Source organism: Klenkia sesuvii (genome assembly GCF_037083825.1).
Taxonomy (GTDB): Bacteria; Actinomycetota; Actinomycetes; order Mycobacteriales; family Geodermatophilaceae; genus Klenkia; species Klenkia sesuvii.
This window is the reverse complement of record NZ_JBAPLU010000016.1, coordinates 1-57,224: the sequence shown is the minus strand read 5'-3', so window position 1 is coordinate 57,224 and position 57,224 is coordinate 1. Positions and strand designations below refer to the sequence as shown.

The 57,224-nt window shown below is 75.0% G+C and carries 55 protein-coding genes (1 of these 55 running past the window's edge); 27 read left to right on the top strand and 28 right to left on the bottom strand.

The annotated features are described in order from the left end of the window. On the bottom strand, positions 1-453 hold the beginning of the coding sequence (gene ppc / locus TEK04_RS15075) for a phosphoenolpyruvate carboxylase (RefSeq protein WP_336405174.1). Its footprint begins 2,340 nt before the window's first position; the window shows 453 of its 2,793 coding nt (coding positions 1-453); it begins with the start codon at positions 451-453; its stop codon lies off the left edge, out of view. 47 nt (positions 454-500) lie between these two features. Between ppc and TEK04_RS15070 the strand changes: the two genes are divergently transcribed. Further along, positions 501-1,409: an SMP-30/gluconolactonase/LRE family protein gene (locus tag TEK04_RS15070; protein ID WP_336405173.1), complete on the top strand. Its 909-nt coding sequence runs from the start codon at positions 501-503 to the stop codon at positions 1,407-1,409. Positions 1,410-1,457: 48 nt separating this feature from the next. Beyond that, on the top strand, positions 1,458-2,828 hold the full coding sequence (locus TEK04_RS15065; protein WP_336405172.1) for a cytochrome P450: 1,371 nt from the start codon (positions 1,458-1,460) through the stop codon (positions 2,826-2,828). Here the strand turns inward: TEK04_RS15065 and TEK04_RS15060 are convergent. The 5 genes from TEK04_RS15060 to TEK04_RS15040 all read right to left on the bottom strand — a co-directional run bounded on the left by TEK04_RS15060 (position 2,821) and on the right by TEK04_RS15040 (position 7,826). Further along, positions 2,821-3,693: an SDR family oxidoreductase gene (locus TEK04_RS15060; protein WP_336405171.1), complete on the bottom strand. Its 873-nt coding sequence runs from the start codon at positions 3,691-3,693 to the stop codon at positions 2,821-2,823. The genes TEK04_RS15065 and TEK04_RS15060 overlap by 8 nt on opposite strands. Continuing rightward, positions 3,690-4,670, bottom strand: coding sequence for a TIGR03557 family F420-dependent LLM class oxidoreductase (locus tag TEK04_RS15055; protein WP_336405170.1), 981 nt, complete (start codon positions 4,668-4,670; stop codon positions 3,690-3,692). Before TEK04_RS15055 ends, TEK04_RS15060 begins: the two co-directional genes overlap by 4 nt. A gap of 39 nt (positions 4,671-4,709) precedes the next feature. Continuing rightward, positions 4,710-5,876, bottom strand: a complete 1,167-nt coding sequence (locus TEK04_RS15050; protein ID WP_336405169.1) for an ABC transporter permease — start codon at positions 5,874-5,876, stop codon at positions 4,710-4,712. After that, on the bottom strand, positions 5,873-6,766 hold the full coding sequence (locus tag TEK04_RS15045; protein ID WP_336405168.1) for an ABC transporter ATP-binding protein: 894 nt from the start codon (positions 6,764-6,766) through the stop codon (positions 5,873-5,875). The genes TEK04_RS15050 and TEK04_RS15045 overlap by 4 nt, the downstream gene beginning before the upstream one ends. 82 nt (positions 6,767-6,848) lie before the next feature. Then, positions 6,849-7,826 (bottom strand): hypothetical protein, encoded by a 978-nt coding sequence (locus tag TEK04_RS15040; RefSeq protein ID WP_336405167.1) that lies wholly within the window; start codon positions 7,824-7,826, stop codon positions 6,849-6,851. 230 nt (positions 7,827-8,056) lie between these two features. Between TEK04_RS15040 and TEK04_RS15035 the strand changes: the two genes are divergently transcribed. From TEK04_RS15035 to TEK04_RS15020, 4 genes are read left to right on the top strand one after another with little or no spacing between them, the layout of a single operon-like run. Beyond that, complete coding sequence (locus tag TEK04_RS15035) at positions 8,057-8,359, top strand: WXG100 family type VII secretion target (RefSeq protein WP_336405166.1); 303 nt, start codon at positions 8,057-8,059, stop codon at positions 8,357-8,359. 16 nt (positions 8,360-8,375) lie between these two features. Continuing rightward, positions 8,376-8,672, top strand: coding sequence for a type VII secretion target (locus tag TEK04_RS15030; protein WP_336405165.1), 297 nt, complete (start codon positions 8,376-8,378; stop codon positions 8,670-8,672). 1 nt (position 8,673) lies between these two features. Next, entirely contained in the window at positions 8,674-10,287 is a 1,614-nt protein-coding gene (locus TEK04_RS15025) for a putative T7SS-secreted protein (protein WP_336405164.1), read from the top strand. Beyond that, on the top strand, positions 10,284-10,844 hold the full coding sequence (locus TEK04_RS15020; protein WP_336405163.1) for a hypothetical protein: 561 nt from the start codon (positions 10,284-10,286) through the stop codon (positions 10,842-10,844). The genes TEK04_RS15025 and TEK04_RS15020 overlap by 4 nt, the downstream gene beginning before the upstream one ends. A gap of 6 nt (positions 10,845-10,850) precedes the next feature. Here the strand turns inward: TEK04_RS15020 and TEK04_RS15015 are convergent, their stop codons facing one another. From TEK04_RS15015 to TEK04_RS14995, 5 genes are all read right to left on the bottom strand, one after another. Then, positions 10,851-15,080 carry an FtsK/SpoIIIE domain-containing protein gene (locus TEK04_RS15015; protein WP_336405162.1) on the bottom strand — a complete coding sequence of 1,410 codons (4,230 nt, stop codon included), beginning with the start codon at positions 15,078-15,080 and terminating at the stop codon, positions 10,851-10,853. An 11-nt stretch (positions 15,081-15,091) separates the two neighbouring features. After that, the gene (locus TEK04_RS15010) at positions 15,092-16,927 is read right to left on the bottom strand and encodes a protein kinase domain-containing protein (protein WP_336405161.1); all 1,836 of its coding nucleotides are present in this window, start codon (positions 16,925-16,927) and stop codon (positions 15,092-15,094) included. 166 nt (positions 16,928-17,093) lie between these two features. Beyond that, positions 17,094-17,384: a hypothetical protein gene (locus tag TEK04_RS15005; RefSeq protein WP_336405160.1), complete on the bottom strand. Its 291-nt coding sequence runs from the start codon at positions 17,382-17,384 to the stop codon at positions 17,094-17,096. A 7-nt stretch (positions 17,385-17,391) separates the two neighbouring features. Continuing rightward, positions 17,392-17,667: a hypothetical protein gene (locus TEK04_RS15000; protein WP_336405159.1), complete on the bottom strand. Its 276-nt coding sequence runs from the start codon at positions 17,665-17,667 to the stop codon at positions 17,392-17,394. A gap of 126 nt (positions 17,668-17,793) precedes the next feature. Next, a complete protein-coding gene (locus TEK04_RS14995) occupies positions 17,794-18,246 on the bottom strand; it encodes a hypothetical protein (protein WP_336405158.1) in 453 nt (150 codons plus the stop codon). Positions 18,247-18,406: 160 nt separating this feature from the next. Here TEK04_RS14995 and TEK04_RS14990 point away from each other — a divergent pair, with 160 nt between their 5' ends. The 4 genes from TEK04_RS14990 (at position 18,407) to TEK04_RS14975 (ending at position 22,920) form a co-directional block, all read left to right on the top strand. Then, on the top strand, positions 18,407-19,156 hold the full coding sequence (locus tag TEK04_RS14990) for a hypothetical protein (protein ID WP_336405157.1): 750 nt from the start codon (positions 18,407-18,409) through the stop codon (positions 19,154-19,156). Between the two features lie 100 nt (positions 19,157-19,256). After that, positions 19,257-20,036 (top strand): hypothetical protein, encoded by a 780-nt coding sequence (locus tag TEK04_RS14985; protein ID WP_336405156.1) that lies wholly within the window; start codon positions 19,257-19,259, stop codon positions 20,034-20,036. Beyond that, positions 20,033-22,267, top strand: coding sequence for an ATP-binding protein (locus TEK04_RS14980; RefSeq protein ID WP_336405155.1), 2,235 nt, complete (start codon positions 20,033-20,035; stop codon positions 22,265-22,267). Before TEK04_RS14985 ends, TEK04_RS14980 begins: the two co-directional genes overlap by 4 nt. Continuing rightward, positions 22,264-22,920, top strand: coding sequence for a response regulator (locus TEK04_RS14975; protein ID WP_336405154.1), 657 nt, complete (start codon positions 22,264-22,266; stop codon positions 22,918-22,920). The genes TEK04_RS14980 and TEK04_RS14975 overlap by 4 nt, the downstream gene beginning before the upstream one ends. Before the next feature lie 10 nt (positions 22,921-22,930). Here TEK04_RS14975 and TEK04_RS14970 read toward each other — a convergent pair whose 3' ends face one another. Continuing rightward, positions 22,931-23,497, bottom strand: a complete 567-nt coding sequence (locus TEK04_RS14970; RefSeq protein WP_336405153.1) for a TIGR00645 family protein — start codon at positions 23,495-23,497, stop codon at positions 22,931-22,933. A 374-nt stretch (positions 23,498-23,871) separates the two neighbouring features. On the opposite strand from TEK04_RS14970, the gene TEK04_RS14965 reads away from it, so the two are divergent. Continuing rightward, positions 23,872-24,219, top strand: coding sequence for a hypothetical protein (locus TEK04_RS14965; protein WP_336405152.1), 348 nt, complete (start codon positions 23,872-23,874; stop codon positions 24,217-24,219). After that, positions 24,216-24,509, top strand: a complete 294-nt coding sequence (locus tag TEK04_RS14960) for a hypothetical protein (RefSeq protein ID WP_336405151.1) — start codon at positions 24,216-24,218, stop codon at positions 24,507-24,509. The genes TEK04_RS14965 and TEK04_RS14960 overlap by 4 nt, the downstream gene beginning before the upstream one ends. Before the next feature lie 16 nt (positions 24,510-24,525). Here TEK04_RS14960 and TEK04_RS14955 read toward each other — a convergent pair whose 3' ends face one another. Then, on the bottom strand, positions 24,526-25,698 hold the full coding sequence (locus TEK04_RS14955) for a glucose-1-phosphate adenylyltransferase family protein (RefSeq protein ID WP_336405150.1): 1,173 nt from the start codon (positions 25,696-25,698) through the stop codon (positions 24,526-24,528). 65 nt (positions 25,699-25,763) lie between these two features. On the opposite strand from TEK04_RS14955, the gene TEK04_RS14950 reads away from it, so the two are divergent. Further along, positions 25,764-26,171 carry a hypothetical protein gene (locus tag TEK04_RS14950; RefSeq protein ID WP_336405149.1) on the top strand — a complete coding sequence of 136 codons (408 nt, stop codon included), beginning with the start codon at positions 25,764-25,766 and terminating at the stop codon, positions 26,169-26,171. Here the strand turns inward: TEK04_RS14950 and TEK04_RS14945 are convergent. Both TEK04_RS14945 and pdxH read right to left on the bottom strand, forming a co-directional pair. Beyond that, positions 26,156-27,418, bottom strand: coding sequence for an MFS transporter (locus TEK04_RS14945; RefSeq protein WP_336405148.1), 1,263 nt, complete (start codon positions 27,416-27,418; stop codon positions 26,156-26,158). The two genes, TEK04_RS14950 and TEK04_RS14945, sit on opposite strands and share 16 nt — an antisense overlap. Beyond that, on the bottom strand, positions 27,415-28,074 hold the full coding sequence (gene pdxH, locus TEK04_RS14940; protein ID WP_336405147.1) for a pyridoxamine 5'-phosphate oxidase: 660 nt from the start codon (positions 28,072-28,074) through the stop codon (positions 27,415-27,417). The genes TEK04_RS14945 and pdxH overlap by 4 nt, the downstream gene beginning before the upstream one ends. Before the next feature lie 183 nt (positions 28,075-28,257). On the opposite strand from pdxH, the gene TEK04_RS14935 reads away from it, so the two are divergent. Together TEK04_RS14935 and serC are read left to right on the top strand one after the other, a co-directional pair. Next, a complete protein-coding gene (locus TEK04_RS14935; RefSeq protein WP_336405146.1) occupies positions 28,258-29,385 on the top strand; it encodes a citrate synthase 2 in 1,128 nt (375 codons plus the stop codon). 14 nt (positions 29,386-29,399) lie between these two features. Further along, positions 29,400-30,515, top strand: a complete 1,116-nt coding sequence (gene serC / locus TEK04_RS14930; protein WP_336405145.1) for a phosphoserine transaminase — start codon at positions 29,400-29,402, stop codon at positions 30,513-30,515. A gap of 9 nt (positions 30,516-30,524) precedes the next feature. On the opposite strand, the gene TEK04_RS14925 is transcribed toward serC, so the two are convergent. From TEK04_RS14925 to TEK04_RS14915, 3 genes are all read right to left on the bottom strand, one after another. After that, complete coding sequence (locus tag TEK04_RS14925) at positions 30,525-32,003, bottom strand: circularly permuted type 2 ATP-grasp protein (protein WP_336405144.1); 1,479 nt, start codon at positions 32,001-32,003, stop codon at positions 30,525-30,527. An 8-nt stretch (positions 32,004-32,011) separates the two neighbouring features. Continuing rightward, positions 32,012-33,862 carry a S9 family peptidase gene (locus TEK04_RS14920; protein ID WP_336405143.1) on the bottom strand — a complete coding sequence of 617 codons (1,851 nt, stop codon included), beginning with the start codon at positions 33,860-33,862 and terminating at the stop codon, positions 32,012-32,014. 89 nt (positions 33,863-33,951) lie between these two features. After that, positions 33,952-35,736: an N-acetylglutaminylglutamine amidotransferase gene (locus TEK04_RS14915; RefSeq protein ID WP_336405142.1), complete on the bottom strand. Its 1,785-nt coding sequence runs from the start codon at positions 35,734-35,736 to the stop codon at positions 33,952-33,954. A gap of 162 nt (positions 35,737-35,898) precedes the next feature. On the opposite strand from TEK04_RS14915, the gene sepH reads away from it, so the two are divergent. Continuing rightward, positions 35,899-36,786: a septation protein SepH gene (gene sepH / locus TEK04_RS14910; protein ID WP_336405141.1), complete on the top strand. Its 888-nt coding sequence runs from the start codon at positions 35,899-35,901 to the stop codon at positions 36,784-36,786. Between the two features lie 106 nt (positions 36,787-36,892). Beyond that, entirely contained in the window at positions 36,893-37,369 is a 477-nt protein-coding gene (locus TEK04_RS14905; protein WP_336405140.1) for a YflT domain-containing protein, read from the top strand. A 27-nt stretch (positions 37,370-37,396) separates the two neighbouring features. Here the strand turns inward: TEK04_RS14905 and TEK04_RS14900 are convergent, their stop codons facing one another. Continuing rightward, positions 37,397-38,173 carry a TrmH family RNA methyltransferase gene (locus TEK04_RS14900; protein ID WP_336405139.1) on the bottom strand — a complete coding sequence of 259 codons (777 nt, stop codon included), beginning with the start codon at positions 38,171-38,173 and terminating at the stop codon, positions 37,397-37,399. A gap of 63 nt (positions 38,174-38,236) precedes the next feature. On the opposite strand from TEK04_RS14900, the gene TEK04_RS14895 reads away from it, so the two are divergent. The 5 genes from TEK04_RS14895 to TEK04_RS14875 all read left to right on the top strand — a co-directional run bounded on the left by TEK04_RS14895 (position 38,237) and on the right by TEK04_RS14875 (position 45,158). Continuing rightward, on the top strand, positions 38,237-39,175 hold the full coding sequence (locus TEK04_RS14895) for an NAD(P)/FAD-dependent oxidoreductase (RefSeq protein ID WP_336405138.1): 939 nt from the start codon (positions 38,237-38,239) through the stop codon (positions 39,173-39,175). A 109-nt stretch (positions 39,176-39,284) separates the two neighbouring features. Continuing rightward, positions 39,285-41,153 (top strand): EAL domain-containing protein, encoded by a 1,869-nt coding sequence (locus TEK04_RS14890; protein ID WP_336405137.1) that lies wholly within the window; start codon positions 39,285-39,287, stop codon positions 41,151-41,153. 41 nt (positions 41,154-41,194) lie between these two features. Then, positions 41,195-41,878: an ABC transporter ATP-binding protein gene (locus TEK04_RS14885; RefSeq protein WP_336405136.1), complete on the top strand. Its 684-nt coding sequence runs from the start codon at positions 41,195-41,197 to the stop codon at positions 41,876-41,878. Continuing rightward, positions 41,875-42,537: an ABC transporter ATP-binding protein gene (locus TEK04_RS14880; protein WP_336405135.1), complete on the top strand. Its 663-nt coding sequence runs from the start codon at positions 41,875-41,877 to the stop codon at positions 42,535-42,537. Before TEK04_RS14885 ends, TEK04_RS14880 begins: the two co-directional genes overlap by 4 nt. A gap of 5 nt (positions 42,538-42,542) precedes the next feature. Further along, positions 42,543-45,158, top strand: a complete 2,616-nt coding sequence (locus TEK04_RS14875) for a hypothetical protein (RefSeq protein WP_336405134.1) — start codon at positions 42,543-42,545, stop codon at positions 45,156-45,158. A 10-nt stretch (positions 45,159-45,168) separates the two neighbouring features. Here TEK04_RS14875 and TEK04_RS14870 read toward each other — a convergent pair whose 3' ends face one another. The 5 genes from TEK04_RS14870 to TEK04_RS14850 all read right to left on the bottom strand — a co-directional run bounded on the left by TEK04_RS14870 (position 45,169) and on the right by TEK04_RS14850 (position 50,024). Continuing rightward, a complete protein-coding gene (locus tag TEK04_RS14870; RefSeq protein ID WP_336405133.1) occupies positions 45,169-45,993 on the bottom strand; it encodes an acyl-CoA thioesterase in 825 nt (274 codons plus the stop codon). 31 nt (positions 45,994-46,024) lie between these two features. Then, a complete protein-coding gene (locus tag TEK04_RS14865) occupies positions 46,025-46,504 on the bottom strand; it encodes a hypothetical protein (protein ID WP_336405132.1) in 480 nt (159 codons plus the stop codon). A 44-nt stretch (positions 46,505-46,548) separates the two neighbouring features. Then, positions 46,549-47,934 carry an MFS transporter gene (locus TEK04_RS14860; RefSeq protein ID WP_336405131.1) on the bottom strand — a complete coding sequence of 462 codons (1,386 nt, stop codon included), beginning with the start codon at positions 47,932-47,934 and terminating at the stop codon, positions 46,549-46,551. A 111-nt stretch (positions 47,935-48,045) separates the two neighbouring features. Continuing rightward, positions 48,046-48,480, bottom strand: a complete 435-nt coding sequence (locus tag TEK04_RS14855; protein WP_336405130.1) for a MarR family winged helix-turn-helix transcriptional regulator — start codon at positions 48,478-48,480, stop codon at positions 48,046-48,048. 59 nt (positions 48,481-48,539) lie between these two features. Continuing rightward, complete coding sequence (locus TEK04_RS14850; RefSeq protein WP_336405129.1) at positions 48,540-50,024, bottom strand: NCS2 family permease; 1,485 nt, start codon at positions 50,022-50,024, stop codon at positions 48,540-48,542. Between the two features lie 59 nt (positions 50,025-50,083). On the opposite strand from TEK04_RS14850, the gene TEK04_RS14845 reads away from it, so the two are divergent. Further along, positions 50,084-50,287 carry a DUF2530 domain-containing protein gene (locus TEK04_RS14845; RefSeq protein WP_336405128.1) on the top strand — a complete coding sequence of 68 codons (204 nt, stop codon included), beginning with the start codon at positions 50,084-50,086 and terminating at the stop codon, positions 50,285-50,287. A 1-nt stretch (position 50,288) separates the two neighbouring features. Here the strand turns inward: TEK04_RS14845 and TEK04_RS14840 are convergent, their stop codons facing one another. Beyond that, positions 50,289-51,086, bottom strand: a complete 798-nt coding sequence (locus TEK04_RS14840; RefSeq protein WP_336405127.1) for a DUF3027 domain-containing protein — start codon at positions 51,084-51,086, stop codon at positions 50,289-50,291. Positions 51,087-51,250: 164 nt separating this feature from the next. On the opposite strand from TEK04_RS14840, the gene TEK04_RS14835 reads away from it, so the two are divergent. Together TEK04_RS14835 and TEK04_RS14830 are read left to right on the top strand one after the other, a co-directional pair. Further along, on the top strand, positions 51,251-52,747 hold the full coding sequence (locus TEK04_RS14835) for an MFS transporter (RefSeq protein ID WP_336405126.1): 1,497 nt from the start codon (positions 51,251-51,253) through the stop codon (positions 52,745-52,747). Continuing rightward, the gene (locus tag TEK04_RS14830) at positions 52,744-53,226 is read left to right on the top strand and encodes a DUF2771 family protein (protein ID WP_336405125.1); all 483 of its coding nucleotides are present in this window, start codon (positions 52,744-52,746) and stop codon (positions 53,224-53,226) included. Before TEK04_RS14835 ends, TEK04_RS14830 begins: the two co-directional genes overlap by 4 nt. A 70-nt stretch (positions 53,227-53,296) precedes the next feature. Here TEK04_RS14830 and TEK04_RS21305 read toward each other — a convergent pair whose 3' ends face one another. Further along, positions 53,297-53,677, bottom strand: a complete 381-nt coding sequence (locus tag TEK04_RS21305) for a cold-shock protein (protein WP_349257751.1) — start codon at positions 53,675-53,677, stop codon at positions 53,297-53,299. Positions 53,678-53,826: 149 nt separating this feature from the next. On the opposite strand from TEK04_RS21305, the gene TEK04_RS14820 reads away from it, so the two are divergent. Beyond that, entirely contained in the window at positions 53,827-54,138 is a 312-nt protein-coding gene (locus TEK04_RS14820; protein WP_336405124.1) for a hypothetical protein, read from the top strand. Positions 54,139-54,148: 10 nt separating this feature from the next. Here the strand turns inward: TEK04_RS14820 and TEK04_RS14815 are convergent, their stop codons facing one another. Beyond that, positions 54,149-55,795 carry an AMP-binding protein gene (locus tag TEK04_RS14815; RefSeq protein ID WP_336405123.1) on the bottom strand — a complete coding sequence of 549 codons (1,647 nt, stop codon included), beginning with the start codon at positions 55,793-55,795 and terminating at the stop codon, positions 54,149-54,151. Next, complete coding sequence (locus TEK04_RS14810; protein ID WP_336405122.1) at positions 55,792-56,250, bottom strand: hypothetical protein; 459 nt, start codon at positions 56,248-56,250, stop codon at positions 55,792-55,794. The genes TEK04_RS14815 and TEK04_RS14810 overlap by 4 nt, the downstream gene beginning before the upstream one ends. A 290-nt stretch (positions 56,251-56,540) precedes the next feature. Here TEK04_RS14810 and TEK04_RS14805 point away from each other — a divergent pair, with 290 nt between their 5' ends. Next, on the top strand, positions 56,541-56,915 hold the full coding sequence (locus tag TEK04_RS14805; protein WP_336405121.1) for a Type 1 glutamine amidotransferase-like domain-containing protein: 375 nt from the start codon (positions 56,541-56,543) through the stop codon (positions 56,913-56,915). Positions 56,916-57,224: the final 309 nt, after the last annotated feature.

The following is a 57,224-nucleotide window of genomic DNA, read 5'->3' as shown; positions in this document are numbered from 1 at the left end:
GTCGCCCAGCTCGCGCGCCACGTCGGCCGGGTCGAGGTGGGCCGCGTCGAGCAGCTCGAAGCTGGCGGCCAGGGTGCCCTTCTGCGGCGCGGACCCCTCGCGCCGGTGGTGCCGGCGGCGGCGCTCGTGGTGCACGTCCTCGGCGAGGTTGGCCAGCAGCGAGAAGTGGCTGAACGCCCGGATGACGTGGTTGGCGCTGCGCACGTCGAGCCCGGCCAGGGTCTGCGCCAGGCCGCTGCGCCCCACCTCCGAGCGGCGGATCCGGAAGGACTCGACCCGCGCGGCCTCGACCAGGTCGAACACCTCCTCGCCGGCCTGCTCGCGCACGACCTCGCCGAGCACCCGGCCGAGCAGCCGGATGTCCTCGCGGAGGGGGGCCTCGTCCTCGGGCCCGTCGGCCTCGGTGCGGCCCAGGTCGGCGACGTCCACGGTTGCTTCAGACACGGCGCGCATTCTGCCGACCGGGTGTGACGGTCCGGTGTCCCGGGGAGGATCGGGGCATGCAGACCCTCACCGCCACCCCCGTCCAGGGCGTCGAACCAGCCGTGCACGGCGAGGGCCCGACCTGGGACGCCGCCCGCCGCGAGCTGGTCTGGGTGGACATCGACGCCGGCCTGGTGCGCCGGGCGACGGTGTCCCCGGCGGGGGTGCTGGCCGAGGTCGGGGTGCACCGGGGCGGGGACACGGTGGGGTTCGTCGTCCCCGCCGCGGACGGCGGCTGGCTGCTCGGTGCCGACGGCGGGTTCACCCACCTGTCGGTCGACGGCGAGGCCACGGTGCTGGTCGAGCTGCCCGGCGAGGGTCCGGGCGCCGGCACCCGGATGAACGACGGCGCGGTCGACCCCGTGGGGCGGCTCCTCGGCGGCACGATGGGGTTCGACGAGCGGCCCGGCGCGGGCTCGCTGTACCGCGTCGACCTCGACGGCTCGGTGCACACCGTGCTGACCGGGCTGACCATCAGCAACGGCATCGAGTGGACCGCCGACGGCCGCACCGTCTACCTGGCCGACTCCGGGGCGGCGCAGATCCGGGCCTACGCCTACGACGTCGACGACGGCTCGTTCGGCGACGACCGGGTGTTCCTCGACCTGTCCGACGACGACGGGCCGCCCGACGGCCTGACCCTGGACGACGAGGACCACGTCTGGGTGGCGCTGTGGGGGGCGGGCCAGGTCCGCCGCTACTCCCCCGACGGCGAGCTGGTCGCCCAGGTGCAGGTGACCGCGGCCAACACCTCGAGCTGCGCGTTCGCCGGGCCGTCGCTGGACCACCTGGTCATCAGCACCTCCACGCAGGGGCTCGAGACGGTGCCGCCGGACGCCGGCCGGCTGTTCGTCGTCCGCCCCGGGGTGACCGGCCGGCCCGCCGGCGTCTACCGCGGCCCGGTCGACGCCCTCCGCCAGGCCTGACCGGCCGGGACGGTTCCGCACCGCACCGGAGCGGGTAGGCCGACCGGGATGACGACGACACCCTCCCCCCACGACCACGCCGTCGCACCGCCCACCGGCGACGCACCGCACCCGGTGTCCCGCGCCGGGGTCGGGGAGACCCTGCGGTTGGCGACGACCGCGCTGGCCCCGATGCTGGCGCAGGGCATCATCGTCCGGCGTCCGAGGCTGGTGCGGCTGGCCGACCGGCTGCAGGTCGACGACCGGGCCGTGCGCGCCCTGCAGCGCAGTCGGCAGCGGCACGGCCCGGGCCTGCTGAGGCTGCGGGTGCCCGGCCGCAGCCTGGCGCTGGTCATGTCGGCCGCCGACGCCGGTCGAGTGCTGGCCGGTGGTCCGTTCACCCCGGCCACCCGGGAGAAGAAGGCGGCGCTGCAGCACTTCCAACCGGGCGGGGTGCTGATCACCGACACCGCGCACCGCCCCGCCCGACGCCGCTGGAACGAGCACGTCCTGCAGATGGACGTGCCGCTGCACGCCCAAGCCGCGTCCGTGGCCCGCATCGCCGCCGAGGAGCTCGGCCCGCTGCGGGCCGCCGGGACCTGGGACTGGGAGAGCTTCGCCCCGGCGTGGTGGCGGGTGGTGCGCCGGCTCACCCTGGGCGACTCCGCCCGGGACGACGTGGCGTTGACCGACCTCCTGGCCGAGCTGCGCGGGCGCGGCAACTGGGCCTACCTGCGCCGCACCGACACCGCGGCCCGCGCGCGGTTGCTGGAGGGCATCGGGCGGTACCTCGAACGGGCCGAGCCGGGCAGCCTGGCGGCCACGGTCGCCGCCGCCCCGGACGACCCGGCGGTGCCGGTGGCCGACCAGGTCGCGCACTGGCTGTTCGCGTGGGACGCCGCCGGCATCGCGACCCACAGGGCGCTGGCGCTGCTCGCCGGCCACCCCGACCACGCCGCCGCCGTGGCCGCCGAGATCGGCGCCGCGGACGTCGAGCGACCCGACCTGCCCCTGCTGCGTGCCACGGTGCTGGAATCGGTGCGGCTGTGGCCGACCACCCTCGCGGTGCTGCGGGAGTCCGAGGGGCCCACCGACTGGGCCGGCACCCGGCTCCGCCCCGGCACCACCTTCGTCGTGGCGTCGTCGCTGGTGCACCGGGACGACGAGACGCTGCCCGACGCCGACCGCTTCGCCCCCCACCTCTGGGCCGACGACGTCGCCCCGGCCGGCACCAGCGCCTCGCTGTGGTCGATGGTGCCCTTCAGCGCCGGCCCGGCCCGCTGCCCCGGCCGTGACCTGGTGCTCTACACGACTGGCGTGGTGCTGGCCGCGCTCACCGGCGGGCGCCGGGTCGAGCAGGTGGCCGGCCGCCGTGCGGTCGAGGGGCAGGGCATCCCCCGCACCCTCGACCACACCGCGCTGGCCTACCGGCTCAGTTGATCGGGGATCCCCCGGTCACGCCGATGACCTCACCGGAGGTGAAGCTGGCGTCCTCGCTGGCCAGGTAGACGTAGGCACCGGCCAGCTCGGCGGGCTGGGCGGCCCGGCCGAGCAGTGCCTGCTGCCCGAACCCCTCGACCTGGTCGGCGGGCATGGTCGCCGGGATCAGCGGCGTCCAGACCGGGCCCGGGGCGACGCAGTTGACCCGCACGCCGACCTGGGCGAACTCGTCGGCCATCGACTTCGTGAGGTTGACCAGCGCGGCCTTGGTCGCGGCGTAGGCGGCCAGGTTCGGCGACGGCGTGAAGGCCTGCACCGAGCTGGTCACGACCACCGACGAGCCAGGGGCCAGCTCGGGCTTGGCGGCCTGCAGCAGCCAGAACAGTGCGTAGACGTTGGTGCGGAAGGTGCGGTCGATCTCCTCGGTGGAGAACTCCAGGACGTCGTCCACCACGTTCTGGAACGCCGCGTTGTGCACCAGCAGGTCGAGCCCACCCAGGCCCTCCACGGTCTGCGCGACCAGGCCCTTGGCGACGGTCTCGTCGGCGATGTCCCCGGGCAGCAGCACCGCTGTCCGGCCGGCCTCGCGGACCAGGCGGGCGGTCTCCTCGGCGTCGGCGTCCTCCGACAGGTAGGAGATGGCGACATCGGCGCCCTCCCGGGCGTAGGCGATCGCGACGGCGCGGCCGATGCCGGAGTCGGCGCCGGTGATGAGCGCCCGGCGACCCTCCAGCCGCCCCGAGCCGCGGTAGGACTCCTCGCCGTGGTCGGGGCGCGGGGTCAGCTCCCCGGTGCCGCCGGGGTGCTCGATCTGCAGCCCCGGGGTGTCGGTCGGGTGCTTCGTACGGGGATCGACGACAGTCACGATCCGAACGCCTCGCGCCAGGCCGGCATGAGCTCGCGCTCGGTCCACTCCAGGTAGGGCTGCTGCTGGTCGCCGCCGATCTGCACCAGCGCGAGGTGGGTGTAGCCGGCGTCGGCGTACTCCTTCGCGGCGTCGATCACGGCGCCCACGTCGTCCCCGCACGGGATCGAGCCCTCGACGTCCTCCTCGCGCACGAACGCGCTGGCGGCCTCGAAGCCCGCCGTCCCGGGCAGGTCGGCGTTGACCTTCCAGCCCAGGCCGAACCAGCGGAACAGCTCGTGCGCCCGGGTGACCGCGGCGGCCTTGTCGGTGCCGTAGCTGATCGGCATCTGGCCGACCCGGTTCTTCCCGGCCCCGCCGGCGGCCTCGAACATCTCGCCCAGCTCGGGCTTGGGCTCGGTGCCGATCATGACGTCGGCGTACTCACCGGCCAGCTCGCAGGACTTCTTCCCAGAGACCGCGATGCCGATCGGGACACCGCCCTCGGGGAGGTCCCAGATCTTGCCGCCGTCCACGTCGTAGTACTCGCCGTGGAAGGTGGTGTAGTCCTCGCCGGCCAGCAGCTCCTTGATGATCTGCACCGCCTCGGCGAACATCTCGTGCCGCACCGCCACCGGCGGCCACCCCTCCCCCACGACGTGCTCGTTGAGGTTCTCGCCGGCGCCCAGGCCCAGCGTGAACCGGCCGTCGGCCAGGATCTGCAGGGTGGCGGCCTGCTGGGCGACCACGGCCGGCCGGTACCGGATGATCGGGCAGGTCACGTAGGTCATCAGGTCGATGCGGCTGGTCGCCTGGGCGGCCGCGCCGAGGGTGACCCACGCGTTGGGCGCGTGGCCCATCGAGTCCAACCACGGGAAGAAGTGGTCGCTGCTGACCGCGAAGTCGAAACCGACCTCCTCGGCACCGACCACGTGCGAGACGAGGTCCTTCGGGCCCGCCTGCTCGGTCATCATCGTGTACCCCAGCTGCATGCTCATGGTCCCCGCGCTACCCCTCCACCGGGGCCCCCCAACCCATCAGGCGCGCTCGGCCTTCAGGGCCTCGCGGAGCTTGGTCTTGCCGCCGGTGCGCAGCAGGGCGCCGGCGTAGACCCGCCCCCCGACCCGGACGACGAGCGCGATGGCCGCCAGCATGATCGCCACCGACACCGCGATCTCCCAGCCGGCAGCCTCGCCCGCGGCCATCCGCACCGGCATCACCAGCGGGGACAGCCCCGGCACGAACGAGGTCACGGTCGCCAGCGTCGACCCCGGGTCCTGACCGGCCTGCAGCGAGACGATGAACCCGACCACCAGCAGCAGGGTGGTGGGCGTGAGCACGCTGCCGAGGTCCTCCTGGCGGCTGACCAGGGAGGCGGCCGCGGCGAACACCGACGCGTAGAAGGCGTAGCCGACCAGGAACCAGGCGATGACGGTCAGCACGGTGCCGATGAGCTGCCCGGGCACGCTGACCACGTCCAGCGCCAGTGCCCCGGTGACGCCGACGACCGCGATGAGCACCAGCTGCACCAGCCCGAGCACCCCCAGGCCGAGGATCTTGCCGGCCAGCAGCTGCCACGGCTTCATCGTCGACAGCAGCAGCTCCACGACCCGGGAGGACTTCTCCTCCACCACGCCCTGGGCCACGAACTGGCCGAAGAGGATGAGCAGGCCGTAGAGGACCACGACACCGATGAGCGCGACCACGACCGCCGGGCCGCGGGCGTCGTCGGCGGGGTCGAGCTCGGTGAGCGCGAGCTGGGGTGCCGGCTGCAGCTGGACGCCCTGCTCGGCGAGCTGGGCACCGACCGACAGCGCACTCAGCGCCGAGCGCACGATGCCGTCGTCGTCCTCGGCGGACTCGACGACGAGCTGCGGCTGGTCGCCCGTGGGGTCGAGCACCGCGGCGTCGACCTCGCCGTCCTCGACCGCCTGGCGCGCGGTGGCCTCGTCGGGGAGGTCGGTGACGGTCACCTCGGTCCCGGCCGCCTCCCCGGACTGCTTGAGCGCGGTGGTCACCGAGGGGTTGCCGTCGACCACGCCGATGGTGGTGGTCGACGTCGTCCCGCCGGCCACGAGCTGGAAGATCATCACGCCGACGACGAGCAGCACGATGACCAGCGAGCTGATGATGAAGCCCTTGTCGCGGGCCCGGGTGGTGATCTCGCGCCCGGCGACGAGCCGGACCTGCCCGAAGGTGCTCACGCTGCCGACACCGCTTCCCGGAAGAGCTCGACGAGGCCGGGTTCGCGTCGGGCGAAGTGGGTCACCGGGCCCGCGCGCAGCGCGGCGGCGAGCACCGCCTGGTCATCGGCGTCGGGGGCCAGCTCCAGCACGGTGTCCCCGCGCTGCTCGCTGACCACCCGGACGCCGGGCACCGCACCGGCCCAGCCGGGGACGGCGTCGGGGACGACGACGCGCAGCTGCCGGCCCCCCTCGCGCGCCCGCAGCTCGGGGACGGTGCCGCTGGCGACGATGCGGCCGCGGGCCAGGATGCCGACGGCGTCGCACAGCCGCTCGACCAGGTCGAGCTGGTGGCTGGAGAACACGACGGGGACGCCGGCCCGGCAGCGCTCGAGCAGCGCGTCGGCCAAGGAGTCGACGCCGACGGGGTCCAGGCCCGAGAACGGCTCGTCGAGGATCAGCACCTCGGGACCGCTGACCAGCGCGGCGGCCAGCTGCACCCGCTGCTGGTTGCCCAGGGACAGCTTCTCGACCCGCTGGTCGCGCTTGTCGGCCAGACCGAGCCGGTCGACCCACTCGTCGACGGCGCGGCCGGCGTCGGCCGCGGAGGCCCCGTGCAGCCGGGCGAAGTAGGTGAGCTGCTCGGCCACCTTCATCTTCGGGTAGAGGCCGCGCTCCTCGGGCATGTAGCCGATCCGCCGGCGGACGGCGTCGTCCAGCGGCCGGCCCTGCCAGCGCACCTCACCGGCGTCGGCCCGGGCCAGGCCCATCGCGATGCGCATCGTCGTGGTCTTGCCGGCGCCGTTGGAGCCGCAGAAGCCGAACATCTGCCCAGGCGCGACGGTGAAGGACACCCCCTGCAGCACCTGGTTGTCGCCGAATTTCTTGACCAGTCCGTCGAACTCGAGCACGCATCCTCCGAGCGATCGCGGGTACCGCACGGAACCGTATCGGGGTGGTTCGGCTACCCGTTCACCCGCGGGCGGAACCCGACTAGAGGTCCAGCAAGTTCGGCACCCTGTCACGTGAAGCCAGCCGCTGCCAGGCCACCGTGTGCCAGCTGAGGAACTCGCCAGCCACCTCAGGGTTCTTCTTCCACAGCTCCCACATGGACTCGCCGTCCTCGTCGAACTGCGAGATGAACGCACAAGCGGCGCTTCCCAGATTCTCCGCGCGATTGCACTGCTCGGCACTCAGGCCCGACGAAGCCAAGCGGTCCAGTCCCATGACGGACCGCAGGTCCTCGCCCGAGAGACCGCTCTCGGCCGCCGCCTCGAGGATCGAGACGGTGATCATCGCGCCTGCCTGTCGCATCCTGTCCAGGTCCGGGAACACCTGAGGGATGACAGCCATGCAGTCGTCCAGGTCGCCCCCCTCGTAGAACGGGCGCCCCACCATCGTGCGCGCGCTCAGTCCTGCTGTACGGCTCGCGAAGGTACGTAGGAGCCGGCTGACGGCGTCAGCATCGGCTTGACCGGCAAGCCGTCCAACCCGCGGCTGGGCGATCGACGGCGCACCAACCATGCTCGACTGTTGGGCCTGCACTATCTCGCGGAACGCGATGTCGGCGTTGTGCGCTGCAATCGCGAGCAGATGACGTTCCCGCCGCGGATCTCCGAGGCCGAACCGGAACCGGTGGACCACACTGCCCATCTCGACGGCCACCCCTACGTCGGCAAGACCGCTCACGCTTCGGTCGTAGGTGGCGGCGTGGGTGATCGAGTCGAGCGGCGCCCGCCATTGGACCTTGACCGACAACATCCCCGTCCGGATGGCGGTCACTGCGACATCGGTGATGAGGAGCACGTCGTTCTTCCCGGATCTCGCCGTGCTCCGGAGGATGTTGATGAACCGTCCGCGCTGCCGGAGGTCAGGTTCGAGAGCCTCGAGGACCTGATCCTCCTTCACGAAGGACAGGTTGTTGCGGTTGACCATCTTCCGCAGTTCCGCAGTAAACTCCTCGCGATCCATCCAGCCGCACCCCGTCGATCGGATCCAGAGCTGACCGCGCCATTGAATCCGCGGCGAACCACCCCTGGGAGTGCATGGACGTACCCCTCGTGTGCGACGCGGCCCGCCGTAGGACCCAGGTGCGTCCCCCATGGGGGGTACTGGCGGACTCGTTGACCGCCCCGGCGTGGGCGCACATCCTTCGGACCGAGACCGCGCCCACCGGCGCGACCGGGACCCCAGGAGACGCGATGACCACCGCTGGTGGCTTCACCTACGACCCCACCACCCTCTCGGCCGCCAGCCGCGACCTCGCGTCCGGGGCCGCCAGCGTGGACGCACAGCTCACGGCCATGAGCGGCCGACTGGAGCCGCTCCACCAGGGATTCCAGGGTCAGGCCGGCAGCGGCTTCCAGACGCTGTGGGCCGAGTGGCACGAGTCCGCCAAGCGGCTGAAGACCAGCCTGGACGGCCTCTCCCAGCTGCTCGCCCGCGCCTCGTCCAACGCGGCCGAGATGGAGCAGGCCAACTCCTCGATGATGCGCCAGTCCTGACCCCACGCGTCGGACCATGTCGGCCTTCACCGTCACCCCCGCCGAGCTCCACGCCGTGGCGGGGCGTCTTCGCGACCTCGCCAGCCGCATGGAGGAGGCCCGGTCGATGACCCGCCAGGTATCCGGTGGCGACTTCGGGAGCCAGCGGCTGGCCTCGGCCACCGGCGACTTCGTCGAGAAGTGCGCGTGGCAGGCGGCGAAGCTGGGCGCCTCGCTGGGCGAGGCGGCGGACCGTCTCGACCGCGCCGCTGCCGGCTACGACCAGGTGGAGACAGCGCAGCTGCGTTCGCAGCGCGCAGACGGAGCCACCTGAGGTGGACTGGTCAGCACTCGGCGGTGATCCGGCGCCGGGCTCGCCCGAATCGGTGGACCACGGCGCCACAGCACTGGCGGCGGTCGCATCGCTGGCCCGCGAGGCCGCTCGCGACCTGCGGGCCTCGAGCGGCCGGCTCGGGCCCACCACCTGGAAGGGCGAAGCCGCGGACGCCTTCCGGTCCGGCGTGCTCGAGCTGCCCGATCGGCTGTCCGACGTCGACCTCTCGTTCAGCCAGGCGTCGAGCGCTCTCACCCGGTACCGCGACGCGCTCGACCACGCACAGGCCGAGGCGCGGGGCGCCCTGCGCAACGCCCAGCAGGCCCAGTCCGACCTCGCCGCGGCTCGCACCCGGGAAGCGGCCGCCCGGGCCGCGGCCGACGCCGCGCGCCGCTCCCAGCTGTCCGCCCGCACCGAGACCACCCGGCTGGAGGCGCAGCAGGCCCTCACCGTCGATCCGACGCAGCGCACCTCCCTCCAGGGACCCATCGCCACTGCACGGGCCCGCGGGGACCGCGCAGCAGCCCAGGCGAGCTCGGCCCGGGCGGACCTGGACCGCCACGCCGGAGCGGTCCAGGCCGCCCAGGAGCAGCTCGACCGGGCCCGGGCACGGGCCGATGGACTCCGCGACCGGATCCGGTCAGCGGCTGAGGTCGCCGCCCGGGCCCTCGCCGCCGCCGAGGAACAGGGTCACCTGCCCGGCTTCCTCGAACGCGCGTACAGCGACACCAAGGCCTGGGTCGTCGAGTACGGGCCGCAGGCCGCCGAGTACCTGTCACTGGCCGCCACCGTCCTCACGTTCGCGGCCATGGTGCTCCCCTTCGCCGCCCCGGTCCTGCTCGGCGTCGCCCTGGTCGTCGGAGCCGCCTCGCTCCTCCTGACCATCGGCTCGCACGCCTGGTCCGAGGAGGGCATGACGGCCGGCGCCTGGCTGGACGTCGGGCTCTCCACGCTCGGCCTGGTGGGCACCGCGCTCGGCCTCGGGGTCGTCCTGAAGGGTGCGCAGGTGGGCCTGGGGACCGCTCGCGGGGCGGGGATGCTCACCCAGGGTGGGCTCCAGAAGTCAGCCGCCTTGGTCGGCCACCTCCAGGACGGGACGCAGATCCTCCAGGGCGGGGTCGAAGGGTATGAGGAGGACGGCGTCGCCGGAGCACTCCGGGGCAGCGCGGTCGCAGCCACGACCATCGTCGCGGGGCACGCGTTCGCGAAGGTCAGCAGCGTCGGCGTCCTCGCTGCAGTGGAACAGGCGCACCGCAACCCGGACGTGAGCGCACGCCTCACGGACATGGGTCGTAGGCTCCGGCAGGCGTCGGACGCGAGCCCGTTCGTCGTCGACGCGGACGGCACCCGGGACCTGCAGAGCCTGCTCGCCCACGGTCGCTCCGCCCCCGGCGGGTTCCTGCCCGGCAACCACACCGCCACTCCCGGCCCCGGGGCGCTCCTCGACCACGCGGTCTCCACTGACCGGCTGCACGACTTCACCGAGGACCTCGGGCACGGCGTGTACGACTTCGCCGTTGAGGGGTTCGTGGAGGACGCAGCCGCGCACCTCGCGGAGCAGGCCCTCCCACCGTCCTTCGACCAGGATGCGTTCTGGGACCAGGAGCGACGATGACCCGCTGGGGTGTCGTGTTCCCGGACGAGTGGGCGGTGATCCGCACCGGCCCACGAGGTCAGCGACAGATCGGCCAGCTCGTGGCGGCCATGCAGGGCGCGGACCCGGACGCGGTCAGGGCACTCGAGGGCCAGCTCCGTGGCATGGCCGGGCAGCTCGACGCCGCAGGGGTCGACGTGCTGGCCTCGCTCGTCCTGCCTGTGGGCGACGGGACGGCGGTCTCGGCCGTCTGCGCCGTGGCCGTCGTCGCGCTCGACGACCCGTCCCCCGACGCACTGCGACGTCTGGCCGAGTCCGGACCGCACCCCGGAGGCGCCCGGCGAACCAGCCGAACGGAGCTGCCCCTCGGGCCTGCCTCCCGCTCGGCCTCCGAGAGGTTGGCCGTCGAGCTCACCGGCGCCTCGGGCACGGCGCCGATCCAGGCCGAGGTCCGCTACGTGGTGCGCATCGACGACGGGGTCGTGCTGATCCTGCACTTCGAGACCTTGTCGGTGGCCTACCTGACCGAGCTCTCCGACGTATTCGACGCCGTGGCCGGAACCGCCCGCCTCGCCTGAGCGCCCTCACCCGGCCCACGGCACCTGGACGACCTCCCGGTCGCCGCGATGGCTGAGGAGCGCCCGGCCCGGGCCGGCCGAGAACGCGGTGTCCGACCCGATCGGGGTGCCCGTCAGCTCGCCGAAACCCGTGCGCGGGGAGAACCAGAGCCCGGCGACCCCGCGCGCTACCAGACGCCACCCGCCGTACCCACCGAGCCGGGCAGGGTCGCCGCCCAGCACGAGGCGCACCCCGGGGCTGCCCACCGCGGCCGTCAGCAGGGGCGCGTCGTCGGCCACCCGGCCCGCGTCGTCGACCAGCAGGACCGTCCCGGGTACCAGTTCGACCGCGGCGCGCGGGTCGACCACCCGCGCGTCGCCGAAACGGTGCTCGTCCTCGACGCGCCCGACCACGACCAGCGTCGGCACCCCGGAGGTGACCAGTTGCGCGGCCAGGGACACCAGGGCCCCGGTGCACCCCAAACCGGCCGGTCCGGTCACCACGAGCGGTCCCTCCAGCCGGTCGAGGTCGATCCACCGGCCGGCCAGCTCATCGCCCCCGACCCCGACCAGGACCGATCGCGGCCCTGCGCCGGCCGGGCGCCCGGCCAGCCGCAACGCGTCGGACAGATCGATGCGGGCGGGCAGGTCGTCCAGGCGGAAGGGCCTGTCCCGCACAGGTTGCGCGCAGTCCGCCGCCACCTGACCGACGACGGCGTTCTGCGCCTCGGTGCCCGGGTCCTCCGCGAGCAGGGCGATCTGGACGGCGTCGCCCGACCCGGGCCGGTGCGCACGTCCCGGCGCGATCTCGGTGGGCAGCTCGCGGTGCGGCACGCCGAAGTCGCCCATCTGGTCGCGCTGTTCGAACCGCAGGCAGAGGACCTGCTCGACAGCACCGAGGATCTTCTGCACCCCGATCCCACCGGCGACCGCGAACTGGATGCCGAGCGCCGGCCCCTCGTCCAGCAACCGCAGCAGTGTGGTCCGCGGCCCCTCCTGGTGTCCGCTGTAGGACTGGACGAGGCTGTCCCAGCCGTCCAGGACGACCAGCACCGGAGCCGGGGCCAGGGGCCGGGCCCGGCGCAGCTCGGCCCACGAGGAGACGCCGTGCTCGGCGAGCAGCGCGGACCTCCGTGCAGCCAGGCCGGCCAGGCGCTCGACCAGCCGCTCGGTCCGGTGGCGCTCGGTCCGCGTGGCGACGACGCCGCAGTGCGGTAGCCGGGCCAGCGCACGCAGCGCCGAGGACGGCGTGTGGTCGATGACGTAGACGTGCAGGTCGTCGGGCGACACCCGGCGGGCCACGGCCGTCACCAGGGTCCGCAGCGCCGTCGATCGACCCGAGCGCTGGCCGCCGACGACGGCCACGTTGCCCCCACCGATGGTCACCGTGAACGGCACCTGGGTCTGCTCCGCCGGGCGGTCCTCCAGGGCGAAGGGCACCTGCTCGGGCGCCCCGGTCGTGGCCGCCGTCAGCCGGTCCAGCAGCAACGTGGCGGGCAAGGGAGGCAACCAAGGCCGGCGGGCCCGGCGCTGGCCGGACACGGCTGCGGCCTCGTCCACGACGCCGACCAGGTCGTCGAGGTCGGTGCGCCCGTCGGGGGCGTCCTCGGCACGAGCGGCCGACCGGACGGGGACCCCGCACGCCGACCACGGCAGGACCCGGACGACGGGCGGTGCGACGTCCCCCGGGGCGCCGGACCGCACGGGGCCGCTCACCCACGCCGTCTGGATCGTGACGGCAGACCGCTCGCCCACCCGCAGGGCCGCGCGGCCCTTGGCCCGGTGCGGGAACCCGGCCGCCTCGGGTCCACCGACCAGATCCTGGCTGGTGCCGGGGTCCAGCACCCGGAGGCAGAGCCTGAGGTTGGAGTTGTCGAGGATCTGCGGCGTCACGACCCCGGCCGGCTGCTGGGTGGCGAGGACCAAGTGCACCCCGAGGGACCGGCCCACGCGGGCGACCCGCACCAGACCGTCGACGAAGTCGGGCTGGGCCGCCTTGAGCTCGGCGAACTCGTCGATGACGATGACCAACCGGCTCACCGGCGGCAGCTCCGGGAGACGCCGGCGCGCGCTGCGGTAGTCCCGGAGGCCGTCCACGTTCCCGGCCGCCTTGAACCGGGCCTTGCGCAGGTCGAGCTCGGCGGCCAGGGAGGTCAGCAGGCGGTCGGCCAGGTGCCCGCCGATGGTGAGGTCGTCGGCGTACCCGACCACGTGCGGCAACGTCGCCAACCGGCCGAAGGCCCCGCCGCCCTTGAAGTCGATGAGCAGCAACGACAGGTCCGCGGGGCCGGCCGACAGCACGAGCCCGGCCACGAGCGCACGGAGCGCCTCGCTCTTGCCCGCCCCCACGGTGCCGGCGACCAGTGCGTGGGGCCCGTCGTCCACCAGGTCGACGGAGACGGTGCGCCCGTCGTCGTCCACGCCGAGCACCGCCCGCCCCTCGGGGCCGTTCGCCCAGCGGTGCACGATGCGCCCGACGTCCCGGGTGCCGCCTCCGACCAGGTCGTCCAGGCGCACCACGTCGGGCAGCGCGCCACCTTCCCGCCCCCCGAGCGGGACCAGCGGCGCCAACGCCCGGGCGCTCCGCTCGGCCACCGCGCCCGCGACCAGGTCCACGGTGAGACCCGTGACCGGTGGGGCTCCCTTGACCTGCAGCTCGCCCGTCGAGCCGGTCGCGTCCAGGAGCAATCGCGCCGACGTCTCGGCCGGGAGACGAGAAGGGTGGGAGTCGACGGCCACCACCCGGATGCCGAGTGCGCCGCCGCCCTGCAGGAGCCCGACCACCGCCGGCCTGGTCCGCAGCGCGCCGGCGCCGTCGAGGACGACGAGCACCTCCGGCAGCAGGGTGCGCTGCACCATGCCGAACCCGGCCAGGCCGGAGCGCTGACGCACCAGGGCCGACAGTTCCTCGAGCCGCAGCTCGAGCGCCTCCGCGCCGGGCGCCACCGTGTGCACGTCGGCGCCGCGCACGTGCGGCAACCAGCGCAGCCAGGACCAGCCGTCCGCGGCGCCGTCCGACGACAGGTGGACCACGACGAGGTCCTCGGGGCTGCGCGAGACGACGACCTGGTGCACCAGCGCACGGGCGGCCGCACGGGCGTGCTCGATCGAGCCCGCGATGCCCAGCACCGGGTGCGTGCGGAGGTCGACCACCGCCGGGGTGGCGAGCAGCACCGGCGAAGGCGCCTCGGTGCCGGCGTCCTGCACGGCGATCCGCGCAGGTCGGTCGTGCGTGCCGATCCGCAGCCGCAGCGCGGTCTCGTCCCCGCCGTCCACCGACCACAGCTCGGCGGTGGGACCCGCGGCGGCCAGCGCGCACGACGCGGGGTCCAGGGTGGCCGCCCACTCGCGCTCGGCCTCCTCCCGTGCCGCCGCACGCAGCCCGTCCTCGGCCTCCCTGCGACGGGACAGGAACGACTCGTGGCGTCGCCGGGCGTCCCGTCGTGCCGTGCGCTGACCGACCAGGATCACCCCCATCGTGACCACCGGCGCGACGACCCCCAGGACCGCGTACAGCGGGTTGCCGAGCAGCACGGCGGCCAGCACGCCGGTCACGAGCATCGCGGCGCTGCCCACCAGCTGGACCGCCACGCCCGTGCGCGCCGGGTCCTCCGGAGCGGTGGGCATCACGACCCGGACCACCGGCTCGGGGGTGCGGTACCGCACGACCCGGTTGAAGAGGAGGTCGCCGTCGGGACCCCGCTCGGCCGAGCCGTCGGGCACTCGGGCCGCCGCGAGCTGGAGGACGGCCTGGCCCAGCAGGAACCGTTCCCCCGGGGCCACCCGTACCGGCCGGTCTCCGACCCGGACGCCGCCGACGACCGTGCCGTTGCTCGACCCCTCGTCCCGGATCTCGAGCCCGCGGTCCACCAGACGCACCGAGGCGTGCCGGGTGGACATCGTCGGGTCGTCGACGACCAGGTCGGCCGGCGCCGCCCGACCGACGACCACCTTCCCCGTCGGCAAGGGGTGGACGCTGCCGGCCGCCGCTCCGCCGACGATGAGCAGCGCGGGACCGTCCAGCAGCCAGGGCCTGGGGTCCCCGGGGACGCCCACGGTGAGCACCTGGCCGCTGCGCAACGGGCCGGCACCGACCGCCTGGTCCAGGTCGACCGGGTCGGCACCGTCGTGGACCGACGGCCCTGCCGGGTCGACGAAGCCGGCGAGCACCTCCGCGGCCGTCGCCGCGGGGGCCGCCTCGACGAGGAGGTCCCGGCGCCGTCCGCTGCGGCCGACGAGGCTGAACTCCCAACGCACTGCGGTCGTCCTCAGCGCGTGGGGGTGGCCGTGCCGGTGGTCGGCGCCCCGGAGCTCCCCGGAACCTCGCCGGGCACCCCGGACAGCTGCGCGTCGGCCCACACCGCGTACGCGTAGTCGCCGCCGCGACAACCCGCCTCCACGCGGGTGGCGCTGATCTCCAGCCGCAGTCCGCCGGTCACGTCCACGTCCAGGTCGATGGGGGCCCCGAGGGTGGTGATCTGGGACAGGACGTTGCGCCCGTCGACGAGGACGTCGAACTGGACCTCGGCCTCCGAGTCGCTGGTGTCGCCCAACCCCATCACGGCCGTGAACTGGCGGTAGTGCCGACCGAGGTCGTACTGGACGCTGCGGAGCTGGCAGTACGGCTGGAACCAGACCGACCGCACGTAGTTCGTGCCGTTCACTGTGATGGGCTGGGTCGAGACGTCCCCCCCGCTCGTCTGGACCGGCTGCAGGGAGGACAGGTAGGTGACCACTGCCCGGCGGGCGACGGTCAGCGTCACCGTGCTGCCCCGCTCGACGGCCGCCCCCTCGACCGGGTCCTGGGCGGTCACGGTGTTGTCGTTCACCGAGTTGTCGAGGGCCTCGGTGGTGACCACGCGCAGCCCCGCCTGGGTCAGCGCGGTCTGCGCGGCCGAGAGCGTGAGCCCCGTGACGGCGGGGACCGAACCCGCCGTCGGGCTGGGCGTCGTCGTGCGGGTGGGGGTGGTGGACCGCGGCGAGGACGTGCTCCGGGACGTGCTCGCGGCGCTGCTGGTCGTGGCCCCGGCGGCGGCCGGGTCGGTGCCGGCGTCGGCCGGGCGGGTCACGACGAAGGCCACGACCGCCGCCGCCACCGCGACGGCGACGAGCGCGGCGAGCCCGACCAGCATGCCTCGCCGACGACGCCGCGGCGCAGGGGCCGGACTGCGCGGGGCCGCGGCCTGCACCGCGGCCTCGGTGCGGATGCCTGTGACGGTCGGCTGGCTGACCGCCGCCGGTGCCGGCGGGGTCGCCAGGGCAGGCAGCGGGGGCAGCCCGGCCAGGGTCGGAGCGCTGGCCACGAGGCGGGACCGCACGGCTTCGGCCCCGGCCGGGCGTCTGGCCGGGTCCTTGGCCAGGAGCTCGACGGCCACCTGCCAGATCGCGTCCGGCATGCCGTCGGGCCGCGCCGGCTGCTGCTCCACGTGGCGGCGCAGCACAGCTAGCGGGCTGCCCCCGGCGAAGGGCGTGACCCCGGCGACGAGCTCGTAGAGCACGACGCCCACCGCGTACAGATCGCTGGCAGGGGTGGGCTCGCCACCGTCGGCGACCTCGGGTGCCAGGTACTCCGGGGTCCCGATGACCGTCGTCCGGCGGGCGCCCGTGCCGGCGTCGGCGATGCGGGCCACGCCGAAGTCGGTGACCCGCACACCGCCGGGGCGGCCACCCTCGAGCATCACGTTCTCGGGCTTGACGTCACGGTGGACCACACCGCCGGCGTGCACCGCCGCCAGGCCGGCGAGCAGTCCGTCGACGACCTCAGCCGCCTCCGCCGGCGCGAAGGTGCCTCGCCGGGTCAGCTCCGTGCGCAGATCGGGCCCCTCGACGAGGTCCATGACGATGCCCAGCCGCGCACCCTCGGCCACCAGGTCCCGCACCCGCACGAGGTGGTCGCCGCTCAGCCGCGTGAGGATCTGGGCCTCCTGGACGAAGCGGGCGACGACGGCCGGGTCCGACCCGAGCTCGGGTCGGAGCACCTTGACGGCCACCGGCTCGCCCTCACGGGTCGTCCCGCGCCACACCTGACCCGTGGCACCCGAACCCAGCGGCTCCTGGAGCAGGTACCCGCTGCCCAGCGCCTGACCACCACTGCTGTCGTCCACGTCGCCCCCCGTCCCACCGCCCCGAGGCCTCCCCGGGGTCCGTCGCCCGGTCGCCCGGGCAGCCGCGTCACTCTCACCCGCAGACCGCGCCGTCCGGCCGCCCGCCGCGTACCACTTCGGGGGTACGCGGCGGCACACCGCGATCCGCTGCGCCGCGGCCGGTCGCTCAGCCTGACCAGGTCGACAGGGAGGTGAGCAACGCCGCCAGCGCGACGACGTAGAAGACGACGCAGACCGCGAAGGTCGTCCCGAAGGCCTCCCAGTAGACCCGGCCGCTGGCCCCCGCCTGCTCCGCACGGGATGCGTGCACGGCCGCCGGGACGAGCCCGAGGAGGCCGAACAGCGCGGTCACCACGACGGTGAGCGCACAGCCGGGGAGGGCGACCGGCGCGACCGCCCTGGACGGCGTGGCCGCCGGCAGGAGGCCGGACGGCGCCGCGAGAGGGGTAGCCGTCACGGCCGGCTCAGCTCGCGCTCGAGATCGCGGCGGCCATGGCCGCGATCACCCCGGCGAAGAGGATGACGTACAGCACGATCGACACCACCATGGTGACGCCGAACGCCATCCAGTAGGGCTTGCTGCTGCCGCCCAACCGCTCCGCACGTGAACCGTGCATGGCCGCCGGGATCGCCCCGAAGACGCCGAACAGCGCCGTGATGACGATGGTCATCGTCCGGCTGGGGAGCACAGCGCCGGCCGGCGCGTAGGTCCCGGTCGTCGTGCCCTGGTGGATGGTCATGCCGTTCCCCGATTCCCTCGATGGGTCGCGGTCCCGCACAGCAGCCGGACCGTCGACCGACACCCTGGGTCACCGCGGGCCGCGGGTCACCCCCTCGACACGTCCCCCGCGTGGTGGACAACCAGGTCAGCGGGCCGGCGTCAGCCAGAGGGCAACCTGGCGGACGACCGCCACGGCGGTGGTGGGCGCCAGGTCGCCGCCGTGGGCCCGGCCCAGCTCGACGGGCGCGTCCAGCGCGTCCGTGACGACCCGACGGGCCGCGATGTCGACGGCATCGGTTGCACCGCGCTCGCGAGCGACCGCGACGGCGACCAGGACCTGGACGGCCCGGCGAACGCTGCCCGCGTGGACGCCGGGCTCCAGCAGCAGCAGGGCCTCCCCCGCCGCCGACACGTGGTCGCGCCACCAGCGCTCCCGGCGCCCCCGCGGCGCGTCGGGACCGGGCAGGTCACGGGGACCGGGCACGGTGTAGACCGCCCACCGTTCCGGGGGACCGAGCAGCGGCAGGACCGCCTCGACCACCACCACGTGCTCGGGGCCCGCCCGCTCCTCCGCCGACCGCCCCAGCCACCGCGCCATGGACCGGCGCACCGGCCTCCTACTGCTCCCCCGTTCGACCACGTCTCCATGCCACCGGGCCGGTGCGGCAGCCCGCCATCGCGCGCGTGCGCAAGTCGGCGCCGGTCTCTGCCGGTCGGCGCAGAACCACTGGTCAGCGCCATGGTGCGACCATGGCGCCGTGAATGACCCCTTCGTCCGCCAGCTGACGTGGCTCATCGCCACGGCCGGGGGCAAGGAGGCGTTGGTGAAAGCCTGCGGTCGCCGCGTCGGGGTGCGCACCCTGGACACCTGGAGCCGGGGCGGCTATCCCCGGACCGCGGTCACCGGAGCCGTCCGCGAGCTCGACGCCTGGGCCCTGCAGCAGGACTTCGGGTACCCGGACGCCGCAGCCGCACCACGGCTGGTCGCCAGCTGCGGACGCCAGCCGGTCCCGCCACCGGCCCGTGCGCCCCGGTGGCGGCGCTGGTCGGCACTGGCCGCCGCTCAGCTGACCGTCGTCGGAGCCACCGTCGGGGTCACGCTCGTCATCACCGACCACAGCAGGCGCCCGTCGATGGCCACCCCGGCGGCCACGACCGACCTCATCGCCGGCTTCCTGCCCAGCCAGGGCGACGGCCGTCCCCGCCCGCAGACGGTGGCGGCCGAGGGCGTCAACACCTACGCCGACCCCCGCGGCCTCACCGTCGGGGGCGGGGCCGTCCCTGCCGGCGCGACGGTCGACGTGCGGTGCCGCATCGAGGCGGCACCGATGCCGTCGGAAGGACTGGACGGTTGGTGGTACCTGGTCGACTCCGGCGCCTGGGCCGGCCTCTGGGCCGCCGCGGACGGGTTCGCGCCAGGAGCCGAACCGGGCCAGGACGACGGGTACGCCACCGACCTCGACGTCCCCGTCTGCTCGACGTCCACCCGCTGGGCCCCCGGGTCCTGACCGGGTTCCTGGACCGCGCGGTGCGCAGTCCCGATGACGGTGGTTCTCGGTTACCGTGCCCGCCATGTCACCCGCCGGGGTGACCCACGGAGGACCCGGTATGACCGACACCCAGCAGCACCCAGCCGCCCCCGGCCCGGCCCCGGACCCCTTCGTCGCGCAGATCTCGTGGCTCGTCGACCACGTCGGCGGCAAAGACGCCCTCGTCCGCGCTTCCGGCAACCGGGTCAGCGCCCGAACCCTCGACAACTGGGTGCGCGGTGACTACCCCCGCGCCGCGGTGACCGGGGCCGTGCGCGACCTCGATGCCTGGGCACTGCGGCAGGACTTCGGCTACCCCGGGTCGGCCGGGGCGCCGCGACTGATCGACTCCTGCGGACCGGTCCCCGGGCCGGTGTCTCCGCCCGACCGGCCCGCGGCCCCGAGCCGGGTCGCGCTCATGCTAGGTGCCGCGGCCCTGGTCGTGGTCACCGCGCTGGTGTCCGTGCTGGCCACCCGAGCCGTCCTGGGCGAGCCTGCCCCCGCGACGGCGACGGCGACGGTGACGGCACCCACTCCGGACCTGCCTCCCCTGCCGACCACCGGTGACGGCACCCTGTACACCGAGCAGGCGGGCAGCCAAGGTTCCAACACCTTCAGCGACCCGCGCACGCTGGCCGGCACCAACGTCACCGTCCCGGCCTACGCCTACGTCCAGGTCGTCTGCCGCTACTACTCGCCCGTGATCCCCAGCGTGACCCCGGACGGCTTCTGGTACCTGCTGGCCACCGACGAGTGGGACGGGCGCTGGGCGCCTGCCAACACCTTCTGGAACGGCGACGTCGAGGGCCAACGCCCCTACACCCACAATACCGACATGGCCGTACCCGTCTGCGCGTGAACCGGGGGCGTGCGCCGGTCCCGCCGGCCGTCGACGTCCTGGGCTGGGCCTGGGTCCTGTCCGCACTGGTGCCGGCGGTGGTGGGGCGCCCCGATGCGGTGCCCCTCGTGGCGGTGGTCGCAGTCGGACTCGCCACGGCCGCGCACCGCTGGTTGGCGCTCGTCCGCCCGGCGTCCGGAGCCCTGCGCGGCTCGGTCTGGACGGCGGGGGCCGCCGTCGCGCTGGCGGCCCTGGGCTCCACCCGACCGGTCGCGGAGGGGATAGCGACCCTGTCGCTCTCCGCCGCGGCCGCCGCCGTGGCCGGCCTGACGCTGCCGGCCCCCGCGGCGGCGGTGACCGCGGTCGTCCTGCAGGCGTGGCTCGCCGCCTGGGTGCTGGGCTCGGGCACCGACACGACGATCCCGCTGACCCTTGTCGAGTCGGTCCTGGTGACGGCGACCAGTTGCCTGACCGCGGTGCTCGTGGCCCGGGCGATCAGGGTCGGCCGGCAACGCACCGACGGTCTCGTGGCCGGCCTGCTGGCCGACCGTCGCACCCTGCGCGCCGACGAGGCGCGGGACCGCGCCCGCCGAGCCGCCCGCGCCGATCTGCACGACACCGTCCTCACCACGCTGTCGGCGGTCGGCGCGGGCTGGACGCGGCGCGCGGACCCCGACGAACTGCGGGCGGAGTTCGAGCGCTCGGCGGCGGCACTGCGCGAGCCGCCACCCGGGCCAGAAGCCGGGATGCCGCTGCTGGAGGCGCTGCGCAGCACGGCCGCCGCGCCCAGGTTCGGCGGGCTGCGGGTCGACGTCTCCGGCGACGAGGTCGAGGTGGCCGGGCCGGTGGCGGCCGCGCTGCGGTTGGCGACCGGCGAGGCCCTCACCAACGTGGCCAAGCACGCCGAGGTGGAGCGTGCCCGGGTCCGGGTCCGTCGGCACGCCGACCAGGTCGAGGTCACGGTGATCGACGAGGGCGCCGGGGTCCGCTCCGGCCCCCCCGTCGGATTGGGGTTGCCGGACTCGGTGGCCGGACGCATGGCCGCGGTCGGCGGGCAGGGACTGGTGCGCTCCGAGACCGGCCGCGGTACCGCCGTGGTGCTGCGGTCCCCCCTCGCCACGCCGGTCTCATCGGTACCGTTGCCCACGCCCTGGTCGGACCGCGGGCCACTCACCGCAGCACTCTGGCTGACCGGGGGCACGCTCCTCACCGGTGCGGCCGGGGTCCTGCTCGTCCCCGGCCGGACCGCACCAGCCACGGCCGGGTGGGCGCTGGGCGCGGTGGCAGCCGTCGTCGTGCTGGTGCTCGGGTGGACCCACCGCTTCCCCGCTGGGCTGGCGGCTCTCCTCGCGATCACCGGCCCCGTCGTCGTCCTCCTCGCCAATCTCCCGGCAGGAGGCTGCACGGCGCTGGCCGCGCCGCCGACACCCGCCGCCCTGGGAGCCGGTGCCGCCGGCCTGCTCCTCGCCGTGGCCCGCCCCCACCGCGACGCCGTCCTCGGTCTCGTCGCGACGCTGAGCAGCTACGGGCTCGCCGCCTCGCTGGCCACGGACGCCGGTCCGGCATGCACCGCCGCAGCCGGCTCGACAGCAGCGGTGCACCTGGGCCAGGTCGGTGCCGCGATCGTGGTCGTGTCGTCGCTGCGGCGACGGGCCGACCAGGCCCGACAGGCACTGCTGCTCCACCAGACCCACGCCGACCGGCACCAGGACGCCGACGCCCTGGCTGGCGAACGGGACAGACTGCTGCCCGTCGTGCGCCTGGCGGTCGCCGACACCCTGGACGGGCTGGCCCGGGGAGATCTCGACCCCCAGCAGGACTCGGTGCGGGCCCGCTGCCGGCAGGACGCACGGCTGGTCCGTTCCCTGCTCACCCAGGGCGGGGACGCCGATCTCCTGCTGCGGCGGCTGGTCGAGCTGGCCGTCGACCTGCGTGCACAGCGGGTCGACCTGGCTGTCCGCGGCACCCTCCCGATCGGTTCGCTGTCCGACCGGACCGCGGCGTCCGCCGTCGACGGGTGCGCCGGCGTGCTGGGCCGGCTCAGCGATGCGGGGTGGTCCGGGGAGGCCGAGGTCACAGTGCTGACCACCGGGTCCGACGTCGCTCTGACGTTGGTCGCCCACGACCTGGGCGGTCGGCGACCGGACGGGTACCCCACGTGGGGTACCTGGGACCCACCCCATGTGGAGATCCAGGACGGCAGTCTCTGGTTGTCGACCCGAGCCACCCTCGACCGCGAGGAACCCCAGTGACCCACGAACCGGTCCGCGTCGGCGTGGTCGACGACCACGTGGTCGTGGCGCGCGGCCTCGCCGCCGACCTCACCCCCGCCGAGACCGGCATCGCCGTGGTGGCGGTGGCCCGCACCGTGCCGGAGCTGGTCGACCGGCTCGCCGACGCGGCGGTCGACGTGGTGCTGCTCGACCTCCAACTGGACGACGGCAGCCGCCCCGCGGTCAACGTGGAGGTCCTGCGGGCCGCCGGGGCCGAGGTGGTGCTGTTCAGCGCCTACGAGGAGGCCCAGCTGGTGATGGAGGCCGTCCGGGCCGGCGCCGCCGGCTACGTCAACAAGCACCGCGAGATCGCCGACGTCGCCCAGGCCGTGCGCGAGGTCGCGGCAGGGGGCGAGGCCGTGTCCCCGGAGATGCTCCGGGCCCTGGCCAGCGCCGTGCGCGAGCGGCCGCAGCTGTCGGGACAGCAGGAATCGGTGCTCATCCGCTACACCAGCACCGACGCGAAGCTGCCCACCGTGGCCCGGCACCTGGGCATGCAGCCCGAGACGCTGAAGACCCACCTGCGCCGGATCAAGGTCAAGTACGCCGAGCTCGGTCGTCCGGCGCACACCCGCCTTGACCTCTACAAGCGGGCCGTCGAGGACGGCTACGTGCCCCCTGCGGCCGGCTGACCGCGCCTGGTCAGCGGTGGTCCCCCAACAGGGCGCGCTTGTCGGCGACGTAGTCCATGACCGCGAACAGGACACCCGAGATCACGAAGGTGATGTGGATGGCGATGCGCCACGGCAGGTTGCCGTAGGTCTCGGGCTGGACGTTGAGGAAGTCCTGAAGCAACGAGATGACTGAGATCGCCACCAGTGAGCCGATGAGCTTGATCTTCAGACCGGAGTAGTCCACCTTGCCCATCCAGCTGGGCCGGTCCTCGGAGTCCCGGGCGGCCCCGATCTTGCTGACGAAGTTCTCGTAGCCGGCGAAGACGATGATGAGCACCAGGTTGGCCAGCAGGGTGATGTCGAGCAGCTCCAGCACGCCGAGGGTGACCGTCTTCATTTCCTCGGCCGCGGCATGGCTGACCAGGTGCCAGAAGGCCTGGAGGAACTTGACGGCCAGCACGAGCAGCGCGCCGATGAGACCGAGGTACATCGGTAACAGCACCCACCGGCTGGCGAACAGGGCGCGCTCGGTCCGGTCCTCCGCCGGGCGGCTGGGCTCCTCGACCGCCCGGGCGGTGCCCGGATCGACCGCCACCGCCCCGACCGTGTGCTCCATCCGGCTCCCCCGTACCGACCCCACCGGCTGCGCCCGTCGCAGCCCCGACGCGAGCATCGTGCGCACGCCGCCCCAGGTCTGTCGAGATGCTCGAGGGCCGGAGGGGCAGGAGTACCGCACGTGGGGTACCCGCAGCTCAGAGCCTTGACCCGGCCGCCGCATCGCTCGATGGTCGGTGCTGCCGACGCAGGGAGCGCCGTGCCCGAACGGGGGGAACAATGGATCTGACGACGGGGTGCGTGGCGTGCACCACCGATGCCCAGCGCCGCAGCTGCGCACTGTGCGCCCCGGCCGGCGACGTCCGCTCGATTCCGGTGACGGCCACGGCTCGGCGCAGCACCCGGCCGGGACAGGTGACCGCCACTGCTCGGCGCAGCAACCGGCCCACCACCAACGGCACGACGAGCCCTCGGGACGACGGGTACGGACGTGCGAGGTTCGTGGGGGACGCGGCCCCGGTCGCCGGGATCCCGCTCTCGCGGGTGCTCAACGCGGCCTGCTACGTCATCAGCGGGATCGCGATCATCGTCATCGGGGTGCAGGTCGGCCACGGCACGGCGGGCGCCGCGGCCCTCGGTCTGGCGGCCATCGCCTACGGGGTGTACGTCGTCCTCAGCCGCGGCAGCTACTGGGTGAGCAGCTGGATCTACGTCCTCACCATCATCGCCGTGCTGGGCATGTTCGGGGCGTTCGCGAGGTGACGGGGACCGTCGCGTGGGTCGGCACCACGCACCGTTCTCGGACGTGGGCGGCCGCACTCCTCCTGGCGCTCTGCAGCGGGTCGGCGGCCGCGTGCGGCCCTGCAGGCATCACCGCCGACACCTCGTGCGCCGACTACATCTCGGCGCCCCAGGGTGAGCGGTGGGACGCCGCTGTACGGATCAGCTCGGAGCTCGGCGTGCAGGGCGGCGGGAACCCCATGTGGGGGCCCAACACCGACTACGTGTGCGGCAGCAACCGGGACATGACGGTCGGCGACGCCATCGGCTGAGTGGACCGCATCGGTGTCACTCCTGCTCCGGGTGCCGGGCCCCGGCAGGGACCTCGGAGCCGTCGTCCAGCTCCGCCGCCCGCCCGACCAACGCGACGTCACCGTCGCCGCCGACCACCGCCCCGCGGCCGACGTCCACGCCGTCGTCGAGCACCGCCCGGTGCACCCTCGCCCCGGCACGCACGCGCACGCCGGGCAGCAGCACCGAGTCGGTGACGGTCGCGCCCTCCTCCACCACGACGCCGGGTGAGAGCACCGACCGGTGCACCGCCCCGGCCACCCGGGTGCCCCCGGAGACCAGCGAGGCCTCCACCGACGCGCCGGGCAGCAGCCGGGCGGCGGAGTGCCGGCCACCGCGGGTGGACACCCGCCAGGCCGGGTCGTCGAGGTCGAGCGGTGGCTCGTCGGCGAGGAAGTCCATGTGCGCCTCCCAGTAGGCGGGCACGGTGCCCACGTCGCGCCAGTAGCCGTCGAGCCGGTGCGCCCGGGCGAGCCCGTCGGCGGTCTGCGCGGGCAGCAGCTGCGAACCGAGGTCGTCGAGCCCGTCGTCCCCGGCGTCGGCGGCCAGGGCCTCGAGCCGGTCGAGGGTGGGCCGGGGGCTGAACACGAAGACCTCGTTGGTGGCCGTCGTCGTCGCCGGCTCCTCGGGCTTGTAGGCGTAGTCGGTGACCCGCTCGCCCTCGACCTGCACGATGCCGTAGCGCGACGCGTCGTCCGCGGCGACCTCAGTGGTCACCATCGTGACCTCGGCGCCGGACCCGAGGTGCTGCTCGGCCACCGCGCGGTAGTCCAGCTTGTAGACGGCGTCGGCGCTGACCACCACCAGCGCGTCGGGGGCCGCCTCCCGCACCAGGTCGGCCTGCCGCCAGAGCACGTCGGCGGTGCCGGTGGCCCAGCCACCCCGGTGGGTCCCGCGGAACGGCGGCAGCGTCATCAGCCCGCCGGTGGTCCGGTCGAGGTCCCACGGGCGTCCGTTGGCCAGGTGGTGCGACAGGGAGGCGGGGTGGAACTGGACGGCGACCCACACGTCGGCCACCGCGGAGTGCTGGCAGTTCGACAGCGGGAAGTCGACGAGCCGGTACACGCCGCCGAACGGGACCGCGGGCTTGGCACGCTGCTCGGTGAGCAGCTCCAGGCGCCCCCCCGCCCCACCGGCGAGCACGAGCACGAGCACCTTCGACAACGCCATGCGCTCGGCAGTGCCCCGGGGCGGTCGCGCTCAAGCACACGGCCCGGCCTGCCGATCCCTGCGGCATGTTCTTCAGCAAGAAGGCCCCCACCACCCGCGTGGCCTCCGGCCTGCTCCCCTGGGCCCGCACCTACGTCGAGCGCGAGCTCGCCGACCTCGTCGGCGACCCCCGCCGGCTGCTGGTCAAGCAGCGCAGGGACGAGCCCGCCCGCGAGACCCGCCCGGTCGGTCGGTCGGCCGAGTCGATCCGTGCGTCGGCGGCCCGCGAACTGGAGCTGGGCGCCTGGCGCGTGCTGGTGGTCGTGGTCGAGCCGGGCGCCGACGGCGACCTGGTCGTCGCCTGCGAGGCCTGGCAGCGCGACGTGCGGGACTCCCTGCGCTTCGTCCAGCCGGCGAAGGCCGCCTTCGGCGGCACGCTCAAGCTGACCGGCGCCCTGCGCCCGGACGAGGCCCCCGACTACCCGCCGGTCTGAGCCGCCGGCGCGACCCGGGAGGCCCGGAACAGCCAGAACGACGGGACGGCGACGGCGACGACGGCCATCGCCACCACGATCACCACGCCACCGGTCCACATCGCGACCGACACCCCGAAGGCACTGGCCAGCGCGCCGGCTCGCAGGTCGCCCAGCCGTGGGCCACCGGCGACCACGACGATGAACACGCCCTGCATGCGTCCGCGCATGTCGTCGGGGGCGGCCAGCTGCAGCATCGAGGACCGCAGGACGGCGCTGACCATGTCCCCGGCCCCGGCGACGGCCAGGCACAGGACGGCGAACCACAACGACCCGGCGAACCCGAAGCCGACGATCGCCACGCCCCAGACCGCGATGGCGGCCAGCACCACCGCGCCCTGCCGGTCGACCCGGCTCACCCAGCCCGAGGTCAGGCCCATGGCCAGCGAGCCGATCGAGATGCCGGCGTAGAGCCACCCGAGGCTGTTGGCGTCGCCGGCGAACGTGGTCTCCGACAGTTGCGGGAAGACCGCCTGCGGCCAGGCGAACAGCATCGCGACGACGTCCACGACGAAGGTCATGAGCAGCACCGGCTGGGTGCGCAGGAAGGCGAACCCCTCCCCGACGCCGCGGATCGCCGAGCCCAGCCGCACCCGCCCGGCCGCCCCGAGCACCGGCAGCGGCGGCAGCCCCCGCACCAGCCAGACCGCGGCCGCGAAGCCGAGGGCGTCGACCACGTAGGTGAGGAACAGCTCGCCCTGGCCGATGAGCACCCCGGCCAGCAGCGGGCCGGCGATGACCCCGATCTGCCGGACGGTCATCGCCAGCGCGTTGGCCGCCGGCACCAGTGCGGGCCCGACGACCGCGGGGATGGCGGCGCTGCGCGTGGGCTGGTTGACAGCGGCGAACGCGGACACGAACGCGGTCAGCACCCAGAGCACGGCCAGGTTGTCCCAGCCGAGACCGGCCTGGACGGCGAGCAGCGCGCTGGTCACCGCCGCGCCGATCGACGTGGCCAGCATCAGCCGGCGCCGGTCCACGGCGTCGGCGATGGCACCGCCCAGCAGGCCGAACACCACCAGCGGCACGAGCGCCACGGCCGAGGTGACGCCGACGAGGAACGAGGAGCCGGTCAGCTGGAAGACCTGGAACGGGACGGCGACCAGCGTCATCTGCTGGCCCAGCATCGTCACCGTCACCCCGGCGAACAGCCGCCGGAAGGCCGGGATGCGCAGCGGCCGGGTGTCGAGCGCCCAGCCGCGGCTCACGGCGCGAGGCGCCGGACGACCCAGCTGCCGCCCTCGGCGTCGTCGCGCTCGAAGCGGAGGCGGTCGTGCAGGCGGTCGTGGCCGCCCTGCCAGAACTCCACCCGCTGCGGGGTCACCCGGTAGGCCGCCCAGGACGCCGGCCGCGGCAGCGCGCCCTCCGTCTGCTCGTCCAGCTCCCGGAAGGCGCGCACCAGCTCCTCGCGCCCGTCGACGACCGAGGACTGCACGGTCGCCGCGGCGGCCAGCTGCGCACCGCGCGGGCGGGGGTCCCAGTGGGCGTCGGAGGTGGCGTCGTCGAGCCGCTCGGCCGTGCCGACCACGCGCACCTGCCGCTGCAGGGCGTGCCAGGGGAAGACCAGGGCCACGCGGTCGTCGAGGGCCAGCTGCGCGCCCTTGGCCGAGGCGCCGTTGGTCACGAACACGAAGCCGTCCTCGGACAGCCCCTTGAGCAGCACGACGCGGGCGTCGGGGGCGCCGTCGGGGTCGGCGGTGGCCAGCACCATCGCGTTCGGCTCGGGTAGCTCGGCGGCCACGGCGTCGTCGAACCACCGCCGGAACTGCGCCAGCCAGGTGGCGGCGAGGGTGTCCTCGGAGAAGCTGCCCTGGTCGTAGTCGCGGCGCATCGTCGTCAGGTCGGGCACGGTCGGGTCGGGCACGCAGGCCATGCTCCCACCCTGCAACCACCCCGGGCGCCGCCCCGGACCCGGTGTGACACCCGTCGCAGCTCCGGCTGCCCGGGACCGGCCGGTTGAGCCGGCCGGGTCGCGTTGACCTAGGTTGTCGTCAGCCGTGTGCCGAGACGTTCGCACGCGGGTCCCGCGCGCAGAGGAGCATGCAGGATGGCGGACGACTTCGTACCGGGCCTCGAGGGCGTGGTGGCCTTCGAGACCACCATCGCCGAGCCGGACAAGGACGGCGGGTCGCTGCGCTACCGCGGCGTCGACATCGAGGACCTGGTCGGCAAGGTCACCTTCGGCCACGTGTGGGCGCTGCTGGTCGACGGCAGGTTCGGCCCCAGCGGGCTGCCCCCGGCCGAGCCCTTCCCGATCCCGGTGCACACCGGTGACGTGCGGGTCGACGTGCAGGCCGCCCTGGCCATGCTCACCCCGATCTGGGGCTACCGCCCGCTGCTGGACATCAACGCCGCCGAGGCCCGCGAGGAGCTGGCCCGCGCCGCCGTCATGGCCCTGTCCTACGTGGCGCAGTCCGCCCGCGGCATCGGCATCCCCGCCGTCCCGCAGAAGCGCATCGACGAGGCCTCCACGATCGTCGAGCGCTTCATGGTGCGGTGGCGCGGCGAGCCCGACCCCAAGCACGTGGCCGCCGTCGACGCCTACTGGGTGTCGGCCGCCGAGCACGGCATGAACGCCTCCACCTTCACCGCCCGGGTCATCGCCTCCACCGGCGCCGACGTCGCGGCCTCCCTCTCCGGCGCCATCGGCGCGATGAGCGGCCCGCTGCACGGCGGGGCGCCCTCCCGCGTGCTGCACATGCTCGACGGCGTCGAGAAGAGCGGCGACGCGCGGAAGTACGTCAAGGACCTGCTCGACCGCAAGGAGCGCCTCATGGGCTTCGGGCACCGGGTCTACCGGGCCGAGGACCCCCGCGCCCGCGTGCTGCGCCGCACCGCCGAGGAGTTGGGCGCGCCCCGCTTCCAGGCCGCCAAGGCCCTGGAGGACGCCGCGCTGGCCGAGCTGCGCGAGCGCCGTCCCGACCGCCCGATCGAGACCAACGTCGAGTTCTGGGCCGCGATCGTGCTCGACTTCGCCGAGGTGCCCAGCCACATGTTCACCTCGATGTTCACCTGCGCCCGCACCGCGGGCTGGTGCGCGCACATCCTGGAGCAGAAGGAGACCGGTCGGCTCGTGCGGCCCTCGGCCCGCTACGTCGGCCCCGACACCCGCAAGCCCTCCGAGGTCGAGGGCTGGGACGCCATCAAGGACAAGTCCGTCCTCTCCCCCGCCTGAGCCGGAGCGCACCGATGTCGATCGAGATCCCCGCCGAGCTGCTGCCCGCCGACGGACGCTTCGGGTGCGGACCCTCCAAGGTCCGCCTCGAGGCGATGGCGGCCCTGGCGTCCGAGGGGGCTGCCCTCATGGGCACCTCCCACCGCCAGGCGCCGGTCAAGAACCTCGTCGGCCGGGTGCGCGAGGGTCTGACCCAGCTGTTCGACCTGCCCGAGGGCTACCAGGTGGTGCTCGGCAACGGGGGCACCACGGCGTTCTGGGACGCCGCGGCCATCGGCCTGGTGCGCGACCGCTCGGCCTTCGGCACCTACGGCGAGTTCTCCGCGAAGTTCGCCTCGGGTGTCGCCGAGGCGCCGTTCCTCGCCGACCCGGTGATCACGAAGGCGGCGCCGGGCTCGCTGGCGCTGCCCGAGGCGGTGGCCGGCGTCGACGTCTACGGCTGGGCGCACAACGAGACCTCGACCGGCGTCATGGCGCCGGTGGTGCGCCCCGAGGGTGCCGACGACGACGCCCTGGTGCTGGTGGACGCCACCTCCGGGGCCGGCGGGCTGCCGGTCGACGTGCTCGAGACCGACGTCTACTACTTCGCCCCGCAGAAGTGCTTCGCCGCCGACGGCGGCATCTGGCTGGCGCTCATGAGCCCGAAGGCCCTCGAGCGGGTCGCGGAGATCAAGGCGTCGGACCGCTGGGTCCCCGGGTTCCTCGACCTGTCGATCGCGGTCGACAACTCCTCGAAGGACCAGACGTACAACACCCCGGCGGTGGCCACGCTGTTCCTGCTGGCCGACCAGCTCGACTGGCTGAACGGCCTCGGCGGGCTCTCGGGTGCCGTCGCCCGCACGCAGGACTCGTCGTCGCGGCTGTACGAGTGGGCCGAGAGGAGCGAGTACGCCACCCCGTTCGTGGCCGACCCGGCGCACCGCTCCTACGTGGTGGGCACGGTCGACTTCGCCGAGTCGGTCGACGCCGCCGCGATCGCTGCGGCGCTGCGGGCCAACGGCGTGGTCGACACCGAGCCCTACCGCAAGCTGGGCCGCAACCAGCTGCGGGTGGGCATGTTCCCGGCCGTCGACCCCGACGACGTCACCGCGCTGACCGCCTGCATCGACCACGTCGTCGGCCAGCTGTAGCGGAGCGGCTCAGGGCACCAGCCAGGTGTCCTTGGACCCGCCCCCGCGGCTGGAGTTGACCAGCAGGGAGCCCTCCTCCAGGGCCACCCGGGTCAGCGGCGCCGGCAGCACGCGGGTGCTCACCCCGGCGACGGCGAACACCCGCAGGTCGGCCCGGCGCGGCACCACCGCGCCCTCGACCAGGGTGGGCACCGTGGAGAAGTCGACCGGTTCCTGCGCCACGAAGCGGTGCGGCGCGGCGTCGACCGCGGCCTCCAGCTCGGCCAGCTCGGCGGCCGAGCAGGTCGGCCCGAACACCACGCCCTGCCCGCCGTAGCCGTCGACCGGTTTCACCACGAGGTCGCCGAGCCGGCCGCGCACGGCGGCGAGGTCGTCGGCGTCGGCCAGCACCCAGGTGGGCACGGTGGCCAGCACCGGCTCCTCGCCGAGGTAGAACCGGATCATCGCCGGCACGTGGCAGTAGGTGGCCTTGTCGTCGGCGACGCCGTTGCCGGGCACGTTGGCCAGCGCCAGCTTGCCGGCCCGCACGGCCTCGCCCACCAGCACGTCGAGCGGGGTGCCGACCGGGTTCAGGTGGCCGGCCAGGTCGTCCTCGTCGAACCGCCGGTAGAGGACGTCGACGGGCACCCGCTCGCCGTCGACCTCGACCTCGACCCCGCCGTCGGCCCGCGCCCACAGCCGGTCGGGGGTGGCGACCGGCGCGCCCATCGCCTCGGCCAGCAGCAGGTGCTCGAACCACGCGGTGTTGACCCGGCCGTCGGTGAGCAGTGCCAGCTGCGGGGTGCCGGAGCACGCGGGTGGGGCGGCGTCCACCAGCGCGGCCCGCAGCACCGCGACCGCGTCGTGCGGCTCGGGCAGGGCCGGCCGGTCGGCGAGCAGCCCGGGCAGGGCCGCGCGCGTGCTGTCGCGGTTGACGATGGCGAACCCGATGCCCGAGGGCACCCGCAGGTTGTCCTCCAGCACCACCCAGCCGTCGGGTCCGCGCAGCAGGTCCAGCCCGGCGACGGTGGCCCGCGCCTGACCCGGCCCGGCGAGCGGGACCGCGCCGGGGCGGTGCCCGGGGCTGCGGGTGACCAGCCAGTCGGGCAGGACCCCGGCCCGCACCGCCTCCGGCGCCCCGCCTGCCTCGCCCCGGCGGCGGCCGGTCGGCCGGTAGACGTCGGCGAGGAAGGCGTTGAGCGCCCGCGTGCGCTGCTCGACCCCGCGGGCCAGGTGCGCCCAGTCGGCGGCCGGCACGAGGCGGGGAAGCGGGCAGACGGGGAAGGGCTGCTCGACCAGGGCGCCGTCCACGAACGAGCCGAAGACGACGCCGCGGGCGCGGCGCTCGCGGCCCATCTCGACGGCGGCGGCGGCCAGCCCCACGCCGCCGAGCTGCTCGACCGCCGGGGCGAGGGCGTCGTACCCGGGGCGCAGCGCACCGCCGACGCCCACGGCCTCGTCCCCGGTCGAGCCCGGGTAGCGCGCGAACAGGTCCGTCGTCCCGGTCATGCGACCCCTCACAGCCAGCGGTCGAACCACCCGACCGTCGCCCCGATCACGGTCACCACGTTCTCCCGGCCCACCACGGTGTGGCCCTCGCCCGGCAGCAGGAGGAGCTCCGCCTGCCGACCGAGCGCGGTCAGGGCCCGGTGGGCCTGCACGCTCTCGGTGACCGGGACGTTGGTGTCGCGGTCACCGTGCGCCAGCAGCACGGGTACGCGCAACCTCCCCAGCGCCGTCGCCGGGCTGAGGGTGGCCAACATCTCGCGGTCGGCCGCCGGGTCGCCGTACTCGGTGACCGAGGCCGCAGCCATCCAGGGCTCGGTGTCGGCGAAGAACGTGCGCAGGTCGCTCATGCCGGCCAGGGACACCCCGGCGGCGAACAGGTCGGGCCACCGGGTCAGCGCCACCAGCGTCAGGTAGCCGCCGTAGGACCACCCGTGCGCCCCGACCCGACCGGGCGCGGCGATGCCCGCCTCGACCAGGTGGGTCACCGTGTCGACGACGTCGGTGAAGGACGCCTCGCGCGCGCCGACGTCGTCCAGGGCCGCGAACGCCGTCCCCCGGCCGCCCGAGCCGCGCACGTTCGGCGCGAACACGGTGACGCCGGCGGCCACCAGCGCCTGGGCCAGCGGTGACCAGACCGGCCGTTCCTGGCCCTCGGGCCCGCCGTGGAAGCTGACGACGGTGCGCTGGGGGCCGACCGCCCCGCGCGGGCGGTAGAGCCAGCCGTCCAGCGCGAGCCCGTCGGAGGCCCGGTAGTGGTGCCGCACGGGCGTGACCAGCAGGTCGGCGTCGGGGCGGCGAGGCGAGCTGGGCAGCCGGGACACCGCGCCGGCCGAGTCCTCCCGCAGGTCGAGGTGGTGCAGGCTGCGCGGGGTGCCGGGGCCGGTCAGCTCGGCGACGAGGCCGGTGCCGTCGGCGGCCAGCGACCACCCCGGCAGCACCGGCTCCGGCAGCCGGATGCGGCGCACGAGCTCGCCGTCGGCGACCCGGCGGACGTCGAGCTCGGTGGTGCCGCCGGCGTTCCACACGCACAGCACGGTGCCGTCGGCGCGCACCGCGTAGCCGTCGAGGTCGGCGTCGCGGCGGCCCACGACCACCCGGGCCGCCCCGGGCACGCCGTCCTCGTCCAGCGGGACGACGACCAGCGCCGTGCGGTCCTCGTCGAGCGGGCCGGGCTGGGCAGCCCGCAGGTAGACCGCCCGGCCGTCGGGGGCGAACCGGCCGTCCTCGCTCTGCCGCCCGCCGGGGGCACCGGCCGGGACCACCCGCTGCTGCCGGCCGGTGGCGACGTCGACCAGCACGACGTGCCGCCAGCCGCGGGGGCCGCGCCGGGCCAGCAGCCGGGACTCGTCCGGGGCGACCGAGGTGAGGGCCAGGAACCCGCCGCGGGCGAGGGTGCGCACGGCCCCGGTGACCACGTCGACCACGACGACGTCGGCCTCCGCCCCGCGCGAGACGGTGCAGGCGTAGTGGCCCGGTCGCGCGGTCCAGCCACCGGCGAACACCGTGGTGCGCGGGTCCTCCCCCAGCACCCGCCGCCGGTCGGTGCCGTCGGGGCGGACCGCCCACAGCTCCGCGCAGATGGACCCGCCCGGGCTGACCAGGTAGGCCAGCCACGCCCCGTCGGGGGACCAGGCGACCGACACCACCTCCTGGTCGGGGCCCGACAGCACCGCCGGGGGCGTCCGCTGGTCGAGCGTGACCACCTCCAGCCGGGGCCGGCCGGAGCGGTCGCCGACGCAGGCGACCCGCGTGCCGTCGGGCGCCAGCGCCGGGCACCAGGCGCCGGCCGCGGAGGCGAGCTCGGCCGCCACCCCGGGGGTGCCGTCGGGTCGGGCGCGCTGCAGGTCGGACCGGGTCATGCCACCTCCGCTCGTCGGGTGCGTCGTGGGCGTCCAGCAGCCAGGCAGCGACGGATGTTCCTGCCGGCTGCTGTATCGGCGCAGCGCGCTCAGCGGATGCCGTGCCGCTGCAGCCACAGCTCCAACAGCCCCACCTGCCACAGCTGGTTGCTGCCGAGCGTGGTGCGGTGGGTGTTCGGCTCGGCCAGCAGCCGCTCGACGTACTCCGTGCGGAACAACCCGCGCGCACGGGCCTCGGGGGCGTGCAGGGCCTCGCGCACGCTGGCGAGGTACTCGCCCTCCAGGTGGATGATCGCCGGTACCGGGAAGTAGCCCTTCGGCCGGTCGATCACGTGCGCGGGGATGACCGCCCGGGCGGCCTCCTTGAGCACACCCTTGCCGCCCTGGGCGAGCTTGAGCTCCGGCGGCACGGCGGCGGCCAGCTCGACGAACTCGTGGTCCAGGAACGGCACCCGGGCCTCCAGGCCCCAGGCCATGGTCATGGTGTCCACCCGCTTGACCGGGTCGTCGACCAGCATGATCGTGGAGTCCAGCCGCAGCGCCCGGTCCAGGGTGGTGTCGGCGCCGGGCCGGGCGAAGTGGTCGGCGACGAACGCGCGGCTGACGTCGTCGGTGAGCATCCAGCGGTCGGCGAGCACCCGGGCGAGCTCGGCGTGCGGCCGGTCGACGAACACCGACGCGTAGGCGCCGACGGCCCGCTCGACCGGGACGTCGGCCAGCGGCGGGTACCAGTCGTACCCGGCCAGCACCTCGTCGGCGCCCTGCCCGCTCTGCACGACCTTGACGTGCCGGCTCACCTGCTGGGCCAGCAGGTAGAAGGCGACGCAGTCGTGGCTGGTCATCGGTTCGCCCATCGCGCCGATCGCGCCGTCGAGCCCGGCGTGCACGTCGGCGGTGGGCACCAGCAGCCGGTGGTGGTCGGTGCCGAAGTGCTCGGCCACGACGTCGGACCACGCGAACTCGTCGCCCTCGCGGCCGCCGACGGCCTCGAAACCGATGGAGAAGGTGGCCAGGTCGCGCTGCCCCTCCTCGGCCAGCAGGCCGACGATCAACGAGGAGTCCAGCCCGCCCGACAGCAGGACGCCGACCGGGACGTCGGCCACCATGCGCCGGCGCACCGCCGTCCGCAGGCTGTCCAGCACGGCGTCCTGCCAGTCGGCGGGCGACAGGCCGGCGAGGTCGGCGCGGCGCTCGTGCACCGGGGACCAGTACACGTGGTCGGACTCGCGGCCGTCGGGCTCGTAGGTGCGCACCGTGGCCGGGGGCAGCTTGCCCACCCCGGCCAGGATCGTGCGCGGCGCCGGGACGACGGCGTGGAAGCTCATGTAGTGGTGCAGGGCGACCCGGTCGATGCTCGTGTCCACCCCGCCGGCGCGCACCAGCGCCGGCAGCGTCGAGGCGATGCGCACCCGGCCCGGTCCCCTGCTGAGGTACACCGGCTTGATGCCCAGCCGGTCGCGGGCCACCACCACCCGGCCGGTGTCGCGCTCGACGACGACGAACGCGAACATGCCGAGGAACCGCTCCACGCAGGCCGCGCCCCACCGGTGGTAGGCCTTGAGCACCACCTCGGTGTCGCTGGTGGAGGCGAAGCGGTAACCGTGCCCGCGCAGCTCCTCGCGCAGCTCGCGGTAGTTGTAGACGATCCCGTTGAACACGCAGGTCAGCCCGAGCTCGATGTCGACCATCGGCTGGGCACCGGCGTCGGACAGGTCGATGATCCGCAGGCGCCGGTGCCCGAGGGCGACCGGTCCGGACTGCCACACCCCCGAGCCGTCGGGCCCGCGGGGGGCCAGCACCTCGCACATCGCGGCCACCGCGCCGACGTCGGCGACCTCGCCGTCGAACCTGACCTCGGCCGCGATCCCGCACACGGGCGCCCCCCTCCGGTGTCTGCGCTGCACCAGCGTGCCCGGTGCGTGTTGCGTCGGCATGTCCTGGTACGCCCTGGCGTGTCCACCCCGGGCTGCGCGCCGACGCGGTTAGCCTCGGCTCCGGTCACCTGTCCCGAGTCGTCCGTCCTGGAGGTCGCACTGATGCGCACCCTGCGCCTCGTGGCGCTCTCCGACGACGGCCGCAGCCTGGTCCTCGCCGCGGACGTGCCGGACTCGATCGACAACGGCGAGCGGTTCCACCTGCCCATCGACGACCGGCTCAGGGCCGCCGCGCGCGGCGACGCGCAGCGCATGGGGCAGATCGAGCTCGACGCCGCCAACGCCCTGCCGCCCCGGGTGATCCAGGCCCGCATCCGCGCCGGCGAGACCCCCGAGCAGGTCGCGCACGCGTCGGGCACGTCGGTCGAGCGCATCATGCGGTTCGCCCACCCGGTGCTGCAGGAGCGGGCCCGCGTCGCCGAGCAGGCCCAGGCCGCACGGGTGCGGCTGAGCGAGGGCACCCCGAGCGTGCCCCTGCTGCAGTTCATGACCGACCGCCTGCGGTTGCTGGGCGCCGACCTCGACGCCGTGCGCTGGGACGCCCACCGCACCGACGACGGCAGCTGGCAGGTGCGCGCCGCGTGGAAGGCCGGTCACAAGTCCGGCACCACCAAGTGGAGCTACGACACCAGCACCCGCACGGTCACCCCGGTCGACGCGACCACCATGGACTTCGCCGAGGGCACCCGCCTGGTGCGGGTCGTCCCCGACGTGCCGGCGGGCCTGCCGGCCACCCCGGCCCGCGCCGTCCCCGCCGTCGCGGAGGACGACTGGTCGGCGCAGGAGGCCGACGCCGACGCCGACGCCGACGACGAGGTGCGCAACGTGGTGCCCGTCGACGGCCGCCCCGTCGACGTCCTGCTGTCCGGCGACGACGGGCCCGAGCACGACACCGTCGTCCTCGACCGCATCGACCCCGAGGCCGAGGACCCGCGTGCGGCCATCCCGGCGTGGGAGGACATCGTCTTCGGGGTCCGCCGCCACCGCTGAACCCGCGCCGTGCGTCTGCTGTGAGGTTGCCGGCACCCGTGTTCGTCCTGGTCGCGCCGGGTAGTGCTGGGGTCGGCAACACGGCCGCAGCACGAGGAGGAAGACCATGACCGCATCGGTGTCCATGCCTGCCGGGGGCGTCCAGGTGGGGTCCTACGCCGACTACGCCCAGGCCCAGCGCGCCGTCGACTACCTCAGCGACGAGCAGTTCCCGGTCGAGAACGTGCAGATCGTGGGGACCGACCTGCGCTCGGTCGAGCAGGTGGTCGGTCGCCTCACCTACGCCCGCGCCACCGGCGCCGGCGCGGCCTCCGGCGCCTGGTTCGGTCTCTTCGTGGGTCTCCTGCTGGGCATCTTCGCCCCGGACGGGTCGAGCTGGATCAGCTCGGTGCTCACCGGCCTGGTGATCGGGGTGGTGTTCGGCGCACTGTTCGGCCTGGCCTCCTTCGCGGCCACCCGCGGGCGTCGCGACTTCGCCACCACCGGCCAGAAGATCGTCGCCGGCCGCTACGACGTCCTGTGCAACCCGCAGTTCGCCGAGGACGCCCGCGCGCACCTGGCCCGCCTCAGCCTCCGCGGCTGACGGGCAAGCACCTCACCGCCGAGGTGGTCAGCGCAGGGTCGCGAAGACGACGGCGGCGGCCGCCGCGACGCCGAGGGAGTCGACGCCCGGCCGCATGGGGATGCGCGCCCGGACGTCGACCGCGTCCATCGCGGCCGCGCTGAGCCCGGGGCCCTCGGCGCCCAGCAGCACCGCCGTCCGCGGGTGCGCGACGGGGTCGACCGCGGCCAGGTCGACGTCGGCCCCCGGGGTGAGGGCGACGGTGGTGAACCCGGCGGAGCGCACGCGCTCCAGGTCGCCCGGCCAGTCGGGGAGGACCCGCAGCGGGGTGGTGAGCAGGTGACCCATCGACACCCGCACCGCGCGGCGGTAGTACGGGTCGGCGCAGGTGGGGTCGAGCAGCAGGGCGTCGACGCCCAGCGCCCAGGCCGAGCGGGCGATCGAGCCGATGTTCTCGTGGTCGTTGAGACCCTCCAGGACGGCGATGCGCCGCGCGCCGGCCAGCAGGTCGGGAAGCGCCGGGGGCACGGGCCGCTCGCAGGAGGCCAGCACGCCGCGGGTGAGCCGGAAACCGATCGTCTCCGACAGCACCCACTTGTCGGCCACGTGGACCGGCACCCCGGCGGGCACCGCCAGCTGGTCCACCCGGCCGGGGACGCCGTAGACGCACCGCACGGGCAGCCCCGACGCCAGCAGCCGCTCCACGGCGGTGACGCCCTCCACGACGACCGGCCCGGTGCCGCGCTCGGTGCCCGGACGGCGGTCTCCGGCGTGCAGGTCGTGGAAGTCGGCCACCCGGGGGTCACGCGGGTCGGTGATGGTCACGGGCACCGCCCCATCCTCCCGGGTCGGTGAGCAGGACCGGCTCCCAGGCCGCAGGGTGGACCGGTGACCACCACCGTGATCGGCGCCGGCATCGCCGGCGTCGCCGCCGCCCGGGCCCTGCACGACGCCGGCCGGCCCGTGCGCGTGCTCGACCGCGGGCGCCGGCCCGGTGGCCGGATGTCCGGCCGTGAGCTGCACGGCCGCGTGGTCGACCTGGGTGCCTCCTACCTGACCGCCGCCGAGGGCAGCGCCTTCGCCGGGGTGGTCGCCGACTGGCTCGAGCGCGGGCTGGCCCGCGAGTGGACCGACACCTTCGCCGTCGCCGGCCCCGACGGACTGACCGACCGGAAGGCCGGGCCGATGCGCTACGGGGCCGCCGGTGGGTTGCGCTCGCTGGTGGTCGACCTCGCGCGCGACCTCGACCTGGTGACCGGCCACGCCGTGCAGCAGGTGACCGCGGGCCCGACCGTCGACGGCGAACCCGCCGACGCCGTCGTGCTGGCCCTGCCCGACCCGCAGGCCCGCCGGCTGCTCGAGGCCGGGTGCCCGGTCGAGCAGGTGCTCGACCCCCGCGGCTGGCAGGCCACCCTCTCGGTGGTTCTGGGGTGGGCGCACCGGAGGTGGGACGCCGACCTGCACGGGGTCTTCGTGCACGACCACCCGGTGCTGGAGTGGGTGGCCGACGACGGCGCCCGCCGCGGCGACGGCGCCCCGGTGCTCGTCGCGCACACCACCCCGGCGTTCGCCGCCGGGCACCTGGCCGAGCCCGGTGCGGCCGGCCCCGGTGTGGCCGCCGCCGTGTGCGCCCTGCTCGACCTGCCCGAGCCCGACTGGCACCACGTGCACCGCTGGACCTTCGCCAAGCCCGCCGACCCGCGGGGCGAGCCGTTCCACCTGCTCGACGGCGTCGGCCTGTGCGGTGACGGGTGGTCGGCGCCCTCCAAGGTGGAGAGCGCCTGGACGTCGGGCCACCTGCTCGGTCAGCAGCTGGCCACCGGCTGATCCCCCGTCGGGGGGAGCCGGGCCGGTCCCGGGTCTCCCCGGCGGCCCGGGCTGCCGTAGGTGGGGGGAGAGCGGGCCGCCGGCCCGCCGCAGCTGCCCCGGAGGTGCCGTGCAGGTCGTCCGAGCCGACCCGACCCCCCCGACCGTCAGCACCTGCACGCCGGAGGTGCTGCAGGCGCTGCAGGCGATGGTCGCCATCGCCGAGGTGCCCGGCGAGCCGGGGATCCTCGACGAGCTGGTCACCTCCGCCCGCACGCTGCTGGGGGCCCGGTTCGGCATCGCGCTGCTGGTGGGTCCCGACGGCTCCCCCACCGTGATGTCCCACCAGGGCATGACCACCGGCGAGGTGGCCGCCGTGCCGCACCTGCCGGGCCCGGTCGGTCTGGTCGGGGTCGTGCTGGCCGGGCAAGTGCTGCGGCTGGAGCGGATGTCCGACCACCCCGGCTCGGTGGGCCTGCCCACCGGTCACGTCGCCATGGGGGCGCTGCTGGCCAGCCCGCTCACTGTCGACGACGCCGTGCTCGGCGGGCTGTACCTGACCCGCTCCCCCGGTGAGCCCGCCTTCACCGCCGAGGACGAGACAGCGGTGCGGGCGCTGACCCGCATGGCCGGCCTGGTCGTGGCCGTCCGACGCCGCATCACCGGACGCCGTCAGGTGCTCGACGGGCTGGCGACCATGGGTCTCGGCCTGTCCGAGACCTCCGAGCACCCCCGCGCCGGGCTCGGCGGGGCGATCGACAGCCTGCTCGAGGCCGCCCGCACCGCGCTCGGGGTGGACGTCGCCCTGCTGAGCCGCATCGGTGCCGGCGAGCAGACCGTCACCCACGTCAGCACCGGACCGGACGCCCCGCCCCTGGCTCCCGGGACGTGCTTCCCGGCCGACGAGGGCTACTGCGGGGCGATGCTGCGCGGGGACCTGCCCTCGTCGGTGCCCGACACCGCGCACCACCCGATCAGCGCCGGCCTGGCCATGACGGCCGAGCTGGGCGTCGGCTCCTACAACGGCGTCCCGGTCACCCTGTCCGACGGTCGGGTGCACGGCACGCTCTGCACCCTGGACCGGTCCCCGACCAGCGAGCGCGACAGCCGGGCCCGCACCGACTCGCTGGAGGTCCTGGCCCGGCTGGTCGCGTTGCACGTCGACCGCCACCAGGCCGACGCCGACCGCCGGGCCGGCGACCGCGCGCTCCTGGCCCCGCTGCTGGACGGGTCCCGGCGGGTCACCGTCCTCCAGCCCATCGTCGACCTGCGCTCGGGCGCGGCCGTCGGCCACGAGGCGCTGTCACGCTTCACCGACGTCCACGGGGGCGCGCTGCGCCCGGACCTGGTGTTCGCCGAGGCCGCACGGCTGGACCTCGGCGTGCGGCTGGAGCAGCACGCCCTGGCCTCCGCCCTGCAGCTGCTGCCCCGCATCCCCGCCCCCGCCTACCTGTCGGTCAACCTGTCGCCGTCGGCGCTGGCCGACCCCGCCACCCACGACCTGCTCTCGGGTGTGCCCGCCGACCGGCTGGTCGTGGAGATCACCGAGCACGACGCGGTGCTGGACTACCCCGCCCTGGCCCGGCTGCTGGGTCCCCTGCGCGGACGCGGCATGCGCATCGCCGTCGACGACGCGGGAGCCGGGTTCGCCAGCCTGCAGCACATCACCCAGCTGCGCCCCGACGTCGTCAAGCTCGACATCGCCTTCGTTCGGGATGTCGACACCGACCGCAACCGGCGGGCCGTCGCCCGGGCGCTAATCGCCTACTGCGCCGAGACCGGGGCCGTGCTGGTCGCCGAGGGCGTGGAGACCCCCGCCGAGCGCGACCACCTGGTGGCCCTCGGCGCCGTGCTCGGGCAGGGCTACCTGCTGGGTCGCCCCCGGCCGGTCGACCCGGGTCCGCCCGGGCCGCGGTCGGCGCCCCGACCCGCTGCCCCCCGACCCACCGCATCCCGACCCACCCCGCCCCGACCCGCCCTGACCACGACCGCCGGCTGACCCGGCGGACCGGGCACGACCGGCCCGCTAGGGTCGGTCCGGTGACCCCGGCCGACGGCGCCCCCGCGGCGTCCTGCACCGGGGTGGACAAGACCTACCGGACGGCGACCGGGGTGGTGCGCGCCCTCGTCGACGTCGACGTCGAGGTCCCCCGCGGGCGGGTGACCTGCGTCGTCGGTCCCTCGGGCTCGGGCAAGAGCTCGCTGCTGCGCCTGCTGGCCTGCATCGACTCCCCCGACGCCGGGTCGGTGCGCATCGGCGGGCACGCGGTGGACGGGCTGGGCGCCCGCGGTCGCCGACGACTGCGCCGCCGGCAGGTGTCCTACCTGTTCCAGCGCCCGGGTGACAACCTGCTGCCCTACCTCACCGCGACCGAGCAGCTGCGCCTGGCCGCCGACCTGCGCGGGGCCGCGGTGCCCGACGAGGACCTGCTCGCCCTGCTGGCCCGGATGGGTCTGGCCGACCGCGCCGGTCACCGGCCGGGGCAGCTGTCCGGCGGCGAGCAGCAGCGGCTCGCCGTGGCCTGCGGGGTGGTCGGCGGCCCGGCGCTGGTGGTCGCCGACGAGCCGACCGCCGAGCTGGACACCGCCGCAGCGGTGCGGGTGCTGCAGGCCATGGCGGACCTCGCCACCGCCGGGGTGGGCTTCCTGGTGTCCAGCCACGACCCGCGGGTGATGGCCGTGGCCGACGGCTTCGTCCGCCTGGCGCAGGGCCGGGTGGCATGAGCGTCGTCGCGGCCACCGGGCTGAGCAAGCGCTTCGTGCGGGGCACCGAGGCGGTGACCGCGCTGGACGCCGTGGACCTGGCGGTCGAGGGTGGTGAGGTGGTGGCGCTCGTCGGGCCGTCGGGGTCGGGCAAGTCGACGCTGCTGGCGGTGCTCTGCGGGTGGGAGACCCCCGACGCCGGCACCCTGCGGGTGGGGCCGGGCACCGACCCCCGCGGGCTGGGGTGGAGCGACCTGGCGCTGGTCCCGCAGGCGCTGGGCCTGGTGCCCGAGCTGTCGCTGGCCGACAACGTGCTGCTGCCCGCCCGGCTGGGTCGCCCGGCCGCCGGGGAGGACCCGGCGGAGCGCGCCCGTCGGCTGGTGGACGGGTTCGCCATCGCCCACCTGGCCGACCGCTACCCCCACCAGGCCTCCCTCGGTGAGCAGCAGCGGGCCGCGGTCGCCCGGGCGCTGGTGCTGCGGCCGGCCCTGCTGCTGGCCGACGAGCCCACCGCCCACCAGGACCGCGGGCACGCCGACGCGCTGCTCGACGCCGTCCTCGACGCCGCCGACTCGGGGACCGCGGTCCTGCTGGCCACCCACGACGAGGTCGCCTGGTCGCGCGCCGACCGGGTCCTGTCGATGCGGGACGGTCGACTGCTGCCGGGCCCGCCGTCATGAGGTGGTTGCCGCCCTGGACCCGGGCGCCGGTGCTGGGGCTGCGTCGTCCGGCCGCCGTCGTGGCGGTGCTGGTGACCACGGCGATCCTGGCGTGCGCGCTGGCCAGCGCTCCGCTGTTCCTGTCCTCGGCGCGGTCGGCCGCGCTGCAGCAGCAGCTGGCCCCGCAGTGCGCGGAGGCCGCGTGGCCGGCCATCCAGCTGCAGGTCGCCCCCGCGGTGGGCGACCGCGCCGCCGAGCTGGCCGCGGCCCCCCGGCAGGCGTGGTCGTCGGTGGGCGCGACGTCCCGTCCGGTCCTGCTGGTGCGCTCCTCCCTGGGCGCCGGCGGCAACCCGCAGTCGGGGGTGGCGGTGGCCGGCCCCGACGGCGCACCGCTCACCCAGCGGGCCTCCCTGCTGTGGCGACCCGGCGCGCTGCAGGAAGTCGACGTCGTGGCCGAGCAGGGTGGGCGCGGGGTCTGGTTGCCCGCCTCCTACGCCGCCGCCGCGGGGGCGGCCCCCGGTGCGACCGTCGAGGTGGGCGGCACGGCGGTGCCGGTGGCCGGCGTCTACACCGACCTGTTCGACACCACACCCAGCAGCTTCTGGTGCGACCTGGAGGGGCTGTTCACCAACGCCGCGAGCGCCGACGTGCCACCGCCGGCGCTGCTGCTGGCCACCGACGAGCAGACGCTGGTGGACCTCGCCGCCGCCGGCGGTGGCGGGCTCGAGGCGATCGCGTCGGTGCCCGAGGACGGCGCCCGGTTGACCACCAGCCGAGCGCACGACCTCGCCGCCCTCACCGACCGCGCGCTGGCGGCGATGCCACCGGTCGCGCCCACCACCGGCGGGTTCCGGGCCGACCCGAGGCTGGGTGCGGCCACCGCCCGCGCCGAGCTGCTGGAGAGCGGGCTGCGCGGACCGGTCGTCCCGGTCGCGGTGGCCGGCGGACTGCTCGCGCTGGCGCTGGTCGCCGCCGCGGGCAGCTCCTGGGCCGACCACCGTGCCGCCGAGGTCCGGCTGCTGGCCGCCCGCGGGGTCGGCCCGGTCCCGCTGGCCGGCAAGGCGGCGCTGGAGCTGGCGCTGCCCGCGCTGGCCGGTGCCGCCGTGGGGTGGGCGGCGTCCCGGGTGCTGGTCGGGGTGCTCGGTCCGGCCCCCGAGCTGGACCCGTCGGCCACCGCCGCTGCGGCGCTGACCGGGGTGGCTGCGTTCGCCGCCGGACTGGGTGCGGCCGCCGTCGTGGCCGGGTTGCGCGCCCGCGGGACGGCGGAGCGGGCACTGGGAGCCGGGGTGCGCTGGCCGGCCCGCGTGCCGTGGGAGGTGCTGCTGCTGCTCGCCGCCGGGGCGTGCTGGCTGCTGCTGCGTGCCCGGCCGGGCGTGGTGGTCGACCAGGGCGTGGCCCAGGTGTCGGGGCTGCTCGTGGCGATGCCGCTGCTCGCCGTGGCCGGCACGGCGGTGCTGGCGGCCCGGCTGCTCACCGCTGCCCTCCCCCGGGTGCGCCGGTGGGCCGGCCGCCGCGGCCCGGCCGTGTTCCTCGCGGTCAACCGGTGGGCCGCCGCCCGGGCCGCCACCGCCACCCTGGTGGTCGCCGTCGTCCTGCCGGTCGCGGTGCTGGGCACGACCGCCACCCTCACGGCCTCCTCCCGCGCCACCCTCGAGGCCAAGGTCGGCGTCCAGCTGGGCGGCGCGGCCGTCGCCGCGACCGCCACCCGGGTCGACCCCGCGACGGTGACCGGCCCCGGCGGCACCACCGTGCTCCGGTTCGGCCAGGCCACCGCCGAACCGGCCGGCGGCGGGGAGGGCTCCGCCGTGCAGGCCCTCGCCGTCGACCCGGCGACGTTCGCCGGCACCGCGTTCTGGGTCGACTCGTTCGCCACCCTGCCGCTGCCCGACCTGGTGGCCCGGCTGACCGGCGGGGGCGACGCGGTGCCCGTGGTCGCCGCCGGGCTGCCCGCCGGGCGCTACGAGCTGCGGCTGGGCCGGGTCCCGGTCGACGTCGAGGTGGTCGCCACCGCCGACGTGCTGCCCGGACGGCGCACCGCCGACCCGGTCCTGCTGGTGGACCGCGCGCGGGTGCCCGAGGTGCCGCCGTCGGCCGGGTCGGACCAGACCGTCGAGCGGTGGACCGGCGGGGACGTGGCCGCCGCGGCGCAGCAGCTGCGCGACGCGGGGGCGGTCCGGGTGGTCGACACCGTGCCAGCCGACGTGCAGCGCACCGCCGACTTCCTCGCCACCACGTGGACCTTCGGCTACCTCTCGGCGCTGGCGGTGTTCGCCGGCGTCATCGGCGCGGCCGGGTTGCTGCTGCACCTGGAGGCCCGGTCGCGGTCCCGGGTGGGCGGGTACGTGCTCGCCCGCCGGGTGGGGCTCACCCGCGCCGCGCACCTGCGGTCGCTGCTGCTCGAGCTGGGCGGGGTCGCCGCCGTCGGCGTCGTGGTCGGTGGGGTGCTGGCAGCCGGGGCAGTCGCCACGGTCCTCCGGCGCCTGGACGTCGACCGGCTGCGCCCGCCCACGCCCCTGCTCGACGTGCCGTGGCCGACCCTGGCCGCCACGGTGGCCGTCGTCCTCGTGGTGGCGGGTACCGCGGCGGGGTACGCGCAGCGCGCCGCGGACCGGGCCGACCCCGGTCAGGTGCTCCGCGAGTAGTCGGCGCCCCTCACCGGGGGACGCGGGCCAGCTGGCGCGACTGCGCGACCAGCCGGCCGGTGGCGTCCCAGACCCGGTAGTCCTCGTCGACCCAGCCGTCGGAGGTCTCGCCGCCCCGGGCCTCGACCAGGCACCAACCCGGTGCCGGCAGGGCCCGCACCAGCGTCTGCAGCTGCACCGTCGGCGCCCAGCCCAGCCGGCCGGTCGCCCACGACGTCGGCGGCAGCACGTCGGTGAACGCCACGAGACCCAGCGGGTCGGGCTCCCGGCCGTCGGCGAAGCGCACCCAGGCGCGGATGACCGGCTCGTCGCCGGGCTCACCGAGCGCCCAGCCGGCGGTCAGCGGGTCCAGCCGGGTCTCCACGTGCCGCGAGATCCCCGGGACCGGCACGGGCGAGAGGTGGGCGTGCTCGGCCACCGAGAAGCACTCCTCGACGGGCGTCGCCGCCGGCGGGGGCACCGCGTGCTCGGGGGCGACGTCGGCCAGCGTCGCCGTGGTCACCTGCACCGACACGGCCGGACCGGTGGCGTCGGTCAGCACGACCACCCCGTGCTGCAGCGTCCGACCGGCCGGGCCCGGGGTCACGGCGAGGGTGGCCGGACCGGGGGTCGCGGCCCGCAGGTAGCTGGCCGACAGCGCGACCGGGTGGGCGTGCGGGGAGACCTCGACGGCGGCCCGGGCGACCACCGACAGCAGGTAACCGCCGTTCAGCACTCCCCCGCCGACGTCCCACCCCGGGTCGAGGTGGGTGACGAAGCCGCCGTCGACGGCGGAGAGGGCGGTGGCGCGGTCGAAGTCGCTGTCGGGGCTCTGCGGCACGGGGCTCTGCGGCACGGGGCACAGGGTGCCACCGCGGGACCTGCCGTCAGCCCCGGGCCCCGGGCCCGCCCGTCACCAACCCGGCGGCCGCCAGGGCGTCGGCCAGCCGCAGCCGCTCCACCTCACGGGCCTCGCCGGGCGCGGCCGCCCGCAGCACGTGGGGCACCTCGAGCGCGTCGGCGGCCTCGACCAGGACGTCGTCGTAGGCGGCCAGCACCCCGGCGCGGCGGGCGGCGCTGCCGGTGGTCACCAGCGCCAGCTCGGCCCGCAACCGGCGCAGGTCGGCGGCCACGGCCTCGACCGGGCGGCGCACCGGGACCGGCGCGGGGGCCGGCCGGCGGACGGCCGGTCGCCGGCCAGGCCGGCGCCGGGCTCGCCGGGGCGCCCGGCGTCGCAGCAGCCTCGTCGTGCTCAGCGTGCCGGTGAACCAGCGCAGCGCCAGCTCCATCAGCCAGCACGAGCCGACCACCATGACCACGACGAGCACGAGCACCACGGGCCAGGGGGCGGCGGACACCGAGGGCACGCCACGACGGTAGACCACGGGTGACCCACGCCACGGGAGCCGGCTCAGGGTCGGCTGGTCACCGCGGAGCCGGGCGCCTCGCCCTGGACCTCCTCCACGGCGGGCGCAGCCGACGGGGGCACCGACGGGGGCACCGGCGGGGGCACCAGCGGGGGCGCCGTCGGGGCCGTCCCCGGGAGCGGGTCGACGTGCAGGCGCAGGCTGGGCGGGGCCACGTGGGCCTCCAGCCGCACGTGCCGGCCCCGCGACAGCACGGCCCCGACGACGACCGCGGCGACGACGACCACCAGCCCGCTGGAGACCAGGCCCCACCGGGCCCCCAGGTGCTCGGACACCCAGCCGACCAGCGGTGCACCGACCGGGGTGCCGCCCATGAAGCACATGAAGTACAGGGCCAGGATGCGGCCGCGCAGCTGGGGTTCGACGCCCAGCTGCACGAAGCTGTTGCAGGCCACGCTGAACAACAGCCCCGCGGCACCGCACGGCACGAGCAGCAGCGCGTAGGCCCACTCGGTGGGCATGGTGCCGCTGACCGCGGTCAGCGCGCCGAACGAGCCGGCGGCCACGACGAGGAACCGCTGCAGCGGCCGGGCCTCGCGCCGGGTGGACAGCAGTGCGCCGGTCAGCGACCCGACCGCGAAGGCCGTCGACAGCAGGCCGAAGGCGCCCGCACCCAGACCGAACACCTCCCGGGCCATGAGCGCCACCGTGATCTGCGAGTTGAACCCGAAGGTGCCCACGACGAAGGCCAGCACCATCGCCAGCTGCAGGTCGGGGTGCTCTCGGGTGTAGGTCAGCGCCGCCCGCAGCTGGCCGCGCGCCTTGGCCACCGGTGCGCTGCGCTGCAGCTCGTCGCTCCGCATGAGGACCAGCGCTGCGATGGTGGCCGCGAAGCTGCCGGCGTTGAGGAAGAAGGCGGGGGCGGTGTCCCCGCCCGAGGCCGCGATGAGGCCACCGGCCAGGGCCGGCCCGACGAGCCGGGCCCCGTTGAACACGGTCGAGTTGAGGCTGACGGCGTTGCCGAGGTGGGCGGGGCCGACCATCTCCGAGACGAACGACTGCCGGGCCGGGGTGTCGATCGCGCTGACCGCGCCCAGGGCCAGCGCCAGGGCGAACACGTGCCACAGCGCGATGCCGCCGGTGGCCACCAGCACGGCCAGGGCCAGCGCGAGCACGCCGAGGACGGTCTGCGTGCCCACGAGCATGCGGCGCTTGTCGTACCGGTCGGCGAGCAACCCGCCGTAGAAGCTCAGCAGCAGGGTGGGCGCGAACTGCAGGGCGGTCACCACCCCCAGCGCGGTGCCGCTGCCGTCGGAGAGCTGGAGCACCAGCCAGTCCTGGCCGATCCGCTGCATCCAGGTACCGGTGAGCGACACCAGGTTTGCCGAGAGGTACAGCCGGAAGTTGTGCACCGACAGGGCACGGAACATGCCCCCGCGTCGGGGGGCGGTGGTCGCGTCGGTGCTCGGGCGGTCAGACGTCTGCGGTCACGTCCGTGGTCGACCCAAGGCCCAGCGGCTCGCGGTGGCTCATCCTGCGGCTCACCCGGCGGCGAGGTCGTCCATGATGCGGGCGGCCTCCCGCAGGGTCGCCCGGTCCTCGGGCGAGAGGGCGTGCAGCCGACCCGACAACCAGGCCTCGCGGGCGCGGGCCTCCTCGGTCAGCAGGGCTTCGGCGGCCGGGGTGAGGTCGATGACCACCTGGCGCCGGTCGGTGGGGTGCGGGGTGCGGGTGACCAGGCCCTTGCTCTCCAGCGCGACGACGACGCGGGTCATGGACGGCGGCTGGACCCGCTCGTGGCCGGCCAGCTCACCGGGGCTCATGGCCCCGTGCCGCTTGAGCGTCGACAGCGCGGCCAGGTGGGTGAGGGTCACCGAGGTGTCCACCCGTTGGTTGCGCAGCCGACGGGAGAAGCGCATGACCGCCAACCGCAGGTCGTGCGCGAGGGCGGCGGTGTCCAGCGTCGTCCGCGCCACGTGTCACCTCGTCAAGTCGTTAGCCCCGTTAACCGTACATCGAGCGGGGCCCACGACCGTCAAAGCAGCTGCTGGACCGGCTCGATCGCGAAGTACACCACGAACAGCACGCCGACGACCCACATCAAGGGGTGCACGCGCCGGGCCCGGCCGGTGGCGGCCATGAGCACCACGTAGCTGATCGTGCCGGCACCGATGCCGTTGGTGATGGAGTACGTGAACGGCATGAGCGCGATGGTCAGGAACGCCGGGATGGCCAGGGTCAGGTCGTCCCAGTGCAGGTTCTTGACCTGGGCGATGAGCAGGGCGCCCACGATCACCAGGATCGGCGAGGCGGCCTCGGAGGGGACGACGTCGACCAGCGGCGAGAACAGCGTGGCGACCAGGAAGAGCGCACCGGTGACCACGCTGGCCAGGCCGGTGCGGGCGCCGTCGGCGACCCCGGCGGTGGACTCGACGTAGGTGGTGTTGGACGAGACGCTGGCGAACCCGCCGGCGGCGGCGGCGACCGAGTCGACCATCAGCACCGGCTGCGACCTCGGGAGGTTGTTGTGCTCGTCCAGCAGGCCCGCCTCGGCGCCGACGGCGGTCACCGAGCCGACGGTGTCGAAGAAGTCGGCCAGCATCAGGGCGAACACGATGAGCAGCGCGGCGACGACGCCGATGCGGGAGAACCCGCCGAACAGCGAGACCTGGCCGAACTGGGAGAGGTCCGGCACCCCGACGACCTGGTCGGGCAGCGTGGGCACCTGCAGCGCCCAGCCCTTCGGGTTCACGGTGCCGTCGTCGAGGAACGTCGGGCCGACCTTCGCGACCGCCTCGACGACGACCGCGAGCACGGTGGTGATCACCAGCCCGATGAGCAGGGCCCCGCGGGTCTTGCGGACGACGAGGACGGCGGTGAGCAGCAGCCCGACGACGAAGACCAGCTGCGGCCAGCTGGCCAGGCTGCCGTCGATGCCGAAGGTGATGGGCACGGTGCCGTCCTGCGCGCGGCGCACGAAGCCGGAGTCGACCAGGCCGATGAGGGCGATGAAGAACCCGATGCCCACCGCGATGGCGGTCTTGAGCTGGTCGGGGATGGCCTCGAAGACCGCCCGGCGGAAGCCGGTGAGCACCAGGACGGTGATGAGCAGGCCCTCGAGCACGACCAGGCCCATGACCTCGGGCCAGCTCAGCTGGGTGGCGGCGTAGGCGGCGACCACGGCGTTGATGCCCAGGCCGGCGGCCAGCGCGAACGGGTACCGGCCGATCACGCCCATGGCGATGGTGAGCACACCGGCGACCAGTGCGGTGACGGCGGCGACCGACCCGAAGTCCAACGTGTTCCCGTCCACGTCGACGCCGGACAGGATGATCGGGTTGAGCACCACGATGTAGGCCATCGTGAAGAAGGTGACGAACCCGCCGCGCACCTCGCGGGCGACGGTGGACCGCCGCTGGGTGATGGAGAAGTAGCGGTCCAGCCCGTTCTTGGGCTTCATGACCGGGCCCGCGCTGCGCTTCTTCGGGGCGGCGGAGGTGGTCTCGATGTCGTCCGGCACGGCGACAGGGTGCCATGCGCAACCGGTCCGGTGGGGCCGCGCCCGGCTACAGTCGCGCCGTGCCCGCCCCGACCCGCCCGTCGCCTCCCCCGCTGCGGGTCGACACGCGCCGGGTGGTGCTGGTCGGCGCGGTGCTGTGGGCCGCGGCGCTCGTCGTCGTCCTGCTGCTGCCCGTGGACGCCGTCTGGGTGTGGACCTGCGTCTGCGGCCTGGTCCTCGCCGTCCTGGGCCTGGCCCTCATGCGCTGGCAGGGCCAGCGCTGACTCAGATCGAGTCGTAGGTGTCGGTGTTGTAGAGCGGCGTCAGCTGGATCTCGGTGGTGTCGGCGGTGACCAGGTTGGCCTCGCTGTGCGCACCGCACCCGTGGTCGGTGGTGACGACGTGGCCGTCGGCGGGGGCGAACTCGTTGGCGCACACGCCCAGCTCCAGCCGCACCGACCCGGCCAGCGGCATGAGGAAGGCGCAGTCCCCGCACGAGCCCGGGGCGTGCCGGGCGATCGCGGCCGTCGGCCCCCGGTCGCCGCTGCGCCAGCGCGCCAGGGCCTCCCGGCGTCCCTCGGCCGACAGCACGCGCTCGCGGCCGATGCCGACCTCCTGGGCGACGACCATGCCGGCGGGGTCGGCGGCCGCGTCGTCGTCGGCGAGGTAGGCCGGGACGAGGCGGGGGTCGTCCTCGGTCACGGGGAGGACGTCGCCGACGGACAGGTCCCCGGGCCGGATGCGCTCGTGCCAGGGCACCCACGCGGGGGCCAGCAGGGCGCTGTCGCCGGGCAGCAGCACGACCTCGTCGACGGTGACGTGCTCGTCACCGGGCACGCGGGCGACGGTCACGGCCCAGTGCCACCCCGTGTAGCCGGGCAGGGCGGCGGCGAAGGTGTGCGTCAGCACCTCGCCGAGCTCGGCCGAGGCGGCCTCGCGGGAGGCGCCGAGGTGCTCGCCGACCTCGTCGGGGGCGCCGGCGACCTCGACCGCGGCGGCGCGGGCCAGGTCCACGGCCGCGGTCAGCACGTCGCCGTCGGCGGGCCCGGCGGGTTCGGGGGCGGCGGGTTCGGGGGCGGACACGCCTCCATGGTGCCGCACGTCGCACGTGCGCGTGCACGCCAGGCACGCGGGGGCACCCCGGTGGTGGGGCACGATGGTGCGGTGGGCGGGACGGGGCGGTGATGCGGCGCAGGTGGGGACGACCGCGCCGGTCGACCACGGCGCGCACCGGCCCCGTGCAGCGCGTGCAGACCCGGCCGATGCCGCAGGCGGCGTCCGCACCGCCCGGCGACGACTCCCCCACCGTGGCCGCGCCGGCCGCGGGCGACCCACCGCGCACGCCGCCCCCCGCGCCTCCGCCGGCTCCTCCCCCCGTCACCCCGGTCGCCCCGGTCCTCGGTGCGCGACCGCAGCGGATCACCGTCACCCGGGTGGCGGCGCGCCGCTCGCGCGACCTCACCGTGGCCGCCGTCCGGCGGGTGAACGCGGCCAGCCGGGCCGACGGGGCCGGCGACAGCGGCCTGGCGCACGTGCTGTGGGTCAACGCGCTGCACACGGCCGGCGACGCGATGATCGCCGTCTCGCTGGCCGGCACGCTGTTCTTCGCCGCCCCGGCCGACGCCCAGCGCGGGAACGTGGCCCTCTACCTGCTGGTGACGATGGCGCCGTTCGCGGTGCTGGCACCGCTGCTGGGCCCGCTGCTGGACCGTCTGCAGCGCGGCCGGCGGTGGGCCATCGCGGCCAGCCTCGCCGGGCGCGCCGCGCTCGCCCTGGTGATGGCGGCCAACTTCGACGGGCTGTGGCTGTACCCGGCGGCGCTCGGCGTGCTCGTGCTGTCCAAGGCGCTCAACGTGCTGCGGGCCGCCGTCATCCCGCGCGTGGTGCCCCCCGCCATGTCGTTGACCAGCGCGAACGCGCGCACGTCGGTGTTCGGGCTGGTGACGGCGGGGGTCTTCGGCGGGGTCGGCGCGGGCATCGCCGCGGTGGCCGGCTTCCCGCCCCTCCTGTGGGCGATCGCGGTGGTGTTCGGGGCGGCCGCCGTGCTGGCCCTGCGCCTGCCACGGCACGTCGACGTCCCGGTCGGCGAGGAGGCCTCGGACCTGCTCACCACCACGATGGAGATCCCGGTGCCGGGCCGGTCGGGTCGTCCGCGCGTGGCGCGGTCGGTGGTGGAGGCGCTGCGCAACGCGGCGCTGCTGCGCGTGCTCGGCGGGTTCCTGACCATCTACGCCGCCTTCCTCGTGCAGGCCGCGGTGCCCGGGGGGTGGGCACGCACGCTCGCGCTGGGCGGCATCGCGGCCGCGGCCGGGGCCGGCAGCTTCCTCGGGACGGCGATCGGGTCGCGTCTGCACCGCGCCGCCCCCGACTCGCTGGTGCTGTGGTCGACGGTGGCGGCGGTGGCCACCTCCGCCGTCGCGGCGGGCTTCCCGTCCCTGCCGGTCATCGCGCTGACCGCGGGGGTGGCCGCCCTGTCGGCGGGGCTGGGCAAGGTCTCCCTCGACGCCATCATCCAGCGCGACGTGCCCGGCGCCCAGCACGCCTCGGCCTTCGCCCGCTCCGAGACGTTGCTGCAGCTGGCGTGGGTGGTGGGCGGCGGTCTGGGCATCGCCCTCCCGGCAGGCTCCCCGGCGCTGGCCTTCGGCGTCGTCGCGGGGGTGCTGGTGGTGGCCACAGGTCTGCTTGCTTGGGTGGGTCACCGCGGTCCCGACCGGGACCCGGCGGAGGGACGGGGTTCGACGTGAGCAGGGCGGGCAGCGCAGCGAGGACGACGGTGGCCGCCGCGGCGGTGCTGGTGGCGCTCACCGGGTGCGGGGCCGGCGGCAGCGGCGGCGCCGGTGAGCAGGACGCGGCGGCCCCGACGGTTCGGGTGCAGGCCGGCACCCAGGACGTCGCCGTCCGACCGACCCAGTACTGCCTGGGCGGCACCGGGGAGCGCTACTCGACCACGCCGCCGGTCATCGAGGTGCCCACCGACAGCACCATCGCCCTCACCGTCGACGCCGACGTGGCCGACCAGGGGTGGAGCGTGCAGGTCTACGACGACCAGCTCGAGGAGCTGCTCGGCGAGGTCGACGTCGAGGACGGCACGACGGTGTTCACCGGCATCAACAGCTCCGACGTCGTGCCGGCCTCGTTCTACCTGGTGGTCGTCGAGGACTCCGACGACGCCGCCTGCAGCGGCCTGTCCGGGGCGTGGCCGATCGGCTTCATCCGCTCGTGAGGTGATGGAACGGCCTCGCTGCAGGGGCCCGCGGAGCGCGGAGCGGTCCGTGGGGGGCAGTCAGGTCCTTCTACTCGAGGTCGGTGGCGACGGCACGCAGGACGGCGGCCACCTTGGCCGCGGCCTGCCGGTCGGGGTGCCGGCCGTGCCGCAACCCGTTGCCGACGCCGTCGAGCAGCCGGATGAGGTCCTCGATGATGGGCACGAGGTCGTCGGGCTTCTTGCGGGTGCCGGCGACGGCGGAGGGCAGCGGGTCCAGGACGACGACCTGCAGCGCCTGGTCACCGCGGCGGCCGGCCACGATGCCGTACTCGACCCGCTGGCCCGGCTTGAGCTCGGTGGTGCCCGCCGGCAACGCGTCGCGGTGGACGAACACGTCGGGCCCCTCCTCCTGGGAGAGGAACCCGAAACCCTTCTCCGGGTTGAACCACTTCACCTTGCCGCTGGGCACGTCGATCCCTCGCTCTGCGTCGTCCGCCCGCCGTGCTGGCGCGCTCCGGCCCAGGCTAGTCCGCGACCGGGGGTGCGTCTGTCGGGTTGCGCGCCGACCGGTTACCGGCCGGTAGGCAGTACCCGGGGACGGATGCGACGATGCCCGGCATGGCTGTCCGCAACGCTGCGTCCCGCGTCGTCACCTCGATCGCCGCCGCGGTCCGGCTGATCTCGTCGGTCGTGGGCGGGCTGATCGTGCTCTACGCGGTCTTCGTGCTGTTCGAGGCCAACCCGGACAACCCGATCGTGCAGTTCACCGCCGGGGTGCGCGACGACCTCGGCGGCTTCACCCGGGACCTGTTCACCCCCGAGGACCCGAAGATCGCCAGCACGGTCAACGCGCTCGTCGCCGCCATCGTGTGGGTGGTGGTGGGCAACCTGCTCTCCAAGGTCATCACCCGCCTGGCCCCGCGCAGCTAGGTCCACCCGGTCAGGCCGTCACCACCTCGGCGAGGCCGAGCTCCTCGGTGGACACCTGGCGCATCTCGACCTTGCGCACCTTCCCGGTGACCGTCATCGGGAAGCCGTCGACGAGCTTGACGTAGCGGGGCACCTTGTAGTGGGCCAGCTTGCCGGTGCAGAACTCCCTGAGCGTGTCGGCGGTGAGCTCGGGGGCGCCGGCGCGCAGCTGCACCCAGGCCATCAACTCCTCGCCGTACTTGGCGTCGGGCACCCCGATGACCTGCACGTCGGCGATGTCGGGGTGGGAGTAGAGGAACTCCTCGATCTCCCGGGGGTACACGTTCTCCCCGCCACGGATGACCATGTCCTTGATCCGGCCGACGATGTTCAGGTAGCCCTCGGCGTCCATCACGGCCAGGTCGCCGGTGTGCATCCAGCGCGCCGCGTCGAGCACCTCGGCGGTCTTGTCGGGGGCGTCCCAGTAGCCCAGCATCACCGAGTAGCCGCGGGTGCACAGCTCCCCGGCGGTGCCGCGCGGCACCGTCAGCCCGGTCTCGGGGTCGACGACCTTGCTCTCCAGGTGCGGGTGGGTGCGGCCCACCGTGGACGTGCGGCGGTCGAGGTCGTCGTCGGCGCCGGTCTGGGTGGACACCGGCGAGGTCTCGGTCATGCCGTAGGCGATGGTCACCTCGGCCATGCCCATCTCGTCGACGACCCGCTTCATCACCTCGACCGGGCACGGCGAGCCGGCCATGATGCCGGTGCGCAGGCTGGAGAGGTCGTAGGAGGCGAAGTCGGGCAGCGCCAGCTCGGCGATGAACATCGTGGGGACGCCGTAGAGCGACGTGCACTTCTCGTCCTGCACGGCCCGCAGCGTGAGCGCGGGGTCGAAACCGGGCGCGGGGATGACCATCGTCGAGCCGTGCGAGGTGGCCCCGATGTTGCCCATGCCCATGCCGAAGCAGTGGTAGTAGGGCACCGGGATGCAGACCCGGTCGGCCTCGGTGTAGCCGCAGCCCTCGCCGACGAAGAACCCGTTGTTGAGCAGGTTGTGGTGGGTGAGGGTGGCGCCCTTCGGGAAGCCCGTCGTCCCGGAGGTGTACTGGATGTTGATCGGGTCGTCGGCGGAGAGCTCCGTCTCGCGCTCGGCCAGGAACCCGCGGTCGGCGGCCCGGCCGGTGTCCATCAGCTGCTGCCACTCGGGGTCGCCGAGGAAGAGCACCTCGCGCAGCGCCGGGCACTCACCCCGGACCTCGGCGACCATCGCGCGGTAGTCGCTGGTCTTGAACTCCGGGGCGGCGACCAGGACCGAGATGCCGGCCTGCTGCAGCACGTAGGACAGCTCGTGCGTGCGGTAGGCGGGGTTGATGTTGACCAAGACGACCCCGAGCTTGGCGGTGCCGTACTGCACGAACACCCACTCGGCGCAGTTGGGCGCCCAGATGCCGACCCGCTCGCCCTTCTCGATGCCGAGCGCGTGCAGCCCGAGGGCGAACGCGTCGACGTCGGCCACCAGCTGGGGGTAGGTCCAGCGGCGGCCGGTGGCGCACTCCACGAGCGCCTCGTGGTCGCCGACCCGCGCTGCCGTGCGGTCGAGGTTGGCCCCGATGGTGTCGCCCAGCAGGGGCACCGTGCTGGTGCCGCTGGTGTAGGACGGCAGCGCGGGCGCGGTCATGCCTGCTCGCCCGGCCGCAGCTGGACGCCGGCCCGGTTGGGCTTGTCCGTGGGGTGCGCGTAGCGCAGGTACTCCACCGGCAGCGGGAACGAGTGGTCCTCGCCGAACGGCGACAGCGACCCGGTCATCTCGCTGACCAGCTCGGTGAGCGGCGGGCCGCCGTCCTCGCTCTGGCCCCAGGTGGGCTCGACCAGGTGGGCGTTCTTGGGGTTCTTCTTGGCCATGCCGGACTCCCGCCGTCGTGGCCGGCTCGCTCGCCGGCGCTCGGGCACATCGTCCCGCATCCAACCCCGCGGGTCGGCACCCACGCCAGCCCACCCGCAACGCGCCTGCATCGTGGGCCGTCCGTGCGCCAGGGTGAGGTCGTGGACACCGACCACCGCCAGGTCTTCGCGTTCTCCGGCCTCCTCGACCAGCGGGAGGGCGACGGAGACCCGTGGGACCTGATCGCGCACGCGTTGTCCCTGGCTCCCCGCACCCGGCGGGTCGTCTACGTGCCCACAGCTGTCGGCGACGCCCAGGACGCGATCGACCGGACGACGACGGCGTTCGGTCGCCACCGGCCCGACGTCGACGTCCTCGTGCTGCGGCTCTTCCCGCAACCGAGCGTGCCCGACGTCCATCGCCACCTGTTGGCGCAGGACGTGGTGCTTGCTGGTCGAGGGCGGCAGCGTCGTCAACCTGATGGCGGTCTGGCGCGCACACGGGCTCCCGGAGGCGCTGCGGGAGTGCTGGGGAGGCCGGCGTGGTGCTCGCCGGCTCCAGTGCCGGCAGCCTGTGCTGGCACGTCGGCGGCCCCACCGACTCCTTCGGCGACGGCCTCGCCCCCTTCACCGACGGCCTGGGTCTGCTCCCGTACGGCAACGGGGTGCACGACGACCTCGCCGACCAACCGCGGCGTCGCGTGTTCGGCGAACTCGTGTCGAGCGGGGCACTGCCAGGCGGGTACGCCACCGAGGACGGCGTCGGGCTCCACTACCGGGGTACCGAGCTGGCCGAGGCCGTGACCATTCGCCCGGGTGCCCGGGCATGGTGGGTGACCCCAGCCCCGAACGGCGCAGCCCGCTCGGACCCGGTCGTCGCGCGCCGGATCGGGCTATCGCCGCCCTCCCCGCTGTGAACGCCGAGCGTCATGCGGCGGTCAGGACCCACGTCGGCCGCCGTGTGGTCACCAGGCGTCGGATGACGATCACCCGGTGCAGCGGAGTGGGCTACTGGGGTTCGGAGGGCCTCTGAGCTGCGGTTTCGGGTTGATCCGCGCCCGCCCATGCGCTACTCTTCGAACACGTGTTCGAGTCGAGGTGAGGGGGCGTGGGTCATGGGTCTGGACGGCGTCGCTGCCTCCGCCGACTGGGTACCCGAACCCCTCGCCCCCGGTGCGCTGGGCGCCGAACCACCCACGCGGCCCTCACCCGTGGCGGCAGCTGCG

Coding starts and splice junctions, on each gene's coding strand:
- TEK04_RS15070 (WP_336405173.1), top strand. CDS start 501: ATGCAGACCCTCACCGCCACCCCCGTCCAGGGCGTCGAACCAGCCGTG.
- TEK04_RS15065 (WP_336405172.1), top strand. CDS start 1,458: ATGACGACGACACCCTCCCCCCACGACCACGCCGTCGCACCGCCCACC.
- TEK04_RS15055 (WP_336405170.1), bottom strand. CDS start 4,670: ATGAGCATGCAGCTGGGGTACACGATGATGACCGAGCAGGCGGGCCCG.
- TEK04_RS15040 (WP_336405167.1), bottom strand. CDS start 7,826: ATGGATCGCGAGGAGTTTACTGCGGAACTGCGGAAGATGGTCAACCGC.
- TEK04_RS15035 (WP_336405166.1), top strand. CDS start 8,057: ATGACCACCGCTGGTGGCTTCACCTACGACCCCACCACCCTCTCGGCC.
- TEK04_RS15030 (WP_336405165.1), top strand. CDS start 8,376: ATGTCGGCCTTCACCGTCACCCCCGCCGAGCTCCACGCCGTGGCGGGG.
- TEK04_RS15020 (WP_336405163.1), top strand. CDS start 10,284: ATGACCCGCTGGGGTGTCGTGTTCCCGGACGAGTGGGCGGTGATCCGC.
- TEK04_RS15000 (WP_336405159.1), bottom strand. CDS start 17,667: ATGACCATCCACCAGGGCACGACGACCGGGACCTACGCGCCGGCCGGC.
- TEK04_RS14995 (WP_336405158.1), bottom strand. CDS start 18,246: ATGGCGCGGTGGCTGGGGCGGTCGGCGGAGGAGCGGGCGGGCCCCGAG.
- TEK04_RS14985 (WP_336405156.1), top strand. CDS start 19,257: ATGACCGACACCCAGCAGCACCCAGCCGCCCCCGGCCCGGCCCCGGAC.
- TEK04_RS14955 (WP_336405150.1), bottom strand. CDS start 25,698: ATGGCGTTGTCGAAGGTGCTCGTGCTCGTGCTCGCCGGTGGGGCGGGG.
- TEK04_RS14950 (WP_336405149.1), top strand. CDS start 25,764: ATGTTCTTCAGCAAGAAGGCCCCCACCACCCGCGTGGCCTCCGGCCTG.
- TEK04_RS14935 (WP_336405146.1), top strand. CDS start 28,258: ATGGCGGACGACTTCGTACCGGGCCTCGAGGGCGTGGTGGCCTTCGAG.
- serC (WP_336405145.1), top strand. CDS start 29,400: ATGTCGATCGAGATCCCCGCCGAGCTGCTGCCCGCCGACGGACGCTTC.
- TEK04_RS14925 (WP_336405144.1), bottom strand. CDS start 32,003: ATGACCGGGACGACGGACCTGTTCGCGCGCTACCCGGGCTCGACCGGG.
- TEK04_RS14920 (WP_336405143.1), bottom strand. CDS start 33,862: ATGACCCGGTCCGACCTGCAGCGCGCCCGACCCGACGGCACCCCCGGG.
- sepH (WP_336405141.1), top strand. CDS start 35,899: ATGCGCACCCTGCGCCTCGTGGCGCTCTCCGACGACGGCCGCAGCCTG.
- TEK04_RS14905 (WP_336405140.1), top strand. CDS start 36,893: ATGACCGCATCGGTGTCCATGCCTGCCGGGGGCGTCCAGGTGGGGTCC.
- TEK04_RS14880 (WP_336405135.1), top strand. CDS start 41,875: ATGAGCGTCGTCGCGGCCACCGGGCTGAGCAAGCGCTTCGTGCGGGGC.
- TEK04_RS14860 (WP_336405131.1), bottom strand. CDS start 47,934: ATGTTCCGTGCCCTGTCGGTGCACAACTTCCGGCTGTACCTCTCGGCA.
- TEK04_RS14820 (WP_336405124.1), top strand. CDS start 53,827: ATGGCTGTCCGCAACGCTGCGTCCCGCGTCGTCACCTCGATCGCCGCC.
- TEK04_RS14815 (WP_336405123.1), bottom strand. CDS start 55,795: ATGACCGCGCCCGCGCTGCCGTCCTACACCAGCGGCACCAGCACGGTG.